Annotated in this window: 65 protein-coding genes and 2 tRNA genes (1 of these 67 running past the window's edge); 30 read left to right on the plus strand and 37 right to left on the minus strand. The window is 63.0% G+C overall.

Features of this window, described 5'->3' with window-relative positions; translation table 11 throughout:
* Nucleotides 1-237 precede the first annotated feature (237 nt).
* Entirely contained in the window at nt 238-846 is a 609-nt protein-coding gene (locus tag M729_RS0125925) for a TetR/AcrR family transcriptional regulator (protein WP_027163313.1), read from the minus strand.
* Between the two features lie 102 nt (nt 847-948).
* Here M729_RS0125925 and M729_RS0125930 point away from each other — a divergent pair, with 102 nt between their 5' ends.
* Genes M729_RS0125930 through M729_RS0125940 form a run of 3 tightly spaced genes read left to right on the plus strand, consistent with a single transcriptional unit; the run spans nt 949 to nt 2840 of the window.
* Complete coding sequence (locus M729_RS0125930) at nt 949-1956, plus strand: NAD(P)-dependent alcohol dehydrogenase (protein WP_027163314.1); 1008 nt, start codon at nt 949-951, stop codon at nt 1954-1956.
* Between the two features lie 34 nt (nt 1957-1990).
* Nucleotides 1991-2437 carry an OsmC family protein gene (locus tag M729_RS0125935; protein ID WP_027163315.1) on the plus strand — a complete coding sequence of 149 codons (447 nt, stop codon included), beginning with the start codon at nt 1991-1993 and terminating at the stop codon, nt 2435-2437.
* A gap of 16 nt (nt 2438-2453) precedes the next feature.
* The gene (locus M729_RS0125940) at nt 2454-2840 is read left to right on the plus strand and encodes a nuclear transport factor 2 family protein (protein WP_027163316.1); all 387 of its coding nucleotides are present in this window, start codon (nt 2454-2456) and stop codon (nt 2838-2840) included.
* Nucleotides 2841-2935: 95 nt separating this feature from the next.
* Here M729_RS0125940 and M729_RS0125945 read toward each other — a convergent pair whose 3' ends face one another.
* The 7 genes from M729_RS0125945 to M729_RS0125980 form a co-directional block, all read right to left on the minus strand.
* Nucleotides 2936-3547 (minus strand): LysE family translocator, encoded by a 612-nt coding sequence (locus tag M729_RS0125945; protein ID WP_027163317.1) that lies wholly within the window; start codon nt 3545-3547, stop codon nt 2936-2938.
* An 81-nt stretch (nt 3548-3628) separates the two neighbouring features.
* Entirely contained in the window at nt 3629-3949 is a 321-nt protein-coding gene (locus M729_RS0125950; protein ID WP_032809400.1) for a YkgJ family cysteine cluster protein, read from the minus strand.
* A gap of 55 nt (nt 3950-4004) precedes the next feature.
* Nucleotides 4005-4172 (minus strand): hypothetical protein, encoded by a 168-nt coding sequence (locus M729_RS1000000137720; RefSeq protein WP_013532397.1) that lies wholly within the window; start codon nt 4170-4172, stop codon nt 4005-4007.
* 1 nt (nt 4173) lies between these two features.
* The gene (locus M729_RS0125960) at nt 4174-4581 is read right to left on the minus strand and encodes a hypothetical protein (protein WP_013532398.1); all 408 of its coding nucleotides are present in this window, start codon (nt 4579-4581) and stop codon (nt 4174-4176) included.
* Nucleotides 4581-4808 (minus strand): hypothetical protein, encoded by a 228-nt coding sequence (locus M729_RS0125965; protein WP_013532399.1) that lies wholly within the window; start codon nt 4806-4808, stop codon nt 4581-4583. The genes M729_RS0125960 and M729_RS0125965 overlap by 1 nt, the downstream gene beginning before the upstream one ends.
* 359 nt (nt 4809-5167) lie before the next feature.
* Nucleotides 5168-5377 (minus strand): cold-shock protein, encoded by a 210-nt coding sequence (locus tag M729_RS0125975; RefSeq protein WP_010915421.1) that lies wholly within the window; start codon nt 5375-5377, stop codon nt 5168-5170.
* 427 nt (nt 5378-5804) lie between these two features.
* Nucleotides 5805-6458, minus strand: coding sequence for a glutathione S-transferase family protein (locus M729_RS0125980; protein ID WP_024505722.1), 654 nt, complete (start codon nt 6456-6458; stop codon nt 5805-5807).
* A gap of 197 nt (nt 6459-6655) precedes the next feature.
* On the opposite strand from M729_RS0125980, the gene M729_RS0125985 reads away from it, so the two are divergent.
* Nucleotides 6656-6835, plus strand: a complete 180-nt coding sequence (locus tag M729_RS0125985) for a CsbD family protein (protein WP_024505721.1) — start codon at nt 6656-6658, stop codon at nt 6833-6835.
* Between the two features lie 57 nt (nt 6836-6892).
* Here M729_RS0125985 and M729_RS0125990 read toward each other — a convergent pair whose 3' ends face one another.
* Nucleotides 6893-8023, minus strand: coding sequence for a metallophosphoesterase (locus M729_RS0125990; RefSeq protein WP_027163318.1), 1131 nt, complete (start codon nt 8021-8023; stop codon nt 6893-6895).
* A gap of 110 nt (nt 8024-8133) precedes the next feature.
* Here M729_RS0125990 and M729_RS0125995 point away from each other — a divergent pair, with 110 nt between their 5' ends.
* On the plus strand, nt 8134-8727 hold the full coding sequence (locus M729_RS0125995; RefSeq protein ID WP_024505719.1) for a hypothetical protein: 594 nt from the start codon (nt 8134-8136) through the stop codon (nt 8725-8727).
* Between the two features lie 20 nt (nt 8728-8747).
* On the opposite strand, the gene M729_RS0126000 is transcribed toward M729_RS0125995, so the two are convergent.
* The gene (locus tag M729_RS0126000; protein ID WP_245267638.1) at nt 8748-9374 is read right to left on the minus strand and encodes a TetR/AcrR family transcriptional regulator; all 627 of its coding nucleotides are present in this window, start codon (nt 9372-9374) and stop codon (nt 8748-8750) included.
* Between the two features lie 149 nt (nt 9375-9523).
* On the opposite strand from M729_RS0126000, the gene M729_RS0126005 reads away from it, so the two are divergent.
* Complete coding sequence (locus tag M729_RS0126005; protein ID WP_027163320.1) at nt 9524-10309, plus strand: NIPSNAP family protein; 786 nt, start codon at nt 9524-9526, stop codon at nt 10307-10309.
* 83 nt (nt 10310-10392) lie between these two features.
* On the opposite strand, the gene M729_RS0126010 is transcribed toward M729_RS0126005, so the two are convergent.
* Nucleotides 10393-11217: an alpha/beta hydrolase gene (locus M729_RS0126010; RefSeq protein ID WP_245267639.1), complete on the minus strand. Its 825-nt coding sequence runs from the start codon at nt 11215-11217 to the stop codon at nt 10393-10395.
* Complete coding sequence (gene choX / locus M729_RS0126015; RefSeq protein WP_027163322.1) at nt 11214-12152, minus strand: choline ABC transporter substrate-binding protein; 939 nt, start codon at nt 12150-12152, stop codon at nt 11214-11216. The genes M729_RS0126010 and choX overlap by 4 nt, the downstream gene beginning before the upstream one ends.
* A gap of 81 nt (nt 12153-12233) precedes the next feature.
* Between choX and betI the strand changes: the two genes are divergently transcribed.
* Nucleotides 12234-12872 carry a transcriptional regulator BetI gene (gene betI / locus M729_RS0126020; RefSeq protein WP_027163323.1) on the plus strand — a complete coding sequence of 213 codons (639 nt, stop codon included), beginning with the start codon at nt 12234-12236 and terminating at the stop codon, nt 12870-12872.
* Between the two features lie 123 nt (nt 12873-12995).
* On the plus strand, nt 12996-13754 hold the full coding sequence (locus M729_RS0126025) for a glucose 1-dehydrogenase (RefSeq protein ID WP_027163324.1): 759 nt from the start codon (nt 12996-12998) through the stop codon (nt 13752-13754).
* On the opposite strand, the gene M729_RS0126030 is transcribed toward M729_RS0126025, so the two are convergent.
* A complete protein-coding gene (locus M729_RS0126030) occupies nt 13739-14755 on the minus strand; it encodes a LysR family transcriptional regulator (protein ID WP_224673043.1) in 1017 nt (338 codons plus the stop codon). The genes M729_RS0126025 and M729_RS0126030 overlap by 16 nt on opposite strands.
* A gap of 88 nt (nt 14756-14843) precedes the next feature.
* Between M729_RS0126030 and M729_RS0126035 the strand changes: the two genes are divergently transcribed.
* The 4 genes from M729_RS0126035 (at nt 14844) to M729_RS0126050 (ending at nt 18096) form a co-directional block, all read left to right on the plus strand.
* On the plus strand, nt 14844-15323 hold the full coding sequence (locus M729_RS0126035; RefSeq protein WP_027163326.1) for a cupin domain-containing protein: 480 nt from the start codon (nt 14844-14846) through the stop codon (nt 15321-15323).
* A gap of 158 nt (nt 15324-15481) precedes the next feature.
* Nucleotides 15482-16879, plus strand: coding sequence for a class II fumarate hydratase (gene fumC, locus M729_RS0126040; protein WP_024505710.1), 1398 nt, complete (start codon nt 15482-15484; stop codon nt 16877-16879).
* 235 nt (nt 16880-17114) lie between these two features.
* The gene (locus M729_RS0126045; RefSeq protein WP_013532413.1) at nt 17115-17534 is read left to right on the plus strand and encodes a DoxX family protein; all 420 of its coding nucleotides are present in this window, start codon (nt 17115-17117) and stop codon (nt 17532-17534) included.
* A 157-nt stretch (nt 17535-17691) separates the two neighbouring features.
* Entirely contained in the window at nt 17692-18096 is a 405-nt protein-coding gene (locus tag M729_RS0126050) for a DoxX family protein (RefSeq protein WP_013532414.1), read from the plus strand.
* Nucleotides 18097-18380: 284 nt separating this feature from the next.
* On the opposite strand, the gene ppx is transcribed toward M729_RS0126050, so the two are convergent.
* Together ppx and M729_RS0126060 are read right to left on the minus strand one after the other, a co-directional pair.
* Nucleotides 18381-19916, minus strand: coding sequence for an exopolyphosphatase (gene ppx, locus M729_RS0126055; protein ID WP_027163327.1), 1536 nt, complete (start codon nt 19914-19916; stop codon nt 18381-18383).
* Nucleotides 19916-22117, minus strand: a complete 2202-nt coding sequence (locus tag M729_RS0126060) for an RNA degradosome polyphosphate kinase (RefSeq protein ID WP_024505006.1) — start codon at nt 22115-22117, stop codon at nt 19916-19918. Before M729_RS0126060 ends, ppx begins: the two co-directional genes overlap by 1 nt.
* Nucleotides 22118-22328: 211 nt before the next feature.
* Here M729_RS0126060 and M729_RS0126065 point away from each other — a divergent pair, with 211 nt between their 5' ends.
* Nucleotides 22329-22574 (plus strand): zinc-finger domain-containing protein, encoded by a 246-nt coding sequence (locus M729_RS0126065; RefSeq protein WP_027163328.1) that lies wholly within the window; start codon nt 22329-22331, stop codon nt 22572-22574.
* Nucleotides 22575-22593: 19 nt separating this feature from the next.
* Nucleotides 22594-23835: an FAD-dependent monooxygenase gene (locus M729_RS0126070; protein WP_027163329.1), complete on the plus strand. Its 1242-nt coding sequence runs from the start codon at nt 22594-22596 to the stop codon at nt 23833-23835.
* A gap of 74 nt (nt 23836-23909) precedes the next feature.
* Here the strand turns inward: M729_RS0126070 and M729_RS0126075 are convergent, their stop codons facing one another.
* From M729_RS0126075 to M729_RS0126105, 7 genes are all read right to left on the minus strand, one after another.
* Nucleotides 23910-24578 carry a TIGR02117 family protein gene (locus M729_RS0126075; protein WP_027163330.1) on the minus strand — a complete coding sequence of 223 codons (669 nt, stop codon included), beginning with the start codon at nt 24576-24578 and terminating at the stop codon, nt 23910-23912.
* A 112-nt stretch (nt 24579-24690) separates the two neighbouring features.
* On the minus strand, nt 24691-25494 hold the full coding sequence (locus M729_RS0126080) for an amino acid ABC transporter ATP-binding protein (RefSeq protein WP_013532420.1): 804 nt from the start codon (nt 25492-25494) through the stop codon (nt 24691-24693).
* An 85-nt stretch (nt 25495-25579) separates the two neighbouring features.
* Nucleotides 25580-26737 carry an amino acid ABC transporter permease gene (locus tag M729_RS0126085; RefSeq protein WP_027163331.1) on the minus strand — a complete coding sequence of 386 codons (1158 nt, stop codon included), beginning with the start codon at nt 26735-26737 and terminating at the stop codon, nt 25580-25582.
* A 9-nt stretch (nt 26738-26746) separates the two neighbouring features.
* A complete protein-coding gene (locus M729_RS0126090; RefSeq protein ID WP_013532422.1) occupies nt 26747-27934 on the minus strand; it encodes an amino acid ABC transporter permease in 1188 nt (395 codons plus the stop codon).
* A 63-nt stretch (nt 27935-27997) separates the two neighbouring features.
* Nucleotides 27998-29026: an amino acid ABC transporter substrate-binding protein gene (locus M729_RS0126095; protein ID WP_024505009.1), complete on the minus strand. Its 1029-nt coding sequence runs from the start codon at nt 29024-29026 to the stop codon at nt 27998-28000.
* A gap of 443 nt (nt 29027-29469) precedes the next feature.
* Nucleotides 29470-30345 carry a DUF2182 domain-containing protein gene (locus tag M729_RS0126100; RefSeq protein WP_013532424.1) on the minus strand — a complete coding sequence of 292 codons (876 nt, stop codon included), beginning with the start codon at nt 30343-30345 and terminating at the stop codon, nt 29470-29472.
* A gap of 9 nt (nt 30346-30354) precedes the next feature.
* A complete protein-coding gene (locus tag M729_RS0126105; RefSeq protein ID WP_013532425.1) occupies nt 30355-30990 on the minus strand; it encodes a DUF1326 domain-containing protein in 636 nt (211 codons plus the stop codon).
* 455 nt (nt 30991-31445) lie between these two features.
* Between M729_RS0126105 and M729_RS0126110 the strand changes: the two genes are divergently transcribed.
* The 5 genes from M729_RS0126110 to M729_RS0126130 all read left to right on the plus strand — a co-directional run bounded on the left by M729_RS0126110 (nt 31446) and on the right by M729_RS0126130 (nt 35588).
* Complete coding sequence (locus M729_RS0126110; RefSeq protein ID WP_013532426.1) at nt 31446-32627, plus strand: cystathionine beta-lyase; 1182 nt, start codon at nt 31446-31448, stop codon at nt 32625-32627.
* Nucleotides 32628-32757: 130 nt separating this feature from the next.
* On the plus strand, nt 32758-33819 hold the full coding sequence (locus M729_RS0126115; protein ID WP_013532427.1) for an HPP family protein: 1062 nt from the start codon (nt 32758-32760) through the stop codon (nt 33817-33819).
* 132 nt (nt 33820-33951) lie between these two features.
* Nucleotides 33952-34626: an RNA polymerase sigma factor gene (locus M729_RS0126120; RefSeq protein WP_013532428.1), complete on the plus strand. Its 675-nt coding sequence runs from the start codon at nt 33952-33954 to the stop codon at nt 34624-34626.
* 117 nt (nt 34627-34743) lie between these two features.
* Nucleotides 34744-35268, plus strand: coding sequence for a DUF4142 domain-containing protein (locus M729_RS0126125; protein ID WP_027163333.1), 525 nt, complete (start codon nt 34744-34746; stop codon nt 35266-35268).
* Nucleotides 35269-35279: 11 nt separating this feature from the next.
* Nucleotides 35280-35588: a cupredoxin family copper-binding protein gene (locus M729_RS0126130; RefSeq protein ID WP_027163334.1), complete on the plus strand. Its 309-nt coding sequence runs from the start codon at nt 35280-35282 to the stop codon at nt 35586-35588.
* A 111-nt stretch (nt 35589-35699) separates the two neighbouring features.
* On the opposite strand, the gene M729_RS01000000135820 is transcribed toward M729_RS0126130, so the two are convergent.
* Entirely contained in the window at nt 35700-36530 is an 831-nt protein-coding gene (locus M729_RS01000000135820) for a crotonase/enoyl-CoA hydratase family protein (RefSeq protein ID WP_032809389.1), read from the minus strand.
* A gap of 88 nt (nt 36531-36618) precedes the next feature.
* On the opposite strand from M729_RS01000000135820, the gene M729_RS0126140 reads away from it, so the two are divergent.
* A complete protein-coding gene (locus tag M729_RS0126140; protein ID WP_024505017.1) occupies nt 36619-37206 on the plus strand; it encodes a TetR/AcrR family transcriptional regulator in 588 nt (195 codons plus the stop codon).
* An 80-nt stretch (nt 37207-37286) separates the two neighbouring features.
* Here the strand turns inward: M729_RS0126140 and M729_RS0126145 are convergent, their stop codons facing one another.
* From M729_RS0126145 to M729_RS0126160, 4 genes are all read right to left on the minus strand, one after another.
* Complete coding sequence (locus M729_RS0126145; RefSeq protein WP_027163335.1) at nt 37287-38513, minus strand: anion transporter; 1227 nt, start codon at nt 38511-38513, stop codon at nt 37287-37289.
* 152 nt (nt 38514-38665) lie between these two features.
* Nucleotides 38666-39628, minus strand: coding sequence for a glycosyltransferase (locus M729_RS0126150; RefSeq protein ID WP_027163336.1), 963 nt, complete (start codon nt 39626-39628; stop codon nt 38666-38668).
* Between the two features lie 287 nt (nt 39629-39915).
* A complete protein-coding gene (locus tag M729_RS0126155; RefSeq protein ID WP_027163337.1) occupies nt 39916-40704 on the minus strand; it encodes a GGDEF domain-containing protein in 789 nt (262 codons plus the stop codon).
* A 258-nt stretch (nt 40705-40962) separates the two neighbouring features.
* Complete coding sequence (locus M729_RS0126160; protein ID WP_013532436.1) at nt 40963-41184, minus strand: hypothetical protein; 222 nt, start codon at nt 41182-41184, stop codon at nt 40963-40965.
* Between the two features lie 179 nt (nt 41185-41363).
* Between M729_RS0126160 and M729_RS0126165 the strand changes: the two genes are divergently transcribed.
* From M729_RS0126165 to M729_RS0126175, 3 genes are read left to right on the plus strand one after another with little or no spacing between them, the layout of a single operon-like run.
* Nucleotides 41364-41678, plus strand: a complete 315-nt coding sequence (locus M729_RS0126165) for a hypothetical protein (RefSeq protein ID WP_337122511.1) — start codon at nt 41364-41366, stop codon at nt 41676-41678.
* Nucleotides 41675-41956, plus strand: coding sequence for a helix-turn-helix transcriptional regulator (locus tag M729_RS1000000137730; protein WP_013532438.1), 282 nt, complete (start codon nt 41675-41677; stop codon nt 41954-41956). The genes M729_RS0126165 and M729_RS1000000137730 overlap by 4 nt, the downstream gene beginning before the upstream one ends.
* A 39-nt stretch (nt 41957-41995) precedes the next feature.
* On the plus strand, nt 41996-42280 hold the full coding sequence (locus tag M729_RS0126175; RefSeq protein WP_027163339.1) for a hypothetical protein: 285 nt from the start codon (nt 41996-41998) through the stop codon (nt 42278-42280).
* 86 nt (nt 42281-42366) lie between these two features.
* On the opposite strand, the gene M729_RS0126180 is transcribed toward M729_RS0126175, so the two are convergent.
* Nucleotides 42367-42443 (minus strand) — tRNA-Arg (locus M729_RS0126180).
* 47 nt (nt 42444-42490) lie between these two features.
* On the minus strand, nt 42491-42796 hold the full coding sequence (locus tag M729_RS0126185) for an ETC complex I subunit (protein WP_013532440.1): 306 nt from the start codon (nt 42794-42796) through the stop codon (nt 42491-42493).
* Nucleotides 42797-42936: 140 nt separating this feature from the next.
* On the opposite strand from M729_RS0126185, the gene M729_RS0126190 reads away from it, so the two are divergent.
* A tRNA-Pro gene (locus M729_RS0126190) sits at nt 42937-43013 on the plus strand.
* A gap of 97 nt (nt 43014-43110) precedes the next feature.
* Nucleotides 43111-43392: a hypothetical protein gene (locus M729_RS0126195; RefSeq protein WP_013532441.1), complete on the plus strand. Its 282-nt coding sequence runs from the start codon at nt 43111-43113 to the stop codon at nt 43390-43392.
* Nucleotides 43393-43407: 15 nt separating this feature from the next.
* Here the strand turns inward: M729_RS0126195 and hdaA are convergent, their stop codons facing one another.
* Genes hdaA through M729_RS0126210 form a run of 3 tightly spaced genes read right to left on the minus strand, consistent with a single transcriptional unit; the run spans nt 43408 to nt 45845 of the window.
* A complete protein-coding gene (gene hdaA / locus M729_RS0126200; protein WP_013532442.1) occupies nt 43408-44112 on the minus strand; it encodes a DnaA regulatory inactivator HdaA in 705 nt (234 codons plus the stop codon).
* Nucleotide 44113: 1 nt separating this feature from the next.
* Nucleotides 44114-45316: an AI-2E family transporter gene (locus tag M729_RS0126205; protein WP_013532443.1), complete on the minus strand. Its 1203-nt coding sequence runs from the start codon at nt 45314-45316 to the stop codon at nt 44114-44116.
* A 1-nt stretch (nt 45317) separates the two neighbouring features.
* Nucleotides 45318-45845 (minus strand): CDP-alcohol phosphatidyltransferase family protein, encoded by a 528-nt coding sequence (locus M729_RS0126210; protein WP_027163340.1) that lies wholly within the window; start codon nt 45843-45845, stop codon nt 45318-45320.
* Nucleotides 45846-46082: 237 nt separating this feature from the next.
* Here M729_RS0126210 and purM point away from each other — a divergent pair, with 237 nt between their 5' ends.
* Genes purM through M729_RS0126225 form a run of 3 tightly spaced genes read left to right on the plus strand, consistent with a single transcriptional unit; the run spans nt 46083 to nt 48416 of the window.
* The gene (gene purM, locus M729_RS0126215; protein ID WP_027163341.1) at nt 46083-47162 is read left to right on the plus strand and encodes a phosphoribosylformylglycinamidine cyclo-ligase; all 1080 of its coding nucleotides are present in this window, start codon (nt 46083-46085) and stop codon (nt 47160-47162) included.
* Nucleotides 47159-47872, plus strand: coding sequence for a phosphoribosylglycinamide formyltransferase (purN, locus tag M729_RS0126220; protein WP_013532446.1), 714 nt, complete (start codon nt 47159-47161; stop codon nt 47870-47872). Before purM ends, purN begins: the two co-directional genes overlap by 4 nt.
* A gap of 13 nt (nt 47873-47885) precedes the next feature.
* Entirely contained in the window at nt 47886-48416 is a 531-nt protein-coding gene (locus M729_RS0126225) for a histidine phosphatase family protein (protein WP_013532447.1), read from the plus strand.
* 51 nt (nt 48417-48467) lie between these two features.
* On the opposite strand, the gene M729_RS0126230 is transcribed toward M729_RS0126225, so the two are convergent.
* The 3 genes from M729_RS0126230 to M729_RS0126240 all read right to left on the minus strand — a co-directional run bounded on the left by M729_RS0126230 (nt 48468) and on the right by M729_RS0126240 (nt 49594).
* Nucleotides 48468-48701 carry a DUF680 domain-containing protein gene (locus M729_RS0126230; protein ID WP_013532448.1) on the minus strand — a complete coding sequence of 78 codons (234 nt, stop codon included), beginning with the start codon at nt 48699-48701 and terminating at the stop codon, nt 48468-48470.
* A gap of 414 nt (nt 48702-49115) precedes the next feature.
* Complete coding sequence (locus M729_RS0126235; RefSeq protein WP_013532449.1) at nt 49116-49343, minus strand: DUF680 domain-containing protein; 228 nt, start codon at nt 49341-49343, stop codon at nt 49116-49118.
* Between the two features lie 47 nt (nt 49344-49390).
* The gene (locus M729_RS0126240) at nt 49391-49594 is read right to left on the minus strand and encodes a DUF680 domain-containing protein (protein WP_027163342.1); all 204 of its coding nucleotides are present in this window, start codon (nt 49592-49594) and stop codon (nt 49391-49393) included.
* Between the two features lie 465 nt (nt 49595-50059).
* Here M729_RS0126240 and M729_RS0126245 point away from each other — a divergent pair, with 465 nt between their 5' ends.
* A complete protein-coding gene (locus M729_RS0126245; protein ID WP_024504276.1) occupies nt 50060-50737 on the plus strand; it encodes a response regulator in 678 nt (225 codons plus the stop codon).
* A gap of 13 nt (nt 50738-50750) precedes the next feature.
* Nucleotides 50751-52103 (plus strand): sensor histidine kinase, encoded by a 1353-nt coding sequence (locus tag M729_RS0126250; RefSeq protein ID WP_027163343.1) that lies wholly within the window; start codon nt 50751-50753, stop codon nt 52101-52103.
* 28 nt (nt 52104-52131) lie between these two features.
* On the opposite strand, the gene M729_RS0126255 is transcribed toward M729_RS0126250, so the two are convergent.
* Nucleotides 52132-53010, minus strand: coding sequence for an ABC transporter permease (locus M729_RS0126255; RefSeq protein WP_013532454.1), 879 nt, complete (start codon nt 53008-53010; stop codon nt 52132-52134).
* 13 nt (nt 53011-53023) lie between these two features.
* A protein-coding gene (locus M729_RS0126260) for an ABC transporter ATP-binding protein (protein ID WP_013532455.1) crosses the window boundary here: on the minus strand, nt 53024-53387 show its 3' end. It continues 491 nt past the right edge of the window; 364 of the gene's 855 nt are visible here — the last part of the coding sequence; its start codon lies beyond the right edge, outside the window — the gene reads right to left on this strand; its stop codon occupies nt 53024-53026.

Genomic DNA, 53387 nt, shown 5'->3' on the forward strand with positions numbered 1-53387 from the left:
CAGGACGCGGCCTCGGTCGCCGGCCTGCTGGTCACCACCGAAGCCATGATCGCGGAGGCTCCGAAGAAGGAGTCGGCTGGCGGCGGCGGCATGCCTGGCGGCATGGGCGGCGGCATGGGCGGCATGGGCGGCATGGATTTCTAATCCAGCCCTATCAGCCTTCAGATACGGAAAGGGCGGCAGAGATGCCGCCCTTTTCGTTTACGCGGACCTCGATCGCCGCGCCTCCGTCGGTTCTCAGACGGCGGCATCCGCGCGTTGCTTTACCTCGCCATCAAGCACCGCGGCTTCGATCAACGCCGCGACCTCATCGGCCACGGCCTGTACCGGGGCGCGGTCTCGGGTGGCGCGGGCGATCACCATCAGCCCTTCCAGTGACGATTCGACCAGTAGTGCCAATGCATGCGCGCGGCGCGCGGGCACCCCTGCCCTGACGAAGGCGTCCCGCAGCAGGCCTATCCACTGTTCGAAGGCCGAGCGGCACAACTCCGCCAGTTCCGGCACGTCGGTGGGCGAGTCCAGCACGACAGGCGCGATCGGACAGCCGAGTGAAAACTGGTTGTCTTCCAGCATGCGCCCCACCGACTGGTAGATATGATGGACGGCTACCGCCGGATCCTTTTCGGCGGCCAGCGCTTCGCCCAGCCTCTCCGTCACGTCGGCAACGCTGGCGCGCGTCACCTCGATGACCAATTGGTCCTTGCCGCCGGGAAAATGAAAATACAGCGAGCCCCGCGGTGCGCCGCTGGCGCTCAATATGTCGTTGAGCGAGGTGCCGTGATAGCCGCGCTGCCTGAGCAGCAGCCCAGTCGTCTCGAGTATGCGGGTGCGGGTGTCGTTGGCCATGTCAACCTCTGTCAGTAGGAATCATTATAGGCCTTGCGCAGAATATGACAATCGGTCTACATAATATGTAGATCAGTCTATATATTCCTTGAGGAGAACGAAATGCGCAACTACCGCCTCGAAGGATCCGGGACCGAATCCCTGGTGATGCGCGAGGCGGCGCAGCCAGAGCCGAAACCGCATGAGATCGTGGTGCGCGTTCGCGCCACATCGCTCAACCGACGCGACACGATGATCCTCAACGGCACCTATCCGCTGCCGCCACGCCAAGGCGTCGTTCCGCTGAGCGACGGGGCTGGTGAGGTTGTCGCCGTCGGCGCTGCCGTCACCCGCTTTGCCGTCGGCGACCGTGTCACCGGCAGCTATTTCGCGCGCTGGATCGACGGCCGCATCCATGCCGGGCTCGTCGACCAGCTCGGCTGCACGCTGGACGGCATGCTGGCGGAATATGCGGTTCTCGACGAACAATGGGCGGTGCGGCTGCCCGATCATCTCGACTGGCAAGAGGCCGCAACGCTGACCTGCGCCGGCCTGACCGCCTGGAATGCGGTGACGGGCGCCGGAATTCCGAAGCCCGGCCAATGGGTTCTGGTCATCGGCTCGGGCGGCGTCTCGCTCTTTGCATTGCAGTTCGCCAAGCTGCTCGGCTGCCATGTCGCCGTCGTCACCTCGCGCGGCGAGAAAGCCGACAGGCTGCGGGCGCTGGGCGCCGACCTGGTGATTTCGACACCGGATATGCCGCAATGGGGTGCGGCCGTCCGCGACCAGACCGGCGGCATCGATCTCGTCGTCGAGACCGGTGGCCCGGCGACCTTCGCGCAGTCGCTGATCGCCAGCACGCTTTACGGGCACATCGTGCTCTTGACGCTGCAGGATGCGAAAGGCGGATCGATCCAGCTGCCGGCGGCACTCTACCAGCGCAGCCTCGCCACCATCAGCCGCCTGTTCGTCGGCAGCCGGACCAATCTCGAAGCCATGCTGCGCGCCGTCTCGCAGCACCGCCTGCGGCCCGTCATCGACAAGGTCTTCGCCTTCACCGAGGCCGGCGATGCCTACCGCTTTTTCCAGCAGGGCGACGTCGTTGGGAAGGTGATCATCGACGGCGCCTGACCCATCGAGTCCTCAAACCCAAGGGAGAACGACCATGACAATTCGTGAAGCCTCGGCCAAGTGGCAAGGGACGCTGAAGGAAGGTTCGGGCCGGTTGCGGCTCGGCAGCGGCGTCTTCGAAGGCGCCTATTCCTTCCCGTCGCGTTTCGAGAACGGGCCGGGCACCAACCCGGAAGAACTGATCGCCGCGGCGCATGCAGGCTGCTTCTCGATGGCGCTGAGCGCCATGCTGGGCAACGCCAATCATGTCCCGACAAGCATCAGCACCGTCGCCAAGGTGCATCTTGGCGCAACCGCTGCCGGTCCGACGATCACCCGCATCGAACTCGAAACCGAGGCAGAGGTCGCGGGACTTGCCGAAGATGAATTCGAGCGCCTTGCACAGTCCGCCAAGGCGGGCTGCCTCGTCTCGCGGGCCCTTGGCGGCGTGTCTCAGATCACCCTCAAGGCAACGCTCGTCGAAGCCACCAAAGGTCAATGAAGCCAGGAGAAAGAAGATGACACAGGAGATTGTCATGGACGCAAACGCGTACGGTCTGTCCCAGAAGACGGCCGAGATCATGCGGCGCTACAACGACGTATTCCAACGCCATGATCCTTCGGCACTCGCCGAGCTGGTGGCCGACAATTGCGTGATCGAGAACACCGTGCCGGCGCCGGACGGCGCCCGCCATGCCGGCAAGGAAGCGTGCGTCGGGCTTTGGACGGCGATCGCGACCCAGGCCGGCACGCGCTTCGATATCGAGGAAACCTTCATTGCCGGTGACCGGGCAACGATCCGCTGGCGCTATTTCATGACCGACGGCAATTCGCTGCGCGGCGTCAACCTCATGCGTGTGGCCGATGGGCGGATCGTCGAAGCGATGGGCTATGTGAAGGGGTAGCGCGCCCCGAGCAATGCCCCGAAAGCGCATAACCGCTTTTCGCCCGGAATAGCGCAACAAAGGAGAGCGGATCAGCGAGACTGAACCGCTCCCCGCTACCGATCGGCCAGCGCCAGCTTTGCGCCGAGCATGACGAAGGCGCCGGCGAAGGTCCGGCGCATCCAGGTCAACACCATTGGCCGCGAGACGACATGGCTGCGGATCGAGGCTGCGAAGATGCCGTAGCCGACGAAAACCACGAAGGTCAAAAGCATGAAGACGGAACTCAGTTCCAGCATTTTCGACAGCGCATTGGGCTCGGTGGTGCTGACGAACTGCGGCAGGAAGGCGAAGAAGAAGATCGACAGTTTCGGATTGAGCACGTTGACGAGGATACCGGTGGCAATCACCTTGCCGGCCGAGCGCGGCGTCACATCCTGCTCGACGCTGAGGCCGCCCTTTTCCTTCAACGTGTTCCAGGCCATGTAGAGCAGGTAGGCGACGCCGAGATATTTCAGCGTCTCGAAGGCGAGCGCACTGGTGTGCAGCAGCGCCGCCAGGCCAGTGATTGCGGCGGCCATGTGCGGGATGATGCCGAGCGTGCAGCCGAAGGCGGCGATGATCGAAGCCCGCGCCCCGCGCGAGAGGCCGGCGCTCAGCGTGTAGAGAACGCCGGTGCCGGGCGAAGCCACGACAATCAGGGACGTCAACAGAAATTCGATGCTCACGATGGTTCCTCCGGCACCCTACCCGGCCAGGAAGGTACCGGGCTGCGGGTCGGCGCACAAGCGGAGGCGACGGGAGATTGGCTACACCGGTAATCCGAGCGCCTGGCGTGCCATCAGACACTCCTCGTCGCCGGGCATGCAGGCGCGACAGACGTCCGGCCGCACGTCGTAGATGCCGCAAGCGGTCGACTTGCCGATCTCGCCGGACAGCGCCGAGCAGCGCACGCCCTCGCAACGCATGCCTGACAGGTCGGATGCGACATATTTTTCCGGGATACGGTCGAGCTGTGCGTCATCTTCGGTGGAAAAGCGCGGCCACTCGGCCGAATAGGAACAGCAGGCACCGCAGCTTTGGCAATCGAAGGTGCCCTGTTGCGACGACAAAACGCTTGCGGCGGCCACCAGGGCGGACAGCCCTGGCGCGGCGGGGTTGTGATCTGCGTCTTGCGGCAAGGCGCTATTTCTTCTTGGCCGTCTTGCCCTTCGGCGAATCCGCCGGCGACTTGAACAGGTCGGTCGCCGCCTCGGTGGCGTCGCCGGCTTTCGGCGCGGCAACCGGCTTGGCCGGTTTTGCCGCGGCACCCGAGGCTGCCGGCTGATCCTTGGAGGAGAATTTTATGGCCATGTCAGTCCTCGTCGGCGAAGCGCGATGATGGCGCGCGCGGATTGCGCAGGCGGCCGATCAGCGCTGAAACGGCCGTGATGTTCATTTCCTCGGGCGACCAGTTTTTCACCGCCTCGATGTGATGGGCCGCCAGCTCGCGATGCGTGCTGCCGCTGTAGGCGGCGTCCTGATACGTCACCCGCTCATGGGTCTTGGCGTCTTCGCGGACATACTCGATCAGGTAGTTCGGGCATTCGGCGCGGCCGCGCACGCCGACGCGAACCTGGGCATCACCGTGGGCACGCTTGCAGCGTTCGAGCTTTTCCAGCACACGCCGGACGAATTCGACCGGCTTGTCGAGGCCTTCGACCATATCGGCAATGGTTGCGTCGGCGGCGATCGGTGTTGGCGGTACGCGTTTGGTGGCCATCAGCGTCGTCCGGCCCGCTTCGGCAAAGCGGCTAGCGCGGCGGCGGCGGCCATCTCGTCGGCCTCCTTCTCCAGGCGCAATTCGCGCAGACGCGCGGTCTTGGCTTCGCGTGCCTCGCTGACGGCGTCGCGCTCGGAATTGATGCGGTTGAGCGACATCGACTGGGTTTGCGTCTTGCTGAACAGGGACACGGCCTGATCGACGGTTGTCTTTGAACTGGTGGTCAAATCTTTCTCCTGTCAGGAGCCTGTGCCGATGGAGCGAGACCGGGTCTTCGGTCAGGATCACGCACAAAGCAATACGCGCGGCGAATTCAAATTGCTGGAGCGTCCCTTAGCACGTCCAGGCCGGCGCGCAGCGCACTTTCGGCGGCAAGGCGCGGAAAATGAAAAAGGCCAGGCACCGCCTGACCTTCCATGAGAGCGTCGCGCAACCAGATGACATCCAAAAGGATGCACCGCACGGGAACGCCCTGCTTATGCACATGATATGCCGTGGAAACTCAGGTCTCCGCGGCCATGCGCCCGAATTCGCCACTCACCGGTGCCAGTACATCCGTGGTCACCGGGAGAGCAGAATTCGTTTTTCAGGCCGCCTTCAACTGGTCGGCGGACATCTTGCCCGACTTGTTGTCGCGGACCATCTCGTAGCCGAGCTTCTGGCCCTCGACGATGTCACGCATGCCAGCGCGCTCTACGGCCGAGATGTGGACAAAAACGTCGGCCGAGCCGTCGTCAGGCTGAATAAAACCAAAACCTTTGGTGGCGTTGAACCATTTAACTGTGCCGGTGCTCATGACGAACCCTTTCCATGGCAAATATTCGTTCGACGCCATGCGGATGCACAACGTCGTTTGTCCCGATTTTTGATGTGGGAAGTTCGTCAAAGGCGCGCTCGAAAGCGCGGATAACAAAAGTCAGTCAAACAAATATCGACGATTTGCTTGTAGGCTTCTTTTGGCGCGCTGTCAAATTTGCATAAAGCCACAGATGCGGATTTCTCCCAAAACGCCAGGCCAAACCAGCTGGCATGACGGCAAACCGGGCGCCAAACAGCGCGCTTGCGCCAAGTTGAAAAAATTTTCTGGCATCCAGGAACCATCCGCGCAAAGGCGCATTTATGCCTTGTCGTCAGCAGTTCGTGAGAGCAATCGAAAGAACGGTTGATGGCAAAGACGCCCCCCGCACGATAAAAGGTGCGAGGGGCGTTTTCGTTGGATCCGGCTATTCGTCCGGGCCGGGTTCCGGCCACCTCTCCTTGGCCGCCTCGGCATACCAGTGCCGCATCGCCGGCGTTGCCAGCACGGCGTCGACATAGGCGCGCGTATCCGGCGCCAGCGTGCCGCCATAGGTGTCGAAACGGGTGACGACAGGCGCATACATGGCGTCGGCCGCGGTGAAATGGCCAAACAGGAACGGGCCGCCCCTGCCGTATTTTTCCCGGCACTCGCGCCACAGCACCTCGATGCGGGCGCGTTGCGCCTCGCCCTCGGCGTCGAGCGGCTTGTGGCCCTTCGGCCGGCGCAAATTCATCGGCCAGCCATAGCGGACTTCGCGAAAGCCGGAATGCATCTCGCTCGCGGCCGAACGCGCCAGCGCGCGGGCGTCGATATCGGCCGGCCAGAGATTTCTCTCGGGAAACAGGTCGGCGAGATATTCAAGGATGGCAAGGGTTTCCCAGACGATCTTGCCATTGTGATTCAGCACCGGCACCTGACCGGTCGGCGACACTTTCGCCAGATTGGCAAAGGTTTCAGGCGTGCGCAGCCGCACGAAACCTTCCTCGAACGGGATCTCCAGATGCCTCATCGCCAGCCATGGCCGCAACGACCATGAGGAGAAACACTTGTTGCCGATATAGAGAGTGAATTCAGCCATTTTTCTCCCCGCATGCACGGCCATCCAAATTCCATGGTCGACGCGTGTTCGCAGCCTAGCCCACCAGCCTGCCCCAGGGCGGCGGCCGCGCGACCTGATCTGCCGTCCGGGCGACGCCTGGAACCTAACCGACGCCGGCTCGTTAGCTACCGCAAATGAATTCCTCCGAATTCAGAACCCCAGGAGATGCGCAAAAAATGGTGAACAAGGATCAGGTTGCGGGCGTGGCCAAGCAGGTCAAGGGCTCGGTCAAGGAAGCCGCGGGCAAGGCGACCGGCAACAGGCAGACTCAGGCCGAAGGCACGGGCGACCGGACCGCCGGTAAGGTGCAGAAAGCCTATGGCGACGTCAAGGACAAGGTCAAGAAGGCGCTCTGATCCGACATAGACAAACGCGCTTTGTCGAGGGAAAGGCGGTCGCGAAGGCCGCCTTTTTCAGGTGCTCCAACCCTTGCTGAAAGCATTGGTGAAGACGACCTCGCCGTGATCGCCGGCCGCCTCGCCCAGCACCACGTCCATGCCGTCGCTGGTCACCCTGGCCAGCGCGAAACCGCCCATATAGGCAGCCTTCGGCTTGAACAGGTCGATCCCGTCCCTGCGATAGATCAGCGGCGTTTCGTGCTGGTGGCCATGGAAAATGCCGACGACATTGTAGCCCTTCAGCGCCGCCAGCAACGCCTGCCGGTCGGCCTCGCTCCACCAATGCGGCGCACCACTGCCGTCATCATCGAAATGCCGCTTGGCGGCATCCCAACGTTCCACCGAGAAAGTGTCCCAGCCATAGTGCTGGAACAGGATGACCGGACGGCCGTCCGCCGCATAGGTCGCCAGATCCTGCTTCAGCCATGGCAGGCTGCTCTCGGCGCCGTGGCCGGTATCGCCGGCGAAACGATGCGTCTGGATCAGATGCAGGCCGCCCCAGTCCCAGGAGTAACAGTCGGTGTCGACATCGTAGTCGGTGGCAGGCACCGGCGGCTTGAAGAACACGCCGGCGCGATGGTTGACCTCGACATAGTCGCGCAGTTCGCGCCGATACCAGTCGACATGGTGCGGCGGGCCGTTCTGGTCGAGATCATGGTTGCCGAGCCCGATATAAACCGGCATGTGCACGCGATCGGGACCGACGCCCTGGCTGTAGCGTTGGCTGAACTGGAGCAGTTGGGTGCCCTCGCTCGGCTGCGTGATCTGGCCGCCGCCATCGTCGGTGATGTCGCCGCCGACGACAAGGCCGAGCGGCGTGCCTATCCTGCCGGCCGAACGCAGGCCGGTGGCGACGCCATTGATCTCAGTTGGCCAGTCCTTGTCGCCAAGCGCATTCAGCACCGACACGTTGCGCAGCAGCGCGGCGTCGGTCTTGCCTTCCTGCAGGCAGTTGGGGCTCAAGCCGCTCGCCATGCGGCAGGCATGGACATCGGCGATGAACAGGAAAGTGGCGTCGATCGACTGGACGCGTTGCCCGGTCTGGCTGAAGGCCGGGCGCGACAAGGCGCCGGCCGCGGCAAATCCTGCAGCCTGCGCCAGGAAGTTGCGTCGGGAAAGCGATGCAGTCGAACGGCGATTCATCATACGCTGATTCAGCATGGACAGCGGCCGGTCGTCCAGCGCCTCTGCGTCATCATCGACATGACGTCACGGGGCTGGCATGTCTCGCTTGCGCAAGCGGAGGAGGACGAAAAATGAAAGCCGCACCTATCTGCATGATCCTGGCCGCGATGTTGTGCGCGAGCACTGCGCATGCGGCCGGTTGCGTCGACGTCAAGTCCGCCAGAAAGGGTTTCGTTCTGGCGAGGCCCGGCATCCAGAGCGAATTTCGGCCCGTGGCCGGCGGGATGATGTCGGTTGTCAACACCTACGAATCGCAATCGCCCCAGACCCAATATCTGTTCGCCGGCCTGATCGAGGTGTTTCGCGACAGCGACACCGGTCGCCAGGCGATGATCCCGTTTTCCGATCTGCGAAAACTGTTTCCGCTGAAGGCGGGGACAAAGGCCGCGATAGAGTTCGTCGAGTTGTCGCCGAACAAGCCGCCGAAGGGCACCAAGACGCTGAGCCTGGTCGTGAAGGGCAAGGAGACATTCAGCCTGGGCGAGTGCAAATACAATGTCCTGGCGGTCAAGGAGACCTTCAAGAACGGTGCCGGCGAGACGCTGGATTCATTTACCGCCCTCTATGCGCCAGATCTGCAAGCCGCGCTCGCCCGGCGCTACGATGAAGGCACCAGTTCGGAATCCGTCAACGGCTACGAGACGATCAAGCCGCTGGCCGAGTAGCTGAACCAGAGTACGGCGAGTCAAGGGGTACTCGGCCGTGGCAGTATCCTGTTGCGTCGCCTGGCTGCCAATGCGCCCTGCGATGGCGATGGCGCGCTTCGCTCAAGTCCCGCCAGACAATCCCGCAGCACGCTTGCATCCTGCGCCGTCTTGGCCATCGACATCGCTCCGGAATAGGCGGCGACCGTCAGCGCGGCGAAGCGTTCGGGGTCCGTGTGCTCGTCCTTGCCCACCTGCTGGTCGGCACGCAGCTTGGCGGCAATCGCGCGCCGCCACCCGGCAAAGATCCCGGCAAGGGCAATGCGGAAATCCGGGTCGGCAAGCGACAATTCGTGCGCCAGATTGTTGAGCGGACAGCCGCGCACGAAACCCTGCTGCTCCAGTTGCGCCGCCACGGCCTCGAACACCGCGCGCACGCCTTCGCGGGCCGACGCCGCCGCCAGCACCGGCGCGATCCATGTCTCTTCGACCGCTGCCGCCACACGCTCGTCGATCACCGCCAGCGCCAGCGCCTTCTTGGTCGGAAAGTGGTGATGCAGCGCGCCGCCGCTGACATCAGCCGCCGCCATCAGGTCGCCGATGCTGGAGGCGTGATAGCCGCGCGTCTGGAACGCGTCCTCGGCGACATCGAGCACTTTCTTGCGCATGCCCTCAGGGTCGTTGATGCGTTTTCCCGGGCGCGGTTTTGGTTGAGCGATCATCTCTGCTGACATTGCCGGACATTAGCATATTGACAAAACAGGACAACCGGTCTGTTTTACAAACAGGACAATCACCCTGTTTTGGAGAATGCCGGATGAACCTGCCCCAGAACGTCGCGACGAAACCCTCGGCGCTCGCCTCGCCTGTCGTCGAGCTGCGGCAATACACGCTGAAGCCAGGCCAACGCGACACGCTCATCGACATCTTCGACAGCAGGCTGATCGAGGGCCAGGAGGCCGCCGGCATGACCATCATCGGCCAGTTCCGGGACCTCGATCGGCCTGACATGTTCGTCTGGATGCGCGGCTTCGACGGCATGGCTGCGCGGAAAAATGCTCTCGCCGCTTTCTATGGCGGGCCGGTCTGGGCGGCGCACCGCGATGCGGCCAACGCGACGATGATCGATTCCGACGATGTGCTGCTGCTCAAGCCGGCGTGGCCGGGCGCCGGCTTCGACCTCGCGGGGGCGCAGCGGCCAAACCTGGCCGGCGACGAAAAGCCCATTCGAAACAGGCCGCTGACCGGCATCGTTGTCATCGAGATTCATCATTTGCAGCCCGGCACGGAGGCAGATTTCACCACCCGTTTCGAGATTGAGACGGCGTGCCTGATGACAGCCGACACACGCCTGCTCGCCGCGTTCGTGACCGAGCCTGCCGAAAACAGTTTTCCGCGCCTGCCGGTACGGGCTGACGAAAACGTCTTCATCAGCGTCATGGGTTTTGCCAGCACAGAAGCGCATGCCCGCCACAAGGCCGCGCTTGCCGCCTCGCCGGCATGGCAGGATTTTTGGCGGGCCGCGCAACCCGGCCTGACCAAACCCACGGAGACCTTGCGGCTGTCGCCGACATCGCAATCGCTGGTCGGGATCTATTCCTAAAGCGCGTCGACGCGCTTTAGGAATAGATCCTTTTTTGTGCATGTCATTCTCCCAAAACCGGGGCCACTTTTGGGCGACATGCATCAGACTTCAAATGCCTCGACGATGGTCTTGGCGACGAGGGCCGGATCTTCCCAATGCGGGTTGTGGCCACAGCTCTCAGCCCGAACGAAGACGGCTCCGGCAAGAGCGGATTGCAACGCCTGCTGGTGCGCCTCGCCGAACAGCGGGTCGCACGCGCCGGCAATGATCAGCGTCCGGGCCTGCACGGCCCGCGCCGCATCGCTCAGATCGGCGCGGCGGATTTCCTCGAGAATCGCGCGCCAGCGCGGCGCCGGCAATGCCGACGCGTCTCTCGCCAAGCCGGCGAGAAAGGCCGCTGGCACGTCGGGACTGCAGGCATGCCACCAGGCGTAGAACGGATCGGCCGGCGATATCGGGTCGCGCAGCGCCTCGACGCCCGCGACCAGCGGATGATCCGGCGCGAAATCGGGCTTCAACGTGCCGGCCAGGACCACCAGCCCGCCGATCAGCTCCCTGTGTCGCCCTGCCAATGCGATGGCCACCATGGCGCCCAGCGAATGGCCGACGACGAGCGGCCGGTCGAGCCGCAAACTCTGGATCAACCCGGCAATATCGTCAGCGAAATCGGCTATGCCGCAGCCCTTGCCCGCTTGCGAGGAACCGTGGCCACGCAGATCCGGCATGATCAGCCGGCGGCCGGCCAGATAGGGCGCCAGAAGCGAAAAGCTGCGGCTGGTGTCGGTGAAGCCGTGCACCAACAGCAGTGCCGGCTCGGCGCCCGATATCTCGGCATAGGCGATGTCGAGATCGCCGACAGTGACGAATTGCTTGCGGCCGGCCCAGCCGTCCTGGTCCGCGCAGGCATTCAGCACCGCCGCCCTCACAGGCCGAGCTTTTCCTTGACCACGGCAAGCCCGGGTTGGCCGTCGAAGGTGGTGACGCCGGCGAGCCAGGCATCGAGACGGCTCTTGTTGGCCGTGATTGCTTTCAGCGCACCGTCCTCCGGCTTCATGCCGTCATTGATCAGATAACCCATGCCGACATTCTCGAAATCAATGTCGAAGGCGAGGTTTTTCAAGAACTGTGCGACGTTCGGGCATTGCTGCAGATAGCCCTTGCGCACCTGCGTCGTCACCGTCGCGGCGCCGAAATTCGGGCCGAAGAACTTGTCGCCGCCGGTCAGATATTTGAAGTCGTACATCATGTTCATCGGATGCGGCGCCCAGCCCTGGAAGACGATGAACTGCTTCTCCTTGATCTCGTAGCCGACCTCGGAAAGCATGCCGGCTTCGCTCGATTCGACCACCTGCCAGCCGTCCAGGCCAAAGGCGGGATCGGCGATAGCGTCCATCATCAACTGGTTTGAACCGGGCTCGATGCCGTACATTTTCTTGCCGAATTTGTCGGCGAATTTGTGCAGGTCGGAAATGTCCTTAACGCCGGCTTCCCAGACATAGGTCGGCACGGCGAATGTGTATTTGGCGCCTACGAGATTGACGCGCACATTCTCGACCGAGCCGTCCTTCTTGTAGGGCTCGTAATAGGTGACCATGGCCGGGTCCCAGTAGCCGAGGAACAGGTCGAGGTCCCTGTTTTTCATGCCCTCATAGATGACATTGATGCCGAGCACCTGGCTTTGCGACTGATAGCCGAGCGCCTCCAACAAGACGTTGGCGACCCCTGTGGTGAAGGCAAGGTCGTTCCAGCCGGGTTCGGCCATGCGGACCGTCTTGCACTCTTCGGCCTCGGCCGCCTGGGCCGCATGAGTGGCCAACATGAGGCCGGCAAGGCAGACGCCATTTGCAAGGATGCGCAACATTTCGGTTCTCCTCGTCCGTAAAATTGACCAGTTGGTCTTTTTATTGTCCCATGGGTCAATTCTTGATCTGAACAGACGAAGATGTCAACGTGGATTCGAAGTGCATGGACCGATCCCGTGAAACTCAAGCGTCTCAGTGAGATCCGCCGCAAGGAATTGCGGCAGGCGGCCTTCGCGGTGCTGGAGCGCGAGGGCATTGCCGGCGCGACACTGGAAAAGGTGGCGGCGCAGGCTGGTGCCTCCAAGGGCATCGTGCTGCACTATTTCCGCAACAAGCAGGAATTGTTCGAGCACGCGATGCGTGAGGCAAACGCCGTCCTGTGCCAGGCGGTGATCGCGCGGCTTCGCCGGGCGCAGACACCGATGGAGCGCATGAATGCGGTGATCGAGGGCAATTTCGAGGAGCATCTGTTCCAGCCGCCTCTCTGCCATGCCTGGCTGTCGCTCTGCGCCGAGGTGCCGCGCGACGAGAAGATGGCCCGTATCCAGAGGGTGATCCATGCGCGCATGCGCTCGAACCTGTTGTCGGGCCTGCGCGGCCTCGCCTCGCCCGGAGATGCCGACGACATCGCGCTTGGCGTCACCGCGCTGATCGACGGGCTTTGGTTGCGGCTCGGCCTGCAGCCGGGCAGCGTGTCGCGCGAACAGGCTGTCCGCCAGGTCAAGAATTATGTCGCGGGACGGCTGGCTTTGGGGGAGCTTGCGACCGCCGGCGCTTAAACCAGCCTCGGCCGGCCTGCCGGGTGGCAGCGGTCGAAGTTCATACCGTGGGATAGGCTGACGGCTTGACCTTGGCCGCCACTATACGGTGCTCTCGACGACGCAGAAATCTCGGAGCATCCGATGAGACTTCACAACAAGCGCGCGCTGGTCACCGGCGGGTCGGACGGTATCGGCCTGGCGATCGCCGAGGCCTTTTCGCGCGAGGGCGCGGACGTCCTGATCGTCGGCCGTGACACCAAGAAGCTCGACGCCGCCCATAAGCACCTCGGCGGCACTATCGAGACGCTGTCGGCCGATCTTGCCACATCGGCCGGCATTGCGGCCGTCGTCGAGCACGTCAAAAAATCCGGCAGGCCGCTCGATATTCTCGTCAACAATGCCGGGGTGGCTTTCCTGGTGCCGTTCGAGACCGTCAGCGAGGCGCAGTTCCAACAATCCTTCGCGCTCAATGTGACGGCGGTGTTCTTCCTCACGCAGGGTCTGCTGCCGCATCTGGCGGCCGGCGCGTCGGTGATCAACATCTCGTCCTATTTCGCCAACAAGATGATCCCGAAGCGGCCCTCGAGCCTCTATTCCCTGTCAAAGGGCGCGTTGAACTCGCTGACCAAATCGCTGGCCTTCGAACTCGGCCCGCGCAGCATCCGCGTCAACGCCATCGCGCCCGGCACTGTCGACACCGCCATGCGACGCAAGACCGTCGACAATTTGCCGGCCGAGGCAAAGGCCGAGCTGAAAGCCTATGTCGAGCGCAGCTATCCGCTTGGCAGAATCGGCCGCCCCGACGATCTGGCGGGCATCGCAGTGTACCTCGCTAGCGACGAGGCGGCCTGGACCAGCGGCGGGGTCTTCTCCGTCGACGGTGGTTATACCGCGGGCTGATCCGTCCGGGCGCCACGCCAAGCGCCGACATTTTCAGCGACGCCACTTTCTACAAATCCAAGTACGCCTACCGCCTCCAGGACCTGATCGCGAACCCAGCGATGGGGTGGCTCGTCGTCGTGGCGCGCGTGCCAGTACATCCTGATTTCCGGAACAGCAATGGGAAGCGGCGGTTCAAAGATGACGAGCGGCAGGGTCTCGGCCGCCCAAACCGCGAACTGCCTGGGCACCGCCGACAGGTGGTTTCCATTTGCCACGGCTAATGCGACAGCCTGAAAGTGCGGCAGGGTCAGGCTTACACGGCGCGTCCGCCCGATCTTGCGGAGCGCCTCGTCGGTGGAGCCCGACATCGACCCGTCGATAGAACGAAGAATATGGGGCAGCTCGCAGAAGAGGTCGATCGGCAGAGTCTTGCCTTCCATGATTCCCGCCTGCCTGATCGCAGCGTTGTCCTGCGCGGCGATGATGGCGAATGGTGAATGGAACAGAGGCGTGCTTGAGACCCAGTCGGAGACCTCCAGCGGACGCTCGAGCGCTACGTCGATTTCATCGTCCTGGAGCAGCCGCGAGACATCGCCGCGCGCGCTATCGAGAAACCTTAGCGACGCGCGCGGCGCGGCGCCAGCGATGCGTGCCGCCAGCGCTGGCATCAGCATCATGGAAAAGAAATCCGCCCCCATGAACGTGAAGGTTCGCTCCAGTTCCGCCGGATCGAACGCCTTGGCCGAATGGAAGACGCGTTCGATCTCGCGAAGCGCCACGCGCAACGGCTCGGCCATGCTCTCGGCGCGCGGTGTCGGCATCATGTCATTGCCCCGTCGCACGAACAGCTGGTCGTTGAGGAGATGTCGCAAGCGATTGAGCGCAGCGCTGACGGCAGGTTGGCTGAGGCCGATCTGCTCGCCAGCACGCGTAACGCTTCTCTCCCGCAGAAGGGCGTCGAACACCTTGATGAGATTGAGGTCGAGCGCGTTCAAATTCATCGCATCAATTCGCCCCATGCGATCATTCGATTTCCGTTGTCGGCGTATCCCTGGCTAGATCGTCATGGGCCCAGCAGGCACAGGCAACAGAAGGATCAGACACGCCATGACAATGACCCCCGGCACGATCACAGGCAAGGAACTCTTCTGGTTCAACAACACGCTCGTCGCGATCCACGTCTCGTCGATGGCAGGAGAGGACGGCACCTGCGTCGTCGAGCATCACATGCCCTATGGCGACTCGCCGCCGCTGCATGTGCATCGCAGGGAAGACGAAGTGTTTCACATCCTGGAGGGGAGATTGCGCTTTCAGATCGACGGCCACGAACGCATTGCGGACGCCGGCGAAACCGTCATCGCACCGAAAGGCCTGCCGCACACCTACCGGGTCGAATCCCCGGAAGGTGCGCGCGCCCTCACCATCACGCGCGGTTCGGATTTTGAGACGATGCTGCGTCAGGCGAGCCGTCCCGCCGAACAGCCCGAACTGCCGCCGCTGATGGAACCAACACCGGAAATCATCGCGGCACTGGTGCAGCTTTGCGCAAAAAACGGCATCGACATTGTCGGTCCGCCGCTGGGGTGAGAGGCCGAAACTGCGCAGCCCTTCCCTTCTCCCCTTTGTGGGAGAAGGAGAGACGCGCCGCGCCTTCAACCGATTTGCATCCTCGCCGCCCGCATTCTCCGCTTGAAGCCGTTTGTGCAACGCGATACGCCGTTGCCGACTTCGACAAGGAGAGACCCGTGACCGCTGCAAAGACCAGAACCGAAACCGACACGTTCGGTCCCATCGAAGTCGCCGCCGACCGGTATTGGGGCGCGCAGGCGCAGCGTTCGCTCGGCAATTTCAAGATCGGCTGGGAAAAGCAGCCGGCGTCGATCGTGCGCGCATTGGGCATCGTCAAGCGGGCGGCGGCCGAAGCCAACATGGAGCTCAAGCGGCTCGATCCTGCGATCGGCAAGACGATTGTCGAGGCGGCGCAAGAGGTCATCGACGGCAAGCTCGATGAGCATTTCCCGCTGGTGGTCTGGCAGACCGGTTCGGGCACCCAGTCCAACATGAACGCCAATGAGGTGATCTCCAACCGGGCGATTGAGATGCTGGGCGGTGTCATGGGCTCCAAGAAGCCGGTGCATCCCAACGATCACGTCAATATGAGCCAATCGTCGAACGACACCTATCCGACAGCCATGCACATCGCCTGCGCCGAACGCATCGTGCACGATCTGTTGCCGGCACTGAAGCACCTGCACAAGGCACTCGCCGCCAAGAGCAGAGAGTTCAATCACATCATCAAGATCGGCCGCACGCACACGCAGGATGCCACCCCCCTTACGCTTGGCCAGGAATTTTCGGGCTATGCCGCGCAGGTCGCTTCGTCGATCAAGCGCATCGAGCTGACGTTGCCCGGCTTGCAGGAACTGGCGCAGGGCGGCACCGCCGTCGGCACCGGCCTCAACGCGCCGGTCGGCTTCGCCGAAAGGGTCGCGGATCGCATCGCCTCCATCACCGGCATCGCCTTCGTCACCGCGCCGAACAAGTTCGAGGCGCTGGCGGCCCATGATTCCATGGTGTTTTCGCACGGCGCCATCAACGCGGCGGCCGCCGCGCTATTCAAGATCGCCAACGACATCCGCTTCCTCGGCTCAGGCCCGCGCTCGGGCCTCGGCGAACTGTCGCTGCCGGAAAACGAACCGGGCTCGTCGATCATGCCGGGCAAGGTCAACCCGACCCAGTGCGAGGCGCTGACGCAGGTCTGCGTACAGGTGTTCGGCAACAATGCGGCGCTCACCTTCGCCGGCAGCCAGGGTCATTTCGAGCTCAATGTCTACAATCCGCTGATGGCCTACAACTTCCTGCAGTCGGTGCAGTTGCTCTGCGACGCCTCGGTCTCCTTCACCGACAATTGCGTCGTCGGCATCGAGGCCCGCGAAGACAACATCAAGGCGGCACTCGACCGCTCGCTGATGCTGGTGACGGCGCTGGCGCCGACCATCGGCTACGACAATGCCGCCAAGATCGCCAAGACCGCGCACAAGAAGGGCACCACTTTGCGCGAGGAAGCGCTCGCCACCGGGCTGGTCAGCGAAGCCGATTACGACCGGCTGGTGCGGCCGGAGGATATGACGCATCCGGGGTAGGCAATTCCAGGAAAAGTGTCTGCGGTTTTCGGTCCGGAATTGCGTCAACCAAAAGCCCGGTATTTCGTGAGGGGAGAATTTACTCCCGTCACGACCTCACCCGAAGCGAATTTTGCGCAGGCCGCCCGATCACGGAAACGTAAGTACTGTGAACAATGTGTCGCCAGTCTGGTGGCTTTGGTGAACAGTCGGTTTGCTCTATCTCCCCGGCATCAACCCATCCCGGAGAGCCACCATGTCCACCAACATTTCAGTCGCCGGTTCCGGCGCATCCAATGCCTCGACCACCATCCTCCTCGGCCGCGTCCTGCTCGCGGTCATCTTCCTGCTTTCAGGTTTCGGCAAGCTCACCGCCATTAGCGGAACAGCGGGCTATTTCGGCAGCCTCGGCCTGCCCTTGCCGACCGTAACGGCCACCGTCGTCGGCCTGATCGAGCTTCTCGGCGGCCTCGCCATCCTCGTCGGCTTCAAGACCCGGATTGTCGCCTGGGTGCTGGCGGTCTTCACGGTCGCTACCGGTTTGGTCGCCCATACCGGTTGGGCCGACCAGATGCAGATGATCCAGTTTCTCAAGAACCTCGCCATTGCGGGCGGCTTCCTCGTGCTGGCTTCCTCGGGCGCCGGTGCCTATTCGATCGACGCCAAGCGCGGCTGAGCCAAGACCCGGCAATAGCCGAACAAGAAAGCGGCGCGGAATTTTCCGCGCCGCTTTTTCGTTGTTGGTGCATGACCGCCGATCTGTCGGCCGGAGTTTCTGATAGGATCGGGGCTATCGGGACGAGGCCGGCCGGCGGCCGACAACGGAGGTGAACATGCCCCGCAACGCGCTGCTCCTGCTCTCCCGGCTGCTGCTCGCCGCCCTGTTCGTGCCTTCCGGTTTCCATGCATTGAGCGACATCGCCGGCACCACAGGCTATTTCGCCGGCCTCGGCCTGCCGCTGCCGACACTTGCTGCCTGGGGCACGGGACTGTTCGAACTGATCGCCGGGCTGCTCATCCTGGTCGGTTTCCAGACCCGGATCATAGCGCTTCTGCTCGCTGCCTTCTGTATCGTCGCCGGCTTCATCGGCCATTATGGCCAGGGCGGCGGCGACGCGATGCTCGCCTTCCTGCACCAGCAGATGCTGATGAAGGACATTGCGATATCAGGTGGGTTTGTAGCGCTGGCGATGGCCGGCGCCGGCGCATGGTCGATCGACGGGCGCGGCGCGGTTTGATATTTTTGCGTAGATGGGCCCGAGCTGATCGACCCCACTCCGTCTCGGCTTCGTCGAGTCACCTCTCCCCTGATCGACGGGGTAGAGGAAGGCCGCGAGCCTATTGCCGCCAACGCTCTTCCAACGAGGCTCCCTTCCTTTCCCTCCGGAGGGGAGAAAGGTGGCGCTGCAAAGCAGCGACGGATTGGGGAAGCCGGTCATCAAACGCGAAGCCGCCGGCGAAGTACGACCGGCAGGTCTCCGCTTAAGTCAGATAAGACACGGGTCTGCTAGCAGCTAGCGCCTTATTTCACTGACATGCTGGGGCCACCCTCGACGGCCAGCACCAGCCGGCGGTTGGTGATCCTGGCCAGCTGCGCCAGGCGCCCGGCCGGCCGCTCGCCATAGAGATCGGCCAGCGATACCGGCAAGACCAGCGCCAGCACGCCGTTGGCGCGCTGTTCCCATTTCAGCCTGGGCATGATGCCGGGCATCGACGCCGTCAGCAGATAGACGACGCGCATCATCGCGGCGAGCACGCGGGCGCGCTCCAGATAGCGCGGCGGTGCCAGAGCCTTGATCTCGGGGGCGATGGCTTCGTTGAAGATGCCGTCGTGACGATAGGCGTTGGCCATCGCCAGGAAAGCACGGCCAGGATGGTCGACGCCGAAGAAGGACGCGTGCGCAATGATGTTGAGCGATTGCTTGCCGCGGTATTCGGGATGCGCGCGCCAGCCGATGTCGGCCAGCAATGCGGCCGCGTGGCGGTAGCGCGCCTCGTCCTCGGTCTCGTCGATGCCGAAGGCCGCAAAGGTCTTGGCGGTCCAGTCGACAAGTTCGTGCGCATGGGTGACGGAGCGCGAGCGCAGGCGGGCGAGTTCCTCCGAGGCCGAAATCAGCGGATCGGCCTTCTGCTCGGCCTCGTCGAGCAGCGAATAGAGAAAGCCTTCGCGCACGCCGAGCGCCGAGACGATGATCTTCGACGGCTGCATCGCCGCCATGATCTCCTGCAGCACGATGGCGCCATAGGGCAGCAGCGAACGGCGGTTCTTCGAAACGCCTTCGATGCCCTTGACCTTCTCGATCTCGGCCTTGGCCACCTGCTTGAGGAAGTTCGCCGCGCTTTCGGCCGATATCTCGTAATGGTGCATGACGCCAAGCGGATAGTTGGTCATTTCCATGTGCAGCCGGGCAAGATTTCGCCAGGTGCCGCCGACGGCGTAGAAGGGCCTGCCCTGCCCGCCTTTCAACAGCTTGGCCTTCGCCAGTTCGTCACGCGCGATCCTGGCCGCCTGGGTCAGCGAGTTCTTCGCCATGTCCTGCAGGCGCAGGCCGCCCAGCGGCAGCGTGATGCCGTCGCCGATCGCCTCGCCGCTGACATCGACCAGTTCGAGGCTGCCGCCGCCCAGATCGCCGGCGATGCCATCGGCCGGATGGAAACCGGAAATGACGCCGAGCGCGGAATAGTACGCTTCCTGACGACCGCTGATCACTCGGATCTCGGTCTTCAGCACATCCTCGGCGCGGTGGATGAAATCGGGGCCGTTGACCGCCTCGCGGGCCGCCGCGGTCGCCAGCACATACATCTGCTCGGCGCCGGCCTGGTCGGAAAGCGCACGAAAGCGGCGGAACTCTTCCATCGAGCGCGTTACCGCCTCGGGGTCGAGCTTGCCGGTCGAAACGATGCCGCGGCCGAGACCGGCCAGCATCTTTTCGTTGAACAGCATGGTCGGCGAGCGCGCCAGCCCCTCATAGACGACGAGACGGATCGAGTTCGATCCGATGTCGATGATGGACAGCGGTCGGCGGTCCTGCAGCCGGCCCTGAGAATCAGACAGCATCAGCCGGACGCTGCGGCGTTCTTCTTGCGGCGCTTGAACTGCGCGATGCGCTTGGGCGCATGCGACTTCAGCGCGTCACCCCGTCCCGACAGGCTCGGATTGGTCATGAAATATTCCTGCGCGTTGAACGGTTCCTCGCCCTCCTCCAGCACGACGCGCCGGGAGGTTCCATCAGCCAATACGTCGAAACTTTGCTGATTGTCCATAATGTTGCCCAGCATGATCTGACCAAGGATCTGTTCATGCACAGTTGGATTGGTGATCGGCACCATGGTTTCGACGCGGCGGTCGAGATTACGCGGCATCAGGTCGGCCGAGGAGATGTAGACGATCGCCTCGTCCGACGGCAGGCCGTAACCATTGCCGAAACAATAGATGCGGCTGTGCTCGAGAAAACGGCCGACGATCGATTTTACGCGGATGTTTTCCGACAGGCCAGGAACCTGCGGCCGCAGGCAGCAGATGCCGCGCACGACAAGGTCGATCTCGACGCCGGCGCGGCTGGCATCGTAGAGCGCGTCGATGATGATCGGATCGACGAGGGCGTTCATCTTCATCCAGATGCGCGCCGGTTTGCCCTGCACCGCGTAGGCAATCTCGTCGGCAATGTGCTTCAGGATGCGGCTTCTCAGCGTGAACGGCGAGATCGCCAACCGCATTTCGTCCGTCGGCTCGGCATAGCCGGTGATGAAATTGAACAGCTGGGCGACATCGCGGGCAATCGTCGGATCTGTGGTGAAGAAGGACAGGTCGGTGTAGATGCGCGCGGTGACTGGGTGGTAGTTGCCGGTGCCAAGATGCACGTAATTGCGCAGCTTGCCGTCCTCGCGCCGCACCACCAGCGACATTTTCGCATGTGTCTTCAGTTCGAGAAAGCCGAACACCACCTGCACGCCGGCCCGCTCCAGGTCGCGCGCCCAGCGGATGTTGGCTTCCTCGTCGAAACGCGCCTTGAGCTCGACCAGCGCGGTGACCGACTTGCCGGCCTCGGCCGCGTCGACCAGCGCGCGCACGATCGGGCTGTCGTTGGAGGTGCGGTAAAGCGTCTGCTTGATCGCCACCACTTCCGGATCGGCCATTGCCTGGCGCAGGAACTGCACCACCACATCGAAGGATTCGTAAGGGTGATGGACGACGATGTCCTTCTCGCGGATGGCGGCGAAACAATCGCCGCCATGTTCGCGGATGCGCTCGGGAAAACGCGGATTGTAGGGCGTGAATTTCAGGTCGTCGCGGGGAACGGCGACGATCTCGGAAATCTGGCTGAGCGCCAATGGACCGGTCAAGACGCTGATGCGGCTGGACGACACGCCAAGCTCGCCGGCGACGAAATCGCGCAATTCGCCAGGCATCAGCCTGTCGAATTCGATGCGGATCACCGATCCGCGCCGACGCCGCTTCAGCGCCGTTTCGAACAGGCGCACGAGGTCCTCGGACTCCTCCTCGACCTCGATATCGCTGTCACGGATGATGCGGAACGTGCCGGAGCCCTTGACCTCGTAGCCGGGGAAGAGCTTGCCGATATAGAGGCCGACAGCCTCTTCCAGCGGGATGAAGCGGACATGATGCTTGCGGTCCGGCAGACGGATGAAGCGCTTCAGCGCCACCGGCAGGCGCAGCAGCGCGCTCATCTCCTCGCCGTTCTTGCGATGGCGCAATTGCAGCGCCATCGAGAAGCCGAGATTGGGGATGAACGGGAACGGATGCGCCGGGTCGATCGACAGCGGGGTCAGCACCGGGAAAACCTGTTCCTGGAAATGGTCTTCCAGCCAGATTTTCTCGTCCTTGGTCAGCGCATCGCGGGTGATGCTCTCGATGCCTTCCTTGTTGAGCAGCACGGTGAGCGCCGAAAGGCTCTTCTGCTGATCTTCCTGCAGCCGCTCGACCTCACGCAGCAGCTGTTCGAGCTGCTGTTCGGGGGTGCGGCCGTCCGGGCTCTTCAGCGTGATGCCCTCGCGCACCTGGCCGGCAAGACCGGCAACACGGACCATGAAGAACTCGTCGAGATTGGCGGCCGAGATCGACAGGAAGCGGACGCGCTCCAGCAGCGGGTGATTGAGGTTCAGCGATTCCTCGAGAACGCGCCGGTTGAACTGCAGCCAGGAAAACTCGCGGTTGACAAACCGGTCAGGGTTGCCGCCTTCCGGGCGAGCCACCTCGACATCCACGAATTCGTTCTGCACCGGCTTCAGTTCGTTCATGATTCCCGCTCTTCCACACCCGCTCAAGCCGGCTAGCCAGTCACTCTAGCGACCCATGGTCCCTCCCGGAAACCGAAATCGGTTTTCGGGTCATGGGTTAACCGGCTTAACTTATCCTCTGACAGGCTTTTGCGACAGTTTGATTTCATCGAACTTGCAAAGAGGCCTGATATGATCCAGATGCAGACGAGACTGCGTTAAGGAGACGACGATGGCAGGCGGTTCCATTCCCCATTTTCAGAACGATGCGGGCTATCCGGCAATCGACATCGGCGTGAAGGAATTCATGTGCACGGGCGCCAATCCGCCTTTCGACCACCCGCATGTGTTTCTGGACATGGGCGACGACAATGAAAAAGTCTGTCCCTATTGCTCGACGCTCTACCACTATTCGCCGAAGCTGAAGGCGACGGAAACGCTGCCGGCCGGATGCATCTACATCGAACAGGCCGCCTGAGCCTTTCGCGACCAGCCCGATGAACGACACGCGTTCCCGGCAAATTGTCGTCGCCGGGGCCGGTGTCGCCGGATTGACCGCAGCCCTTGCATTCGCCTCGCGCGGCTACGCGGTTCGGGTGTTCGAACAGGCGCAGCGCCTGGAAGCTGCCGGCGCCGGCATCCAGCTCTCTCCAAACGCGACGCGCATCCTTCGCCAGCTCGGCGTGCTCGACCGGCTGCTGCCGGCAGCTGTGCGGCCGCAAGCCGTGGTGTTGAAGAAGGCCGCGACCTTGCGTGAACTGGCGCGCGTGCCGCTGGGGCAAGCCGCCGAAACCCGCTGGCAAGCACCCTATCTCGTCGCGCACAGGGCCGATCTGCAGAGCGCATTGACCGCGCGCGTTGCCGAGGTGCCGGATATCCATCTCACCACCGGCGCGCGCATCGGCGACGTTGCCTCCGGCCCGCATGGCATCACGGCGACGGCCGAGATCGACGGCAAGACGATCGAGGCGGAGGGCTTCCTGCTGGTCGGGGCCGATGGCGTCTGGTCGTCGGTGCGCCCACTTGTCGACTCGGCCAAGGGGTCGGCTTCGCCAAGAAACCGTTTCTCCGGCGAACTGGCCTGGCGCGCGACCATCGCAGCTGATAGCGCCGCGGGGCAGAGCTTTGCCGCCATCGGCGCCAGGGACTGCGTCACCACCTTCCTGCATCCCGGCTTCCATATGGTGGCCTATCCCGTCAGCAAGGGTGCGGCCTTCAATCTCGCGGCCTTCACCAGGGGCGACCGCATTGCCGAAGGCTGGTCCGGCAACGCCGACGCCGGGATCCTGACCCGAGCTCTTGCCGGCACCGCGGCAGAACTTGCCCGTCTGGTCGAGCAGGCCGGCCCGTGGACCGCGTGGCCGATCCACACTGTCGACCCGCAACAGCCCTGGACAACACCGAACGGCATGGCGCTGATCGGCGACGCCGCGCATGCGATGACCCCATTCGCGGCGCAAGGTGCGGCCATGGCAATCGAGGATGCGGCGACGCTTGCCGACGCCGTCTACGCCTCCCCCGCGACCCCGCTGGCCGCGCTTGCGGTTTGGGAACAGTCACGGCGGCCGCGTGTCGCGCAGGTCGCCCGACGCGGCGCTGTCAACCGGCTGGCCTGGCATGCCGCAGGGCCGGTGGCGATTGCGCGCAACGTGTTCCTGAAAATGCGCTCGTCGGAAAAACTCGCGGCGGATTTGGACTGGCTCTATGGCTGGCGGGCACCGGAGGCTGACGAAAGCTGAAACCTGCGAAAGGTTGGCGGGACAGAGGGGGGTGTGAAGGAACGCGACACTCGCCAATTCGCGGAATGCCCACGCTAATTATACAGCCGCATCGATAGCCCGAGCGATACAGGCAGCGGGTTCCACCAGCCGGTGCGCAGGCCTGCGGTGCGCAAGGCGGCCGCCGTCCAGGTGTTGCAGCCGATCAGTGCGTTGAAATGGCCGTTGGCTTCGTAGAAGCCGTCGAACCTGGAATAGGCCGCGTCCGGAACGAGGATCGGGCCTTCCGGTCCGCGCTGGAAACTCGCATCGATGAAATCGAGCAACGCCGCGAACCGGTCCTCTGTGATGTCGAACCCCGCGATGTCAGGACGCGGTTCGAGGATGTCACCGGCGACATCGACATGCATGACCGACGCGTCGAGGGTCAGTGCCTTCATCACCGGTACCGCCTTCAGCTCGGACCATGTCGGCGTCTCCAGGTAAAAGGCGCGACCGCCCCAGCCGAAGACGATGTAGCGGACCTCCGGCCTGTCGGCCGGTATGCCGGCGTCGACCAGGAAGTGGAAACGCCGGCGCACGGCATCGTCGACCGGGATGGCGATATCGGTGTGGATCGGATTGTTCAGCACCAGGATGTGGCGCGTCGCGGCGGGCATGGCGGCGGCCGCCGGCCACAGCGGCCGCGGCACGAGGGTGCCCGTCGTCACGGCGAGAGCGACGACAATCAACAGAAGGCCTAGAAAACGTCCCAGTCTCTTCATGAAAGGCGGCTCTGCAAAAGCGCTCCAGCGCGACAGGAACGGTCGCCTGTTATCCCATACGCAAAAGAGCCCGGCAGTGTTTCAGCCGGGCTCCTCGCAAACATCGAAAGGCCTAGTGCAGGATCTGCGACAGGAACAGCTTCGTGCGCTCATGGCGCGGGTGGTCGAAGAACTCGGCCGGCGTGTTCTGCTCGACGATCTGGCCCTGGTCCATGAAGATCACCCGGTTGGCGACCTTGCGGGCAAAACCCATCTCGTGGGTGACGCACAGCATGGTCATGCCTTCTTCGGCAAGGCCAACCATGGTCTCCAGCACTTCCTTGATCATCTCCGGATCGAGCGCCGAGGTCGGCTCGTCGAACAGCATGATGCGCGGGTTCATGCACAGCGAACGGGCAATCGCCACACGCTGCTGCTGGCCGCCGGAAAGCTGGCCGGGATATTTGTTGGCCTGTTCCGGGATCTTGACGCGCTTGAGGAAATGCATGGCGATTTCCTCGGCCTGCTTCTTCGGCGTCTTGCGCACCCAGATCGGCGCCAGCGTGCAGTTCTCCAGGATGGTCAGATGCGGGAACAGGTTGAAGTGCTGGAACACCATGCCGACCTCGCGGCGCACCTCGTCGATCTTCTTGAGATCGTTGGTCAATTCCTTACCGTCGACGATGATCTTGCCCTTCTGGTGCTCCTCCAGGCGGTTGATGCAGCGGATCATGGTCGATTTGCCGGAGCCGGAGGGGCCGCAGATGACGATGCGCTCGCCGCGCATCACTTTCAGGTTGATGTCCTTCAGCACATGGAACTCGCCATACCATTTGTGCATGGCGATGATGTCGATGGCGACATCGGTCGTCGAAATCTGCATCTTGGCGGCGTTGACCTTGATCTCTTCGGCGCTGACGGCATTTTCGGTGGCCATGAGAGGGATCCCCTTGTTCTTTTGTTGTTGGTAATGATGCCTGTCGTTACCCCAAAACCGCTATACACTTTTGGGCGACATGCATTCAGCGTTTGTGGCCGGTGTCGAGCCGGCGTTCGGTGTACATTGAATAGCGCGACATGCCGAAGCAGAACAGCCAGAAGACGAAGGCCGCGAAGATCAGGCCAGACCTCGCCGTCTGCGCGGTTGCCCAGTTTGCATCGGAAAAATTCTGTTTGACGATGCCGAGCAGGTCGAACATCGAAATGATGATAACCAGGCTGGTGTCCTTGAACATGCCGATGAAGGTGTTGACGATGCCAGGGATGACCAATTTGAGCGCCTGCGGCATGACGATGAAACACATCTTCTGCCAATAGCCGAGGCCGAGCGAATCGGCGCCTTCATACTGGCCCTTGGGGATCGCCTGTAGGCCGCCGCGCACCACTTCGGCCATATAGGCGGCGGCAAACAGCGACACGCCGATCAAAGCGCGCAGGAACTTGTCGAACGAAACGCCCTCCGGCAGGAACAGCGGCAGCATGACGCTGGCGAAGAACAGCACGGTGATCAGCGGGATGCCGCGCACCGTCTCGATGAAGACGACGCACAGCGTCTTGATGATCGGCATCTTGGAACGGCGGCCGAGCGCCAGCACGATGCCGAGCGGCAGCGACACGGCAATGCCGACGAAGGACAGGCTGAGCGTTACCAAGAGCCCACCCCAAAGCGATGTCTCGACATGCGGCAGGCCGAACATGCCGCCGACCAGCAGGACGAAGGCGACGATCGGCAGCACGAAGAACAGCAGAACCGCATTCAGCCCTTTGCGTGGCACCTTCGGCATCAGCATCGGCACCAGCAGCGCCACGAACAGGATGGCGACCAGGATCGGCCGCCAGCGCTCCTCGATGGGATAGCGGCCGAGCATGAACTGGCCGAACTTGGCATTGACGAAAGCCCAGCAGGCGCCGGTCCAGCCATCCGGCTGGATGCCGCCTTGCGCCACCGTGGCGCATACGGTCCGGTCCGGCCCCGTCCACACGGCGTTGATGAACGCCCAATTGATGATTTGCGGCAGGATCATCGCCACCAGGGCGATGCCGACGATTGTCAAAATGGTGTCGCCGGTAGACGCGATCAGGTTCTTGCGCACCCATGCGCCGAGGCCGGTGACGCTGGCGGGCGCCGGCTGCGCCAGCACCATTTCGGTGCGCACCCAGGACATATCATGTTCTTGCATGTCCTTACCTCACCTCTCCACCAGCGCCATCTTGGCGTTGAACCAGTTCATCACAAGCGAGGTCAGAAGGCTGATGGCGAGATAGATCACCATCATGATCACCACGCCCTCGACGGCCTGGCCGGTCTGGTTCAGCACTGTCCCGGCGGTCGCCGTCAGGTCCGGATAGCCGATGGCGATGGCCAGCGACGAGTTCTTGGTCAGGTTGAGATACTGGCTGGTCAGCGGCGGAATGACGATGCGCATGGCCTGCGGCACGACGACCAGCCGCAGGATCGATCCGGACCGCAATCCCAACGCACCGGCGGCTTCCGTCTGGCCCGCGCTGACACCCCTGATGCCGGCACGCACGATCTCGGCGATGAAGGCGGCGGTATAGCAGGACAGCGCCAGATAAAGCGAAAGAAACTCCGGCCGGACCTGAAAGCCGCCGGTCAGGTTGAAAGTCGACTGCTTGGGGTAGTCGAAGCTCAGGGGAAAGCCGCTCAGCGCATAGGCGAGCAGCGGCAGCCCGACGATCAGCGCCGCGGATGTCCAAAACACCGGAAATTGCTGGCCGGTCGCCATCTGCCGTTGCCGCGCCTTGCGCGCGACGAACCACGCCATGGCGATGCCGACGAGCAGGGCGACGAAGATCAGCCATGAACCGTCGCCCCATACGGCGCGTGGAAAATAGAAACCGCGCTGGTTGAGAAAGGAGCCGAACGGCAAATTGATGCTGTCGCGTGGCGCCGGCAGTACGGCCAGCACGCCGGAATACCAGAAGAAGATGACCAGCAGCGGCGGGATGTTGCGGAAGACCTCGACATAGACAGTGCAGATCTTCCTGATCAGCCAGTTCTTCGAGAGCCGGCCGATGCCGATGACGAAGCCGATGATTGTCGCGGTGATGATGCCGACGATAGCGACGATGACCGTGTTGAGGAGGCCAACCAGAATGGCGCGGCCATAGGTCGAATCCGACGAATAGGCGATCGCGCTCTCGCTGATATCGAAGCCGGCGCGGCCCTTGAGGAAGCCGAAGCCTGAAGCGATGCGCAGCCGCGTCAGGTTGTCGATGACGTTGTGGGCAATCCACCAGACGCCCGCCACCAGCAGCACGACGACCAGCACCTGGAAGAATATGCCCCGGATTTTCGGATCGTTGATGAAGGAGCCGCGGCTGGGCTCCTCGCGAAGTACGTCCTGCGATGCCATTCGACCGTCCCCTGGAAAGAGAAACCGGGAGGCAGATGATCTGCCTCCCGGATCACATTTCGATCAGCGGATCGGCGGCGCGTATTGCAGGCCGCCCTTGGTCCACAGCGCGTTGATGCCGCGCGCGATCTTCAGCGGGCTGCCCGAGCCGACATTGCGCTCGAACATTTCGCCATAATTGCCGACGGCCTTGACGATGTTGACCACCCAGTCATTGGAAACGCCGAGATCGGTACCGATCTTGGTGTCGGCTTCCTGGCCGAGAACGCGCTTGATCTCGGGGCTGGCCGAGTTCTTCATCTCATCGACATTGGCCTTGGTGATGCCGAGCTCTTCAGCCTGCAGCAGCGCGAAATAGGTCCATTTGACGATGTGGTACCACTGGTCGTCGCCCTGGCGAACGGCAGGTCCGAGCGGCTCCTTGGAGATGATCTCGGGCAGCACGACATGGTCGGCCGGCGATCCCAGCGTCAGGCGGATGCCATAGAGGCCCGACTGATCGGTGGTGTAGACGTCGCAGCGGCCGGCATCATAGGCGGCGTTGACCTCTTCCAGCTTTTCGAAGACGACGGGATTGTACTCCATCTTGTTGGCCTTGAAGTAGTCGGCGAGGTTCAGCTCGGTGGTGGTGCCGCTCTGCACGCAGACGGCTGCGCCCGAGAGCTGCAATGCCGAATTGACGCCCGGCAGCTTCTTGGCGTTGATCATGAAACCCTGGCCGTCATAATAGGTGACGCCGATGAAATTCAGGCCGAGTGCCGTATCGCGGTTGATGGTCCAGGTGGTGTTGCGCGACAGGATGTCGATCTCGCCCGACTGCAGCGCGGTAAACCGCTCCTTGGCGCTGAGCGGCGTGAACTTGACCTTGGAGCCGTCACCGAAGACGGCGGCCGCGACAGCGCGGCAGAAATCCGCATCGATGCCTTGCCAGTCACCCTTGTCGTCCGGCGCCGAAAAGCCGGCCAGGCCGGTGGAGACGCCGCACTGGATGAAGCCCTTCGCCTTGACGGTGTCGAGCGTGGCCGCCGACGCGGCGGACGCCATCAATCCAAGCGTGGCGGCGCCTAGAATGCCGATAGCAATGTGTTTCATGACCCACAGACCCTTTTCTCTGTTTTTCAGGAGTAAATCCTGATTTTTTTCTCCCGTGTGAACGCGGCTTCATCCCGGCCCATCCCGAAACCCCGCATCGTAACCGACGCGCCGCCTCCCATTCACAAATGTCATCGAAGGCGATAATTCCTGTGAGGTCAAGGGAAATGACCCAAACCCGAAGAGTTTGAAAACCGATTGCCGTAAATGCCTGATTTACAGACAAACACGCCCGCGAATTAGTCAGCAGGGGCCAATAAAGGCGGCAAAGCTGATGCAACGCCAACGCGGGGCCGATACCGGCCGCGGCAGCGAAATCCATCCCGGGCAAATACCTCGTGGTTGTTGACCTCCGCGTGGGGCGAACTACCATGTCCCAAGATTGTCTTCTGACGATTTACTGGCGGCTGCAGTCCAATACAGGTCGCAGACGAAGACTGTTCTCAAGAGGCTTGAAAGACGATCCAGGTCCCGATGCCAGCCATCAACGCGCCTGAAACGCGCGGAATCAGCTGCCCGGTCGGCACCGTCTTCTCCAGCAGGACGAGGATGGCGATGCCGGCGATCCACAGCACGTTCATGACGCCACCGACGAACAGCAGGGCCATCAGCGCCCAGCAGCACCCCAGACAGTAGGCGCCGTGATCGATGCCCAGCCGGAGCGCGCCGAGCGGAGCGGAGCGGAATCCGCCATGGCCGGCCAGGAACGCGATCGGGGCCTGACATTGGCGCAGGCAGACGCCCTTCATCGGCGTCCATTGATAGAGACCGGCGGCGATCAGGACGAGGCCGCCGAGGACCGCGCTGCCGGTCGCCATCGAGGGGTCGAGCAAGGCAAGACGGGCGAGCAGCCATTGCGCACCGGTCGCCACGAGGCTGAAGACGGCCCAGACGGCGAGGTAGCCGGCAAAAAACCATCCCGTCGAAGCGATGGGCCTGCCATCCGCCCGCGCCTTGCGGCCGACACCGGCATAGAGCAGCAACATCGGTGCGACCGAAGGCGTCATCATGCCGACCATCATCACCGCCCACATCGTGAAGGTGAAAGCGAAATCGGCCAATGCCCAGGCCCGGATGCCTGGCGCCACGGCGGCGCCCATATCCATGCCGCCCATACCCATGTTCGACCCGTCCATATTCGACATGTCCATTCCGGCCATGTCACCGCCTCCGCTGTCCGGCAAGGCGGAGCCGGGCATGACCATGTCGGTGGCGAGCCACAGCACATAGGCCCAGGCGAGCACGGCAATCACCACGAGCGCGGCCATCACGACCGCGCGATCGCGCCGCAGCACCGCCTCGAGGGCCGTGTCGCCCATTGGATCAGGTCAATGCACGATGCCGCTCTGCGTGAGATGCAGATTGGCGAAATGGCTGTGCGTATCGGCCAGCTCGAACTTGATCGGGCCCGTCGCCTTTGTCCAGCCGCGCCCGACCTCGGCGATCGCGTATTCGAAGCCGTGCGGCAGGTCGATGCGCGCCTGGTGGGCAGCGCCGGTGACCGGATTCCGGATCGGCTCGCCACGACCGTCGGTTATACCCTCGACATGCAGCTGACTGGTTCGCGCGTCGACGTCGATGTTGAATTCGATCGGCGCAAAGATCGGGTCGTGGAACTTCTCCAGCGTGGTCGAAAAGACCTGGAATATCGTTGCACCCGGTTCGGTATCCAGACCGCCCAATATGCGAAGCAGCGCGCCACGTTGGGCTTCCGTCGCCCTCTCGTCGATGATCACCGCGGCTTCGCCCCCGCCCTGGTGTATGGCGCCGGGCCAGCTGAAAATCCCGACGAACCGCAATCCGTCGAGCTTGGTGTCGCCGTGATGGCCGCTTTCGATTTCCATGCCGGCGACCGCCTGGCAGAACCCGTATGTCGGCATGGCGTTGAACTGGCACGGGCAGCCATAGGCGCAGTTGCAGTTGATGAATTCGCGCGCCTTCATGGCCCATTTGACGTCCGGCATGGCATTCCTCCCTTGCCGCGCTCACGCTTGGTGAGCGCGATCCGGATCGTGGAGGACCAGAGGTCAACCGGCAGCAACCATCCGGCAGCATCTGATCGAAGCAATCCGGCGATTAATATTAGCCGACAATCATATACCTTCCGCAGCCGCCCACAATAGCCGATCGGCGGAGATGAGGGCTCCGAACGCAGGTCAATCAAAGACCGCCTTTTCGCGATAGGAATTTTTTCTTGACAGCCTGCCCTCAGCTATGATACATTTTCGTCCATGGTGCTGATTTGCGCCGATGACCCGCCGCACAGGCGGGTTTTTCGTTTTGATATCCTGTCCCCGCATCGCTGTTTTTGCCGCGACGAATTGGCATATTCGAAGTCCATCTCCTGGCGGACGGTGGCTGTTGCACGGTCCATGCCGCCGCACTATGGCTAGCGGCTTGTCAAACAAGGCGACGCAGAATGGCGAAAGACGGCGAGCACTTTAGCGGCGGGATGGGCATCAACACGCGGCTTGCCCATTCGGGCAACAATCCGCACGACTATTTCGGCTTCGTCAATCCGCCGGTGGTGCATGCCTCGACCGTGCTTTTTCGCGACGCGGCGTCAATGGCGGCTCGCACCCAGAAATACACTTACGGCACGCGCGGCACGCCGACGACCGATGCGCTCGCCCACGCCATAGACGCGCTGGAAGGTTCGGCAGGCACGATCCTGGTGCCGTCGGGCCTTGCGGCGGTGACGGTACCGCTGCTCGCCTTCGTGTCGGCCGGCGACCATCTGCTGATCGTCGATACCGTCTATCATCCGACCCGCAACTTCGCCGACACGATGCTGAAGCGGCTGGGCGTCGAGGTCGAGTACTACGCCCCCCATGTCGGCGCCGGCATCGCGGCGTTGATCAAGCCCAACACCAAGGTGGTGTTCACGGAATCACCGGCCTCCAACACCTTCGAGGTGCAGGACATCCCAGCCATCGCCAAGGCGGCGCACGCCGCGGGCGCCATCGTCATGATGGACAATACCTGGGCGACGCCACTGTATTTCCGCCCCCTCGACCACGGTGTCGACATCTCGATCCATGCGGCGACCAAATACCCGGCCGGCCATTCCGACGTGCTGCTTGGCACGGTGTCGGCCAATGAGAGCTGCTGGACGCATCTTTATGAAAGCTTCTGCACGCTTGGCTGCTGCGCCGGGCCCGACGACGTCTACCAGGTGCTGCGCGGCCTGCGCAGCATGGGCGTGCGCCTCGAACACCATCAGCGCAGCACGCTTGCCATCGCCTCCTGGCTCGAAGGCCAGAAGGGCGTGGCGCGCGTGCTCCACCCGGCCCTGCCCAGCCACCCGGACCACGAACTGTGGAAGCGGGACTTCTCCGGATCGAGCGGCATCTTTTCCATCGTGCTTGCCGGCGGCGGACAAAAGCAGCAGCACGCCTTTCTCGACGCGCTGCAAATCTTCGGCCTCGGCTATTCCTGGGGCGGCTATGAGAGCCTTGCCGTGCCGGTCTGGCTCGGCGACCGCGTTGTCGCGAAGGCCCCCTATGAGGGTCCATTGATCCGCCTGCAGATCGGCCTCGAGGACGTCGACGACCTGAAGGCCGACATTTCGCGCGGCCTGACCGCGGCGGCGGCTGCGTAGCGGAATTCTATTCCCTCAAATTGCAGTTTCCCGGATCAGTTTGGCTTTCAAATTCAACGATGCCGCGTCATTGCGGTGCGATCAGCACATTTTCGACTTCCCCTGGAATATCGGCAGAGTTTTCGACCCCATGGCTTTCCGCCTTTTTGTTCCCATTCTTGCCGGCGCGACGCTGCGCGAGCGTCTCGTCGCCTGTATCGGCGCGACGATCGGCATTGCACTCACCGGTGTGATCGCCAGCCTTGTGCTCGGCAACGGCCCGCACGTGCCGCTGCTGGTGGCGCCGATGGGGGCGTCGGCGGTGCTGCTGTTCGCCGTGCCCGCCAGTCCGCTGGCACAGCCATGGTCGATCATCGGCGGCAACACGATATCGGCACTGGTCGGCGTGATCGTGGCGCATTTCATCCACGAAACCGCCCTTGCCAGCGGCATCGCGGTGGCACTGGCCATCGCCGCCATGTCGTTCACGCGCTGCCTGCATCCGCCGGGCGGAGCGGCCGCGCTGACCGCGGTGCTGGGAGGGCCTGCCGTGATCAGCGCCGGCTTCCTGTTTCCATTCGTGCCGGTGGCGCTGAACTCGATCCTGCTGGTGGCGCTCGGCTACGGCTTCCACAGGCTGGCCCGGCGCAATTATCCGCATGTGCCGGTTGCGGCGCCGGCAAACAGCCACGGCACCGGCGATCTGCCGGCGCAGCTGCGCGTGGGCTTTCGGTCGGAAGACATCGATGCCGCGCTTGGCGCACTCGACGAGACGTTCGATATCGATCGCAACGATCTCGACCGGCTGCTGCGGCAGGTCGAATTGCAGGCGATGGTGCGCGCGCACAAGACCCTTCTGTGCGAGGACATCATGTCGCGCGATGTGATCTCGGTCGATGCTCACACCTCCACCGAGGCGGCGCGCCAATTGCTGCTTGACCACAACATCCGCACCTTGCCGGTCGTCAATGCGGAAGCCAGGCTGGCAGGCACGGTGGGGTTGCGCGAACTCACCCAGGCCTCGGGGACGGTTGGATCCGTCTTAACGCCCGCGGCAACAGCCGCCGCCGGCGTCGCCGCCATGGGTCTGCTGCCCGTCCTCACCGACGGCCGCAGCCATGCGGTCATCATCGTCGACGACGACAAGCGGATTCTCGGGCTGATCACCCAGACCGATCTGTTGGCGGCCACGGCGCGCCTGCAGGCTGCCTGACAAGCCTTCGCTCGCACTGTAGTGTAGCGGCCGCCGGACCCGGCAGAAAATCTTCGGGAACCTTTTGCCGGCGACAGCGTCCAATCTCCCAATCGAGATCCTGGTTCGGAGATTGGGTTGAGGAAACTTGCCATGCCTGCTGTGTTGACGGCCGTGCCTTCCGCTGTGCCAGGCGAGATGCAGCTTGTGCACCGCGCGCTGGCGCGCGACGGCGACGCCTTCCGCACCATTATCAAGACACACAATCAGCGGCTTTACCGGATCGCGCGCGGCGTCGTGCGCAATGACAGCGAGGCCGAGGACATCGTGCAGGAGGCCTACGTCAAGGCTTTCGCCCATCTGGATGCGTTTCGCGGCGACTCCTCGCTCGCCACATGGCTATCGCGCATCGTCATCAACGAGGCGCTCGGCCGGCTGCGCAAAAGGCGCAAAACGGTGGCGCTGCCGGAAAATCCGCAAGCCGAGATCATCCGGTTTCCCCTCAATCCCAGCGACGATCCGGAACGGACAATGGCGCAACGGCAGATCCTCCAACTGGTCGAACAGGCCACCGACAGCCTTCCCGACGTCTACCGGACGGTGTTCGTGGCGCGGGTGATCGAGGGGCTGAGCATCGAAGAGACCGCCGACCTCCTCGGCGTGCGGCCGCAAACCGTCAAGACAAGACTGCACCGCGCCCGCGCCCTTGTCCGCAAGGCGCTGGACGACCAGATCGGGCCGGTGCTGCTCGACGCCTTCCCCTTCGCCGGCCGGCGTTGCGAACGACTGACCAGCGCCGTGATGCGACGGCTCGGGCTGGAAAGCTGAGCCTCAGCGGATTTCAGTTCATTTCAGCGGGAACGTTTGCCGCTGACCAGCATCCAATGACCGTCAACCGAAAAACGCTGTCCGGGACGATTTCAGCGTCCCGGCGAAGGAGATGCCATGTCTATCCGACACACTGCTGCGCTCGCCGCCCTGCTGCTGCTCGGCACCGCCCCGTTCGCACAAGCCGCCGACAAGCCGACCGATCCGCAGATCGCCCATATCGCCTACACGGCCGGGGTCATCGACGTCGAAGCGGCCAAGCTGGCCATCGACAAATCGAAGAACAAGGAGGTTGTCGATTTCGCCAAGGACATGGTCCGCGATCACGAGGCTGTAAATATTCAGGCGCTCGACCTGGTCAAGAAGCTCAAGGTCACCCCGGAAGACAACCCCACCAGCAAGGCGCTGACCAAAGCTGCGACGGAGGAGCGGGCCAAGCTCGACAAACTCCACGGCGCTGCCTTCGACAAGGCCTATGTCGACAATGAGGTCGCCTATCACAAGCAGGTCAACGGCGCGCTCGAAACCCTTTTGATCCCGTCGGCGCAGAATGCCGAGCTGAAAAGCCTGCTGGAAACCGGCCTGAAGATATTCCAGGGCCATGAGCAGCACGCCGAACACGTCGCCGGCATGCTCAAGTAAGGACCGGGAGCATGCAGAACCGCCATCTGTGGATTGCGTTGACGCTCGCCGTCGGGATCGTGCCGGCGCAAGCCGAAACCATCCAGGTCACCATCGACAGGCTGGTGTTCTCTCCGGCCACCGTCGAGGCAAAGGTCGGCGACACGATCGAGTGGGTGAACAAGGATGTGTTCGCCCACACGGCCACCGTGAAAGGCGGCTGGGAAGTGATGATCCCGCCGAAGAAATCCGCAAGCCTGACTTTGAAGACGGCGGGACCGGTCGACTACTTCTGCCGCTTTCACCCCAACATGAAGGGCCGTTTGGTGGTGGCGCCCTGATCCAGCTCCGACGAGTGCATGTCGCCCAAAAGTGACCTCGGTTTTGGGAGAACGACACGCATGAAAACAAAGACCTGAAGCGGGTCGCCTGAGGAATTCAAGCGACCCGCTTCAGGCTCGCCTGGCCTCGTCGGGACGCGCGATATGTGTCCACGAGCCGTCATAGCCCGGCTCGCGGCGTGCAATCCAGGCATTCAGCCCTTCGCGCAGATCAGCGGTCGGGGCCATGCGCGCAAACTGCTCGGCCTCGACCAGCAAACCTTCGGCGATGCTCTGGTTGAGGCCGCGCGCCACTGCCGTGAGGATGCCGGCAATCGCCAGATCGGAGTGCCGCAGGATACGCCTGGCCAGATCAAATGCCGCCGGCATCAACTCGGCATGCGGCACAACCTCGTTGACGAGACCCAGTTCAAGCGCCCGCGGCGGCGCAAACCAGTCGCCGGTCAACAGCAGTTCGAGCGCCCGCTTGCGCCCCGCGAGCCTCGGCAAGCGCTGGGTTCCACCAAAGGTCGGCGGCATTGCGAGGTTGATTTCCGGCTTGGCGAACAAAGCGCGGTCACTGGCGATAGCGAGCGGTACGGCCTCGGTGATTTCGCAGCCGCCACCAAAGGCAATGCCGTTGACGGCGGCGATGATGGGTTTGCGGTAGGCTTCCAGCCTCGCCGTCAGCCGCTGCCCGCGCATGACGAAATCCCGCATCGCGACACCGACGCCAAGCGCCACGCTGGCCGAGAACTCGTGAATGTCGCCCCCCGCCGAAAACGCCCGCTCCCCTGCTCCGGTCAGAATGACCGCTCGGACGCCGTCATCGACTTCCATGTCGTCAAGGACCGCAAGCAGGCGGTCGATCAGGGCATAGTTCAGCGCGTTGAGTTTCTCCGGCCGGTTGAGGGTGAGGATGGCAATCCCATCCCGGGTTTCGCTAAGGACAAGATCTGTCATTTGGCTCTTCCTTCTCCATCATGCTGATGGAAGGAAGACTATGCCCTTTGTCGCTTGTGTATATTCACTAGTCGGTATACATAGGCTTATGCCCGACACGCAGAGCCCTACCCGCAAACGCATTGTCGATGCCGCGACCAGACTCTTCTATGCAGAAGGAATCGGTCGTGTCAGCGTCGATGCCGTTGCCGAGGAAGCGGGTCTCACCAAGCGCACGCTCTACTACCATTTCAAGAGCAAGGACGACCTGATCGCGGCCTATCTGGACGGCCGCGACCAACCCAATCTGAAGCGGATGGCCGGCTGGTTCGAGGCTGCCGAAGGCGGCGCGGATCGCAAGGTCGAGGCGATCTTCACCAATCTGGCGAGGTCCGCTCGCCATCCGAAATGGAAGGGATGCGGCTTCCTGCGCACGGCCGCCGAACTCGCCTCGATGCCCGGACATCCGGCGGTCAAGGTCGGCGCGCGGCACAAGCTGAATTTCGAAACATGGCTGGCCGGCGCCCTGTCGGACCATGGCGTCGCGGAGCCGCAAACCCTGGGGCGCGAGATCGTGCTTTTGATCGACGGCTGCTTTTCGATCATGCTGATCCACCGCAACCCCGATTACATCGAAGCGGCCGGACGCGCCGCGGCGACGCTGGTGCGGGCGCGACTTTCAGGCAGCCAGGTCTAAAGCGCGACGCGCTTTAAGCCTTTGGTTTTATGCATGTCGTTGCCCTAAAACCGGGGCCACTTTTGGGGCAACGACATGCATTAGAAACCGAAAGCCAGCCATGCGGTGCCGGCGGCCAGCGTTATCAGCGTCAAAGGCAAGCCGACCTTGAAAAAAGCGCCGAACGACAGCGTCGTGCCGGCGGCGCGTGCCTGTTCGGCGACGATCAGGTTGGCGACCGAACCCAGCAGCGTGAAATTGCCGGCCAGCGTCGAGCTCATGGCGACGACCAGCCAGGCGCGCTCGGGGCTTTCGAGGCCGGGTATGAAGGGCCGCAGCGCCAGCACGGCCGGAACATTGCTCATGATGTTGGAAAGCACCGCGGTGAAGCCGGACAGCCGCCAGACGTCGTCCAGCCCGAGATTCCTGGCCGAAGCGATCATGTCTGGCGAAAGAAGCGTCTTTTCGGCGCCGGCGACGACCACGAACAGACCGGCGAACATGAACAGCAGCGGACCGTCGATCTCGCGGTAGATGCGCTCCGGCTTGATGGCCCGGGTGAGCAAGAGGATGGCGCCGCCGATGAGTGCTGCCTTGGCGACGGGCACGCCGGCGAAGAAGGCAATTGCCAGCCCGATGCAGACCACCACCGCCTTCAGCACCTGCCCCTTGTGCATGCGGCCACGCGAGACCTCGGGCGTCAGTTGGACGGTGCGGGCGAATTCGGCCCGGAAGACAATACGGATGATGACAACGACCGCGACGAGGCCGAACAGGGCGACCGGAGCCAGCGCTGCCGAAAAGGCCGGATAGGAAATGCCCGACAGTGCACCGATGACCATGTTTTGCGGATTGCCGGTGATGGTTGCGACGCTGCCGCAATTCGACGCGGTGGCGGTGGCGATCAGATAGGGGATCGGGTTGCGCTTGATCACGCGGGTGACGTGGACGACGATCGGCGCCATGACGAGACAGATGGCGTCGTTGACCAGGAAGGCGGACAACACGCCGGTCAGCAGCGTCACCATCACCAAGAGCATGAAGGGCGCATGCGCGTGCTCGATGGCGACGGCGCCAAGGCCACGAAAGGCGCCCGACACTTTTAAATGCGCCACCACGATCATCATGCCGAGCAGAAGCGTGATGGTGTCGAAATTGATCGCCCGGTACGCATCCTCCATGCTGAGCGCGCCGATGGCGATCATCGCGGCCCCGCCGAGAAGCGCGATCCCTGCCCGGTCGAGGCGCAGGCCGGGGATGCGGCCAATGGCGACACCGGCGTAAGTCAGGATCAGGATCAGCAGTGCCGCCGCGCCCATCAATGTCATCGATAAGAAGTCCTGCCCAGTCTGTGGCACGCCGCTGGCTGTCGGCCCCATTCGTCCGCTTTGCGTGCCTGCTTTAGCGCGATGTCGAGATCGATGACAGCGGGCATGTTGTTGCGCCAAGGATGTCCCATGGCCCAAGGGATGACGTGCAGCTAACGCAGATAGAAATCCAGCCTCTGTCGCACAGCTTGGGAAGAATAGATCTGCTCGACGGTCTGCCGTGCCTTGAGGCCCACTGCCGCCCGCAGCGCCGGGTCGGCTTTGAGATCGGCCAGGATGCGCGCCGCCTGCTGCGTCGTTTCGAACAAGAAACCGTTTTCGCCATGCCTGATGTGGTCGGAATAGCCGCCATGGGAATGGCAGACCACGGGCAACCCGCAGGCCATCGCCTCGAACACGACGCGACCGAAGGTTTCCACATGCCAACCGGTGCGATAATAAAACACGTCGAGCGTCTGCAGAAACTCTTCGGCGGAGAATTGGCCGGGTGGCAACAGTTCGAGCTGCGGATGCGGCATGAGGCTGTCCTTGAGCCCTATCCCCCCCTGAATCCGCAAGGCTGTGCCTTCGGCCAGCAATGTCTCGTAGAGGGGTATGTCAGCGGGATGGTGTTTGCCCGGCCCATCGCGGCTCAAGCGTCCGACGGTGAAGGGACGATCCGAACCCAGACGTCGTGATGAAAAACGTTCGATCTCGATCGGAGACGGGTGCACGGTGCCGTCGATTTGGAGCAATCGCTTCTGGAAGTCGGAAACAACCACTATCTCGGCGGCGGGCCATCCCAAGCTCCGAGGCATGCGCGTGGTGAGGTTGAGAACCTTCGGATGAAGGGTGTTGAAGTCGTAAATCAGCCGGCGCGGCCGTGGGATCAGGTAAGGCCACACCTTGTTGCGCCAATGCGCCCCGAGAAAGACGTAAGTGCCGCCATCCGGAACTTTTCGCGTAAGCGGGGAAATACGGCGTATCGGGAATTGCCGCATTAATTCATCTGAAGCCCTCGATGACGCAGCCCAAAGGCGCACCTCCGAATCGGCGCTCAACAGCCGATAAAGTTCCAACGTCTTGAGGTCACTGCCGCCGAAAGGATCCTGAAAGCCGTTGAACAAATGGATCATAATAACTGTGTTTACCCAATCGTTTCCGCATTGTTCGCCAGCATCAAAATCATGATCGCATGTCGACCGGAACGCTTGGAAACTCAGGAGTCAAAACCGTTTCTGCCGACAACGAAACATCGCTAACGCGGGGGAGTATACCGGCAAGCGGTTGCAGTCCATGCCCCATCGAGCCGGCATGCTATCCGTAAGGATCTGATTCCTTGCGGATGGTCGTAAGTGTTTGAACGCATAGAGGGAGCGTCTGTTTCGAGAGCTTCCCGATCAGCCTTCTGCAAGTTCTGTCATCAATGCACGGTGGCGACGCCGGGCGCAGGCGCCGGAGACGTTCCGGCCGGATCGAAGCTGACTTGATCGCGTCCGTTCGACTTGGCCGTGTAAAGCCTTCTGTCGGCAGCGGAGAAGATTTCCTCATAGGTGATCGGGCCGGTAAAGCTTGTGCCGCCGATGCTGACGGAAAGCGGACAAGGCCTGCCGCCGGGTGAGAATTCCATCTCCCTGATACGCCGGCGGATGCTTTCGGCAACCACCCAGGATTGCGAGGGATCCACGCCGGGCAGAAACACGCCGAATTCTTCGCCGCCGATGCGGCCGACGATATCGCTGCCACGCAGTTGCCCCTTGATCGCCTGCGCTATCAGTTTGAGGGCCTGATCGCCGCAATCGTGGCCCAGGCGGTCATTGATCGACTTGAAGTGGTCGGCGTCGATGATCAGCAGCGCCCCCGAACGGGTCTGCTCCTGCTTGCGGGTCTGCTCGAGATAGGCTTCGACCAGCATCGAGAAGGCGCCACGGTTCAGCACCGCTGTCAGGCTGTCGGTCGCGGCGAGGACGCTGAGATCGCGCTGCGCGATGGCCAGCTGGCGAATCTTCCACATCAGGAAAAACAGAAACGAGCCGCCCAGCACCAAAGGCAGCATCAGGTCGGTCATCTGCGCCCGCCACACGGCCTCGGGCGAAAGATAGGGAAAATTGAAGGAATCGACGAAGAACGCCACGGCAATGAAGAATGCCGTACCGACTGCCGTGACAGCGATCACCCTGCCCCAGCTCGTCGGCGACAGATCGAGCTTCATCGCGTTCAACTCCGTTAGCCGTCGCTACTATGACGCACCAACCCAAACAAATTGATAAGACTTTCCCTCCAATTCGATGTCGGCGGCGGAATCAAATCCACCGGCCAACCAGCCCCTGCCTATGACTTGCGACAGACGCTTGGGCAGACGCCACAGGACGGCCGCTGGAAAGCAGCCATCCTGTTTCAAAGTGTGAAGGCGTGGGCCAATTGCCGGCCGGGCAAGGGCAAAACGGCGCGCGAAGCCAGATCGCCCGTCTCAGTTGAGCGTCGGTTCACCCAGCGCATCGACGACAAAGGATGCCGCGATCAGGTCGTCGGCATCGAGACGCAGGGAGCCTCCGTCGCCTCCCATGGCTGAAGCCACTTTTTGAAAGGTCTTCATTTCGTATTCCGTGATCCGGGCGTCCTGCATCCTGGCCCTGAGATCGGCAATGCGCCGATCGAGGGCCGAAGATATCCCTATTTCTCGCTTCGACATGGCAACACTCCTCCCCACCCTTGTTTGCCTCCCGCCTGTCCACTTTTATATGAGGGTCCGCGAATACAGCGGGCCGAACGCGCCGTGCGCGGGAAGGTTCCGAAAAGGCCGAGTAACGAAATAATACGCTGGCGCCGAGCCACGCCCGCGGACTTTTCTATATCAGACGCAGCTAATCCTTGACGCCGGCGGATGCCGCCCCAGAATCAGAGCATGGCAATAAAGTCGGCGACGAGGTGGCGGTCATGGCGACGGTGCTGAAGCGCGTCACGAAGGACCGCGTCAGCGTGTCGATCCCCGGTCTTCCGCATTCGGTCATTGATCCGGCAACCAGGCTGACCAGGGGCCAGCAGATGGAATTATCCGGCGACGTTACGCGGATCGACGGCGACAAGGTCACGGTGTCGCTCGGGACAATGGTCACGGTGGATCTGGACAAGGCGGGCCTGGTGCAAAGCCGTGTCCCGCCGAAGCGAAGGACCGTCAGGATGTGAACAAGCGAAGCGCCACCGTCTCAGGGACCCAACCCCTTACACCCCAGCAGTGCAGAGCTGCACGAGCGATCCTGAAGTGGTCGCAGGTGCGACTCGCCGCGAAGTGCGGCCTCAGCGAAGGAACGATTGGCAGTTTTGAGAGCGGGCGAAGGATTCCCAGTCCCGCCAAGCTGGCTGCCATCCGTCGAGGCTTGGAGGCAGCGGGCGTGGTTTTCATCGATCAAAAGACCGCGGTGACAAAGAGCGGTCCGCCTCGCGAAACTATTAGTGGAACATAATTTAGATATCGCTGTTAGGCCGTAAATGGGAGGCGCGCGATGTCACAACATGAAATCGGCATTGTTTCGGACTGGTCGAGATTGGTGGCGGACGATCCTCTGATCGCCGCGGATATAACCCAGCGCCTTTCTGTGCTGCGCGCTTGCAATGACAACGCTGCCACCGCCGCCGACGTCCCGTCGCCCGGCACCAAAACATTTCGGGGTCCCGACATAACCAGCCTCGCAACACCCACCGAGTATCCTCGGCCGATCGTGCTCCTAGCGACGATCTATGCGTCGACGGTCCTGGGGGTAACGCTGCTTCTGGCGGCGGCGGTCTGAGCGCACGAGACCTGATACCGCTCTCTGAAAGCCCGTGTCTCCGGTATAAACCGTAACCTATGTGTCCGGAACGGACCGAAAGGCTTTGGCGATCCCGACAGGATTCGAACCTGTGACCATCGGCTTAGAAGGCCGGTGCTCTATCCAGCTGAGCTACGGGACCGCTGGCCGGCCGTTGGGCCGGCTGGATATTCTGGCGCCGGGCGCCGTTCAATGCGTCCAGGGCGTCCTGCGGTCATAGCGGAAATTCTCCGCATAGGAAATCTGGCGGCGCTTGGTCTCTTTCGGCTCTTCGACGCGGAAAGCGAGCCCTTGCTTTTCGGCGTAGGCGACCGCCTCTTCGCGCGTGTCGAAGCTAAGCCTGATCTGGCTTCTCATGTCTGCCGACGTCGTATAGCCCATCAGCGGGTCGATCTTCTTGCGCGACTCGGGATCGAATTCCAGCACCCAGTAACCGGTCTTGGCCTTGCCGGACTGCATCGCGGTTTTGGCTGGGCTGAAAATGCGCGCGGACATGGCCACCTCGTTGTTGTGCAAGGCAGCATCGCCACCCTTCGCCCGTCATTACTGCGCAATGCGCACGGCGGCAAGGTTTTTGCTCTCGCAGGTTTTTGCACTTGCCATGCACCACCGAAATGAATAGGCAACAGACCGTTCGGAGTGTAGCGCAGCCTGGTAGCGCATCTGGTTTGGGACCAGAGGGTCGGGAGTTCGAATCTCTCCACTCCGACCATCCCCTCACAGCCCAATGCCCGGCGCAGCCATACGGTTCACTTGCTGCGGCTCCGGCCGTGTGTCCGGCGCCGCGGTTCGGCAAACAGGGGGGTCAGATGCTTGGAATCGATGCCTGGGTGTCGCTTTTCGGACCGGCCTACTTTGCCTACGCCGGCATAACGGTTCCGGTCATGGTGACGTGGGCAATTGCCTGCGCCGCACTGGCGATGTGGAACAACCGTGAAAGCCGCAGACAGGCGAGGCAGGCCCCGGGCGCCGTGGTCTCCCGCTCCTGGCGTGTCAGTATCGGGATGTTTGTGCTGGTCGCCGCCGGCTATATCGCCGCTCACTCTGCCGTCTATCTCGCAGTCCGTCATTTCGCCAGAATGTGGCTCTGAGACCGGCCTCTTAGGCTAGATCTCGAACTCGCCCTGCCCTTCATCCATGGCACTGACGGTTTCGGCTGCCAGCGCCCTGGTGATCGGCGTCTTGCGTTCGAGCGCGGTCCGGTCGAGCCGCTCCACCACGCGCATCGCTGTCGCCAGCGAGCGCTCGATGCGGCGGACCAGATATTGCACGACATGCGGTTCGACCTCGATCTGACGGTCGGCGAAGAGTTTTGTGATGACGCCTGCCAGCAGGAGATCGTCGGGCTCATGAATTTCGACTGTCGCAGCCGCCTTCAGCCGCGAGGCAAGATCAGGCAGGCCAACACCCCAGGCCGAGGGAAAGCGGCGCGCCGTCAGAAGCAGTTGCGAGCCGGCACCACGCACCGCATTGATCAGATGGAACAGGCCTTGTTCGTCAACCGTCCCGGTATCGACATCGTCGATCAGCGCCGGCCGCGCGCCGAGATTGGCGATGCTGTCGCCGATGCGCCTGGCGTCGACCGCCGCCGCATTGGCACGCGCGCGCCAGATCGAGGCCAGATGCGTCTTGCCAGAACCCGCGGGACCGGCCAGCACCACCACCGGCGATGGCCAGTCCGGCCAGCGGTCGACCAGCGCAACCGCCTGGTTGTTGGTGCCGGAGACGACGAGTTCGTCACGCGAATAGCCCGTGCCATGGCCGAGGTCGAGCGGCAACTGGCGCGGCGGGTCGGTTGGCTGGGCAGTCACTTCAGCGACGCGGTTGCGTGCGGTGGCCGCCGCCGCGATCGGCCGGAAGCTGCGGCACAGGTGCCGCGCCGCGACCCTTGTAGAGCGGCGATTCGAGATAGCGGGCTATTGCGAACCGCACCAGCACGGCGACGGCGGCCGAAGCCGGCACCGCGATCAACAAGCCGACGAAGCCGAACAGCGCGCCGAAGGCAAACAGCGAAAACATCAGCCATACCGGGTGCAGGCCGACGCTCTTGCCGACCAGCCGCGGCTGCAGGATGTTGCCCTCGATGAACTGGCCGATGAAGAAGACGACCGCGACCGCGACGATCATCGTCCAGTCCGGCCAGAACTGGACGAAGGCGACGCCCACGGCCAGCACCAGCCCGGTCAGCGAGCCGACATAGGGGATGAAGGAAATCAGCCCGGCGAACAGGCCGATGAGGATGCCGAAGTTCAGTCCGGTCAGCGTCAGCCCGGTGGCATACATGGCGCCCAGCACCAGGCACAGCGTGCCCTGGCCACGCACGAAGCCTGCCGTGGCGGTGTTGATGTCCCGTGCGATGGCGCGCACGGTCTGGACGTTGTCGCGTGGCACCCAGCCGTCGATGACCGCCACCATGCGGTCCCAGTCGAGCAGCATGTAGAAGGCGACCACCGGTGTCACCACGAACAGGCTGACCACAGAAACCAGCGCCATGCCGGAACTCCACAGCGAGGTGAAGACGGTGGTGACAAAACCGAAGCCGGAGGTCAGCAGCGAATTCAGCCCGTCGCGCAAGCTATTGGCGTTGACGCCGAACTTCTGCTCCAGCCATTTCGGATCGAACGAGGTGATCAGGCTTTGCAGCCGGGTCAGATATTCCGGCAATTTGCCGGCGAAATCGGCCATCTGCGTGGCCAGAACCGGAATGAGGATGACAAAGGCCAGGACCAGCACGATGAGGAAGGTGATGAGGATGACCACCGTCGCCATGAAACGCGACAGGCCGAGCCGCTGCAGCCGGTCGGCAACGGGATCGAGGAAATAGGCAAGCACCATGCCGGCGACGAAGGGCAGCAGGATGGCGCTGAAGACATAGAGGAAAAGCGCCAGCAGCGCGGCGCCGGCCAGCCAGAAGAAGATCTGGCGGCGAAAGGTCGCGGACGCGGCGATGTCGGCGGCCGCGGCCTCGATCGCCGCCGCTTCTGTCTCGGATGTCCGGAGTGGAGCCTTCGTCATGTCAGCTCATGTGCCTCAGCCAAGTCACGAGATAGGCTGCGGCCGAAGCCACGGTCAAGACCCCGGACAGCAATATGAGAACCGGCCTCAGCGGGTCGAGATGAACCGACAGGGCAAGCTCACCCAGCACAACCGCCGCCAGCACGATCTGGATGGCGGTGTTGGCCTTCGACACGAAAAGCGGTTTCATCTCGACCGGATGGGCCATGACGGCGGACAGCAAAACCGCGCAGACGATCAACGCGTCGCGCGACACCATGGTGACGACCAGCCACAGCGGCAATTGCCCGATGAGGCCCATGACCACGAACACCGAAACCAGCAGCAGCTTGTCGGCGACCGGATCGAGATAGGCGCCGAGCGTGGACTGCTGATTGAAACGGCGGGCGATGAAGCCATCGACGCCGTCGGAAATGCCGGCGACGAGGAACCCGGCAAAAGCCCAGTCCCAGCGCGCCTGCAGCATCGCCAGCACCACCGCCGGCACCAGGACAAGGCGCAGGATGGTGATCAGGTTGGGGATGGTCAAATGCCTGGCACCTCCTCTTGGTCGGAGATAGATGATGAAGATGGCGGGTGGCAACAAGGGAGGAGCTGCCGATCTCCCCGCACGGGAAGGCCTTCAGCTTGGCTTTCGCCAATCACGAGCGCCTGTACGTGCGCGCTGTCCACGGTTTTGTAGGCCGAGATGGCCGTTATCCTTGCGGACAGAAACCGTTCATGCGAAGAGCCCGCGACAAGGAAAATTGCTGAACGGGCACCAGAAATGAGCAAGCGCAACGTGAACAAGCGCAAGAACGGGCTCACCTATGCCGAGGCCGGTGTCGATATCGATGCCGGCAATCTCATGGTCGAGAAGATCAAGCCGCTGGTGCGCGCGACGCGCCGGCCGGGCGCCGATGGCGAGATCGGCGGTTTCGGCGGCCTGTTCGACCTCAAGGCGGCCGGGTTTACCGATCCGGTGCTGGTGGCGGCCAATGACGGCGTCGGCACCAAGCTCAAGATCGCCATCGATGCCGGCAAGCACGACACGATCGGCATCGACCTCGTCGCCATGTGCGTCAACGACATCGTCGTGCAAGGCGCCGAACCGCTGTTCTTCCTCGACTATTTCGCCACCGGCAAGCTCGATCCCGACCAGGGTGCCGCGATCGTCGGCGGCATTGCCGAGGGCTGCCGCCAGGCCGGCTGCGCGCTGATCGGCGGCGAGACCGCCGAGATGCCCGGCATGTATCACGGCAACGACTACGATCTCGCCGGCTTTGCGGTGGGTGCCGCCGAACGCGGCCAATTGCTGCCCACCGATGACATTGTCGAAGGCGACGTGCTGCTGGGCCTGGCTTCCTCCGGCCTGCACTCGAACGGCTATTCGCTGGTGCGCCGCATCGTCGCCGTCAGCGGCCTGTCGTGGAGCGATCCGGCACCGTTCAACGACGAGGCCACTCTGGCCGAAGCACTGCTCGAGCCGACCCGCATCTACGTCAAGTCGATTCTCAAGGCGATCCGCAACACGCATGGTATCAAGGCGCTCGCCCACATCACCGGCGGCGGCTTCCCGGAAAACATTCCACGCGTGCTGCCCAAGGATTTTTCGGCCGAGCTCGACCTCGAGGCGATCGACGTTCCTCCCGTGTTTTCGTGGCTGGCCAAGACCGGCGGCGTGGCGCCGGAAGAAATGATGCGCACCTTCAATTGCGGCATCGGCATGATCCTGGCGGTCGCGTCCGGCCAGGCAGCGCAGGTCGCGGCCGTGCTACAGGAGGCCGGCGAGACGGTGACGCCGATCGGCCGCATCGTGCCGCGCCGCGACGCAGGCGTCATCTATCGGGGCTCGATCGGCCTATGAGCGCGCAGAGGAAACGCACCGTTGTCCTGATCTCGGGACGCGGCTCCAACATGACCGCGCTGATTGCCGCGGCCAGCGACCCGTCGTTCCCGGCCGAGATCGTCGGTGTCATTTCCGATAAGGCGGATGCCGCCGGGCTCGGCATCGCCAGGGCGCGCGGCATCGCCACGCAGGTCGTCTCGCGTGCCGACCACGGCAGCAAGCAGGCGCATGACGCCGCCATCGACGCGGCCCTTACCGCCTTCAACGCCGAGATCGTGGCGCTGGCCGGCTATATGCGCATCCTCAGCCCCGGCTTCGTCCAGAAATGGCAGGGCCGCATGATCAATATCCACCCTGCCCTGCTGCCGGCCTTCAAGGGGCTCGACACCCATGCGCGCGCGCTGGCCGCCGGCATCCGCATCCATGGCTGCACCGTGCACTTCGTCACCTCCGAGATGGATGACGGCCCGATCATCGCACAGGCAGCCGTGCCGGTGATGGTCGGCGACACCGCCGATACATTGGCAGCCCGCGTGCTGAAGACTGAACACCGGCTCTATCCGCTGGCGCTGGGGCTGGTCGCCGAAGGCAAGGCGCGCATGGAGTCCGGCCGCACCGTGCTTGCCCACTTTGCCGACGATGCCGACAACGGCACCTCGGTGGTGATGGCCCCGGATCCGCTGCGCGAGGAAGCCGACCTCGAGCATCTGGCGCGCATCACGCCTTGAGCTTAGAGCGGCGATGAAACAGCTTCTCCTGCTTCGTCACGCCAAATCCAGCTGGGACGACCCTGATCTCGATGATTTCGACCGGCCCTTGGCCGAACGCGGAGTGAAGGCAGCCCGGTTGATGGGGCGCGAGCTTGCGACGCGCGGCTGGCTGCCGGACCTGGCGCTGGTGTCGGCGGCGCTGCGCACCCGCGACACCTGGCGGCTTGTGGCGGCGGAATTGCCCGTCCCGCCCCAGGTCGCATTCCTCAAGGCGCTGTACGATGCTTCAGCGGCGGACATTCTGAGCCAGATTGGTCAAACCGACGCTTCGAGCGGCAGCTTGCTGGTAATTGGCCACAATCCGGGCCTGGAGCAGTTGGCCAGACAGCTTGCCGGGCCGGGGTCGGACGCCAAGGCGATCGCAAGACTTGAGGAAAAATTCCCGACGGGAGCCCTCGCCCGGGTGGTCTTCAAAGGCGATTGGTCCGTCGTGTCCCCCGCCCGGCTGACACATTGCTTGCGGCCCAAGGACCTGGGCCCGCGGCCGAAGGACCTGGGCTAGTGTCCATGGCAGGTGCGGCGGGTCAAGCCCGCCGCACATCCGCTTGAGCCGTCAGTTTCCCCAGTTGCCCTGACCGGATTCCGGCTGGACCGAATCGGGCGTCAGCGTGAGGTCGCGGTGCTTGACCTGCCTGTGGGTCGAAGCCGTGTAGCTGTGGTCGACATTGACCGCGTGCGAGGTGACGGCCGGCTGATTGACATTGTCCGAACCATAGTTGTCGCTGCCGGCAAAAGCGGCACCAGTGGCAACGAGGATGGCGGCGGCGGCAAGAGCGATCCTGTTCATTCTATTTACTCCGGTATTCCTGATTCTGTCCGTCTAGTGGCGTGCCCCTGGGGAGGAAATTTCGCGTCGCTCGGACAGCCTCGATCTGGGTTTTTCGTGCGCCGACTTCCAATCACGAAGACGTTCCCTCACGCGCGGCATCGGGACCTCGAACGTCGGCCAAGGGATTGAGCTCACCCTGTTTTATCAATTTATCTCAGACGCTTATAAGGAGCATGCCTGACGCATGATGCGGCGGTTCATCGAGCCAGCGCTCGCCATCCGTTCACGATTCGTCAACATAAATTGAACCAGCTGGTTCGATTTACGATCGGCGCTCCGACACCGATGCCGTCGGCCGAAATCCTGCTCATGCATAAAAAACAAGAGCGGCGGGCAAAGCCCACCGCTCTTTGTGGTCGCAGACTTCAGAAATCAACGACCCCAGATGCCCTGGCCCGACTGAGCCGGCACGTTGGCATTGGCATCACCCTGCGTCTTTACGGACTTCGGGATCGAGCCGGTGTGCGTGGTGTCGATGTCGGACACGGACTGGTTCGCAACAGGCTGGTTGGCATTGTAAGAGCCGTAGTTGTCGCTGCCGGCAAAAGCGGTGCCCGTGGCAACGAGGATGGCGGCAGCGGTAAGAGCGATCTTGGTCATTTCAATTACTCCTGAGTTCAAGGTTGGGTCGATATCGGCAGTCGCGATTAGCGGCCGAAGAGGTTGCGGTCAGCGCCCTGCGAAGCGGGGGCCCGGACGGTCAGCGTCGACTTGGAGATCGAAGCAGTGGCCGACTGGTCGACGGTGACGGCAGGCTGATTGGCGTTGGCCGAGCCATAATTGTCGCTGCCGGCAAAAGCAGTGCCCGTGGCAACGAGGATGGCGGCGGCGGTAAGAGCGATCTTGGTCATTTTAATTACTCCAGTATTTGTCATGTCCGTCTAGTGGCGTGCCCTTGGGAGGAATTTCGCGTCGCTCGGACCACCCCGAGATGGGCTCGCCCTGCCGCGGATTCCAATCACGAAGATGTTCCCCCGCGGCTCGAATCCAGGCCTTGAAATTTGACACAGGGTCTCGGCGGTCATAATTTAACTGTTTGAAATCAGACGGTTAATCGATAACGCCCATCACCAGGCGCGACCACTCGCCAGGCCGGCGTTCACCATCTGCTACACAGTGCGTCAACAGAAATCGAACTGAACGGTTCGGTTTGAAGCGATTGCGCACCATCTGAACTTCTGGATCTCCTCCATTTGCCTTGCGGTTGGATCGAGATTATCGCTTGTGCACGATCATCAATCGGGCGCGACTTGGCGGCGCCAGTTGAAGAAGTGGGCGGAAATCCGGGTGACCTGCACCCCAGGACAGCGATAGAAATGCGGTTGCTGCTTGTAGAAGACAATCGCGAGCTGGCGGATTGGCTGGGCAAGACCCTGCGTCAGGCGAACTATGTCGTCGACATCGTCCATGATGGCGAGGATGTCGAACACGCGCTCGCCGCCGGTGACCACGCGCTTGTCATCCTCGACCTTGCACTGCCGCGCATGAGCGGGCTGGAGGTGCTGCGAATGTTGCGGACGCGCGGCAACCGGGTGCCGGTGATCGTGCTGACCGCCAATGCCAGTCTCGACGGTCGGGTCAAAGGGCTCAATGAAGGCGCCGACGACTATCTGGCCAAGCCCTTCCAGATCGAAGAGCTCGAAGCACGAATCCGCGCGCAATTGCGCCGTGCCAATGACCGCACCGCGCCGGTCGTTGCCTGCGGTGATCTCGTCTTCGACACCAACACGCGGCTGTTTTCGCTTGCCGGCGAGGCGCTGGCGCTGACACCGCGCGAGCATGCCGTGCTTGAGCAATTGATGGTCAAGGCCGGACGCACGGTGAGCAAGGCGGCATTGTCGGCCGCGATCTACGATTTCGAGACCGACGCCGATCCCAGCGCCATCGAGATCTACGTGCACCGCGTGCGCAAGAAGCTCGAAGGGTCGCGGGTCCAGATCGCCACACTGCGTGGTCTCGGCTACCTCTTGCGCCAAGACGATTTGGCGCCGTGACGATCCTGGCGCCATGAGGATCAACAGCCTCCGCCTGCAATTGCTGGCATGGGTGGTGCTGCCGCTTGCCGGGCTCGCGACCATCAACCTGTGGACCAGCCAGCGCAACGCACTGGCGACCGCGGACCTGGTCGCCGACCGGATGCTCGTCGGATCGGCGCGGGCGATTGCCGAGCAGGTCGCCATGGTCGACGGCGTGCTCGATGCCACGGTGCCCCCGGCGGCGATCGAGATGTTCGACACCGGCGACCGCGACAGCGTCTACTATCGCGTCGAGACAGCCGGCGGGCGGCTGCTGACCGGATATCCCGACCTGCCCGAAGCGCCGCAGCATGCCAGTGTCGAGGCCGCCTACCGCGATCACCAGCTGCGGCTCCTGACCCTTGGCCATGCGGTGATCGGCGCCGGCAACGACTCGCCAATATCAGTCACCGTGGGCGTCACCCTTGCCGGCCATGACGCCATGGTCAAACAGCTTTGGTTCAGCGCCTTTGCCCAGCAACTGGCGCTGGTGGCGATTGCCGGCGTGTTCGTGCTGCTCGGCTTGCGTCGCGGCCTGGCGCCGTTGATCCGGCTGCGCGATGCGGTACGCTCGCCAAACCGCAGCGACCTTGACCCCGTCGAAGTGCCCGGTGCGCAAAGCGAGATCCGCCCGCTGATCGACGCCCTCAACGCCTACATGGAGCGCGTGCGGGCGCAGATGGCGGCGCAACGCCGCTTCATCGCCAATGCGGCGCACCAGCTGCGCACGCCCCTGGCGCTGCTGTCGACACAGGCAAGCTATGCGCTTCGCGAAAGTGCCGCCGATGCCCGCCAGGAGGCGCTGGTGGCGCTGCAGGCGAGTTCCGGTAAACTGGCGCGGCTGGCCGAACAGCTCTTGACCCTGTCACGCGCCGAGCCAGGCAGCCGGCGGCCGCGCGCCGACCGCATTGACCTGGCGGAAGCCGCCCGGCACGTGCTGGAAACCCTGGCGCCAACGGCCATCGATCGCAAAATAGATCTCGGCCTCGAGGAGGCTGGCCCCGTTCCGGTCATCGGCGACGGCACCATGCTGCGCGAGATGGTCGTCAACCTCGTCGACAACGCGCTGCGCTACTCCCGGGCTGAGGGCAGTGTCACGGTGAAGCTGGCGGCCATCGACGGCGAAGCCGTGCTGACGGTCGCCGACGACGGGCCTGGCATTCCGGCGGACGAGCGAGACCATGTCTTCGAGCGCTTCTACCGTATTGCCGGTTCGACCGAGGAAGGCAGCGGGCTGGGACTCGCCATTGTACGCGAGGTCGTCGAAAATGCCGGCGGCCGCGTCACCCTTGGGGATGGCGCGGCCGGCGGTCTGTTGGTTGAGGTCAGGCTGCCGCTGGCCTGACCGGTCAGGCTGCCCCTGGTCTGACCGATCACGTTCCCTGCTCGTTGAACGGCGCCGGCCGCCACTTCACGACATAGTTCTCGAAGCGGGTGATGATGAACTCCACCACCAGCGCCATGACAGCCAGGATGATCATCGCGGCGAACACGCCATTGGCGTTGAAGGCGCCCTGCGCGGTCGAGATCAGCAGGCCCATGCCTTGCTTGGCGCCGAGGAACTCGCCGACCACCGCGCCGACCAGCGCGAAGCCGAAGCTGACATGCAGGCTGGCGAGGATCCAGCTCATCGCCGAAGGAATGATGACGGTGCGGGTGATCTGGAACGGCGAGGCGCCAAGGATCTGGGCATTGGCGATCATTGCCCTGTCGGCCTCGCGCACACCCTGGAAGGCGTTGGCGAAAACAACGAAGAACACCATCACCACGGCAAGCGCCACCTTGGACGCCATGCCGAGGCCGAGCGCGATGATGAACACCGAGCCGAGCACGACGCGCGGCACCGAATTGGCGATCTTGATGTAGATCGAAAAGACATCCGCCAACAGCCGATTGCGGCCGAGGATGATGCCGGCGGCGATGCCGCCAAGGGCACCGATGACAAAGCCGAGGAAGGTTTCCTCCAGCGTCACGTAGATCTGCAGCCAGAGTGGGCCTTGCGAGGTGCCTTCGGTGATCCACGACCAGATCTGCTGCCAGATGCCAGAAGGGCTGGCGAAGAAGAACGGGTCGATGATGTTGTAGTCGGCGCCGAGTTCCCACAGGCCAAGGAAGACGACCAGGATCGCCAGGCGCAAGGAGATGACAAGCGCGTGGCGGCGGCGCAGCCTTGCCCTCGCCCGGGCTTCGGCAACGGCGATGGAAGCATCGCGGACGGCGGCCTGGTTGGCGGTCGGAGAGATTGCGGTCATGCTGTTTCTCCTTTCAATGTCCGGTCTGCAAGGTCCGGCTCTGGCCGAGCTGCACTTCCTCGCGCAGATCGTTCCAGATCACCTTGGCGATCTCGACGAAGTTCGGGTCGTAGCGGATGTCGGCCATGACGCGCGGGCGCGGCAGGTCGATGCGGTAGACGCTCTTGACCGTGCCCGGCCCAGCGGTGAGCACATAGACCTTGTCGGCCAGCGCCACCGCCTCCTCTAGGTCGTGGGTGACGAAGACAACCGAGGATTTCTGCTCCGACCACAGATCCAGCAATTCGTCCTGCATGGCGGTGCGCGTCTGCATGTCGAGCGCGCTGAACGGCTCGTCCATCAAAAGGATCTTGGGCTGGTTGATGAAGGTCTGCGCC

This window comes from Mesorhizobium sp. WSM1293, assembly GCF_000513875.1.
Taxonomy (GTDB): domain Bacteria; phylum Pseudomonadota; class Alphaproteobacteria; order Rhizobiales; family Rhizobiaceae; genus Mesorhizobium; species Mesorhizobium ciceri.

What these genes read in the sequence shown, in the direction of transcription:
- M729_RS0125925 (WP_027163313.1), bottom strand. Translation starts at nt 846, where the DNA reads ATGGCCAACGACACCCGCACCCGCATACTCGAGACGACTGGGCTGCTG.
- M729_RS0125930 (WP_027163314.1), top strand. Translation starts at nt 949, where the DNA reads ATGCGCAACTACCGCCTCGAAGGATCCGGGACCGAATCCCTGGTGATG.
- M729_RS0125935 (WP_027163315.1), top strand. Translation starts at nt 1,991, where the DNA reads ATGACAATTCGTGAAGCCTCGGCCAAGTGGCAAGGGACGCTGAAGGAA.
- M729_RS0125940 (WP_027163316.1), top strand. Translation starts at nt 2,454, where the DNA reads ATGACACAGGAGATTGTCATGGACGCAAACGCGTACGGTCTGTCCCAG.
- M729_RS1000000137720 (WP_013532397.1), bottom strand. Translation starts at nt 4,172, where the DNA reads ATGGCCATAAAATTCTCCTCCAAGGATCAGCCGGCAGCCTCGGGTGCC.
- M729_RS0125960 (WP_013532398.1), bottom strand. Translation starts at nt 4,581, where the DNA reads ATGGCCACCAAACGCGTACCGCCAACACCGATCGCCGCCGACGCAACC.
- M729_RS0125975 (WP_010915421.1), bottom strand. Translation starts at nt 5,377, where the DNA reads ATGAGCACCGGCACAGTTAAATGGTTCAACGCCACCAAAGGTTTTGGT.
- M729_RS0125980 (WP_024505722.1), bottom strand. Translation starts at nt 6,458, where the DNA reads ATGGCTGAATTCACTCTCTATATCGGCAACAAGTGTTTCTCCTCATGG.
- M729_RS0125985 (WP_024505721.1), top strand. Translation starts at nt 6,656, where the DNA reads ATGGTGAACAAGGATCAGGTTGCGGGCGTGGCCAAGCAGGTCAAGGGC.
- M729_RS0125990 (WP_027163318.1), bottom strand. Translation starts at nt 8,023, where the DNA reads ATGATGAATCGCCGTTCGACTGCATCGCTTTCCCGACGCAACTTCCTG.
- M729_RS0125995 (WP_024505719.1), top strand. Translation starts at nt 8,134, where the DNA reads ATGAAAGCCGCACCTATCTGCATGATCCTGGCCGCGATGTTGTGCGCG.
- M729_RS0126000 (WP_245267638.1), bottom strand. Translation starts at nt 9,374, where the DNA reads ATGCGCAAGAAAGTGCTCGATGTCGCCGAGGACGCGTTCCAGACGCGC.
- M729_RS0126005 (WP_027163320.1), top strand. Translation starts at nt 9,524, where the DNA reads ATGAACCTGCCCCAGAACGTCGCGACGAAACCCTCGGCGCTCGCCTCG.
- choX (WP_027163322.1), bottom strand. Translation starts at nt 12,152, where the DNA reads ATGTTGCGCATCCTTGCAAATGGCGTCTGCCTTGCCGGCCTCATGTTG.
- betI (WP_027163323.1), top strand. Translation starts at nt 12,234, where the DNA reads ATGTCAACGTGGATTCGAAGTGCATGGACCGATCCCGTGAAACTCAAG.
- M729_RS0126025 (WP_027163324.1), top strand. Translation starts at nt 12,996, where the DNA reads ATGAGACTTCACAACAAGCGCGCGCTGGTCACCGGCGGGTCGGACGGT.
- M729_RS0126030 (WP_224673043.1), bottom strand. Translation starts at nt 14,755, where the DNA reads ATGGGGCGAATTGATGCGATGAATTTGAACGCGCTCGACCTCAATCTC.
- M729_RS0126035 (WP_027163326.1), top strand. Translation starts at nt 14,844, where the DNA reads ATGACAATGACCCCCGGCACGATCACAGGCAAGGAACTCTTCTGGTTC.
- M729_RS0126045 (WP_013532413.1), top strand. Translation starts at nt 17,115, where the DNA reads ATGTCCACCAACATTTCAGTCGCCGGTTCCGGCGCATCCAATGCCTCG.
- M729_RS0126050 (WP_013532414.1), top strand. Translation starts at nt 17,692, where the DNA reads ATGCCCCGCAACGCGCTGCTCCTGCTCTCCCGGCTGCTGCTCGCCGCC.
- ppx (WP_027163327.1), bottom strand. Translation starts at nt 19,916, where the DNA reads ATGCTGTCTGATTCTCAGGGCCGGCTGCAGGACCGCCGACCGCTGTCC.
- M729_RS0126060 (WP_024505006.1), bottom strand. Translation starts at nt 22,117, where the DNA reads ATGAACGAACTGAAGCCGGTGCAGAACGAATTCGTGGATGTCGAGGTG.
- M729_RS0126065 (WP_027163328.1), top strand. Translation starts at nt 22,329, where the DNA reads ATGGCAGGCGGTTCCATTCCCCATTTTCAGAACGATGCGGGCTATCCG.
- M729_RS0126070 (WP_027163329.1), top strand. Translation starts at nt 22,594, where the DNA reads ATGAACGACACGCGTTCCCGGCAAATTGTCGTCGCCGGGGCCGGTGTC.
- M729_RS0126075 (WP_027163330.1), bottom strand. Translation starts at nt 24,578, where the DNA reads ATGAAGAGACTGGGACGTTTTCTAGGCCTTCTGTTGATTGTCGTCGCT.
- M729_RS0126080 (WP_013532420.1), bottom strand. Translation starts at nt 25,494, where the DNA reads ATGGCCACCGAAAATGCCGTCAGCGCCGAAGAGATCAAGGTCAACGCC.
- M729_RS0126085 (WP_027163331.1), bottom strand. Translation starts at nt 26,737, where the DNA reads ATGCAAGAACATGATATGTCCTGGGTGCGCACCGAAATGGTGCTGGCG.
- M729_RS0126090 (WP_013532422.1), bottom strand. Translation starts at nt 27,934, where the DNA reads ATGGCATCGCAGGACGTACTTCGCGAGGAGCCCAGCCGCGGCTCCTTC.
- M729_RS0126095 (WP_024505009.1), bottom strand. Translation starts at nt 29,026, where the DNA reads ATGAAACACATTGCTATCGGCATTCTAGGCGCCGCCACGCTTGGATTG.
- M729_RS0126100 (WP_013532424.1), bottom strand. Translation starts at nt 30,345, where the DNA reads ATGGGCGACACGGCCCTCGAGGCGGTGCTGCGGCGCGATCGCGCGGTC.
- M729_RS0126105 (WP_013532425.1), bottom strand. Translation starts at nt 30,990, where the DNA reads ATGCCGGACGTCAAATGGGCCATGAAGGCGCGCGAATTCATCAACTGC.
- M729_RS0126110 (WP_013532426.1), top strand. Translation starts at nt 31,446, where the DNA reads ATGGCGAAAGACGGCGAGCACTTTAGCGGCGGGATGGGCATCAACACG.
- M729_RS0126115 (WP_013532427.1), top strand. Translation starts at nt 32,758, where the DNA reads ATGGCTTTCCGCCTTTTTGTTCCCATTCTTGCCGGCGCGACGCTGCGC.
- M729_RS0126120 (WP_013532428.1), top strand. Translation starts at nt 33,952, where the DNA reads ATGCCTGCTGTGTTGACGGCCGTGCCTTCCGCTGTGCCAGGCGAGATG.
- M729_RS0126125 (WP_027163333.1), top strand. Translation starts at nt 34,744, where the DNA reads ATGTCTATCCGACACACTGCTGCGCTCGCCGCCCTGCTGCTGCTCGGC.
- M729_RS0126130 (WP_027163334.1), top strand. Translation starts at nt 35,280, where the DNA reads ATGCAGAACCGCCATCTGTGGATTGCGTTGACGCTCGCCGTCGGGATC.
- M729_RS01000000135820 (WP_032809389.1), bottom strand. Translation starts at nt 36,530, where the DNA reads ATGACAGATCTTGTCCTTAGCGAAACCCGGGATGGGATTGCCATCCTC.
- M729_RS0126140 (WP_024505017.1), top strand. Translation starts at nt 36,619, where the DNA reads ATGCCCGACACGCAGAGCCCTACCCGCAAACGCATTGTCGATGCCGCG.
- M729_RS0126145 (WP_027163335.1), bottom strand. Translation starts at nt 38,513, where the DNA reads ATGACATTGATGGGCGCGGCGGCACTGCTGATCCTGATCCTGACTTAC.
- M729_RS0126150 (WP_027163336.1), bottom strand. Translation starts at nt 39,628, where the DNA reads ATGATCCATTTGTTCAACGGCTTTCAGGATCCTTTCGGCGGCAGTGAC.
- M729_RS0126155 (WP_027163337.1), bottom strand. Translation starts at nt 40,704, where the DNA reads ATGAAGCTCGATCTGTCGCCGACGAGCTGGGGCAGGGTGATCGCTGTC.
- M729_RS0126160 (WP_013532436.1), bottom strand. Translation starts at nt 41,184, where the DNA reads ATGTCGAAGCGAGAAATAGGGATATCTTCGGCCCTCGATCGGCGCATT.
- M729_RS0126175 (WP_027163339.1), top strand. Translation starts at nt 41,996, where the DNA reads ATGTCACAACATGAAATCGGCATTGTTTCGGACTGGTCGAGATTGGTG.
- M729_RS0126185 (WP_013532440.1), bottom strand. Translation starts at nt 42,796, where the DNA reads ATGTCCGCGCGCATTTTCAGCCCAGCCAAAACCGCGATGCAGTCCGGC.
- M729_RS0126195 (WP_013532441.1), top strand. Translation starts at nt 43,111, where the DNA reads ATGCTTGGAATCGATGCCTGGGTGTCGCTTTTCGGACCGGCCTACTTT.
- M729_RS0126205 (WP_013532443.1), bottom strand. Translation starts at nt 45,316, where the DNA reads ATGACGAAGGCTCCACTCCGGACATCCGAGACAGAAGCGGCGGCGATC.
- purM (WP_027163341.1), top strand. Translation starts at nt 46,083, where the DNA reads ATGAGCAAGCGCAACGTGAACAAGCGCAAGAACGGGCTCACCTATGCC.
- purN (WP_013532446.1), top strand. Translation starts at nt 47,159, where the DNA reads ATGAGCGCGCAGAGGAAACGCACCGTTGTCCTGATCTCGGGACGCGGC.
- M729_RS0126225 (WP_013532447.1), top strand. Translation starts at nt 47,886, where the DNA reads ATGAAACAGCTTCTCCTGCTTCGTCACGCCAAATCCAGCTGGGACGAC.
- M729_RS0126230 (WP_013532448.1), bottom strand. Translation starts at nt 48,701, where the DNA reads ATGAACAGGATCGCTCTTGCCGCCGCCGCCATCCTCGTTGCCACTGGT.
- M729_RS0126235 (WP_013532449.1), bottom strand. Translation starts at nt 49,343, where the DNA reads ATGACCAAGATCGCTCTTACCGCTGCCGCCATCCTCGTTGCCACGGGC.
- M729_RS0126240 (WP_027163342.1), bottom strand. Translation starts at nt 49,594, where the DNA reads ATGACCAAGATCGCTCTTACCGCCGCCGCCATCCTCGTTGCCACGGGC.
- M729_RS0126245 (WP_024504276.1), top strand. Translation starts at nt 50,060, where the DNA reads ATGCGGTTGCTGCTTGTAGAAGACAATCGCGAGCTGGCGGATTGGCTG.
- M729_RS0126250 (WP_027163343.1), top strand. Translation starts at nt 50,751, where the DNA reads ATGAGGATCAACAGCCTCCGCCTGCAATTGCTGGCATGGGTGGTGCTG.
- M729_RS0126255 (WP_013532454.1), bottom strand. Translation starts at nt 53,010, where the DNA reads ATGACCGCAATCTCTCCGACCGCCAACCAGGCCGCCGTCCGCGATGCT.